Genomic DNA, 52,898 nt, shown 5'->3' on the forward strand with positions numbered 1-52,898 from the left:
TCATATTGCAATAGCAGTAAATGATGTTGAAGAATCTGCCAAGGTTTACCAGCAAGCATTAGGTGTTGATTCTGTAGAATTTGAAACAGTAGAATCTGAAGGTGTCAAAGTCGCAATTATTCATTTAGAAAATGGCCGTGTTGAATTAATGCAACCAACAAATGATAACAGTCCTATCAAAAAATTCTTGGAGAAAAAAGGTCAAGGACTACATCACATGGCCCTTGAAACTGACAATATTGAAGGTGAGGTAGAAAGAATGGAAGGTTGTGGTATTCAATTCTTAGGCCAGATCAGACCTGGTTCTGCAGGTACCAAAGTCACATTTATTCATCCAAAATCTCTTCATGGTGTTTTGGCTGAACTTTGCACTCATCCAAAATAATCTGAAAAAACTATTCCATCATCTTTAGTGTGTCTGAAGCTGTAATGATTCCTACAATTTTTGATTTCTTTGCTACAAGAATACATTTTGAATAACGAATCAATGGAACTAGAACATTAGCTGGTGTTTCAAAGTCTACTATTGGTGGAACGGGATCCATAGTGTCTGCAAGTTTTGCATTTTTTAATTCTGCTTCTCCAACATCTGCAAGATGTTTAACAATTCCATCTTCTGATACGACTCCTGCTATTTCTTTTCCATCAAATACTGGAATCTGACTGATTGACAACTCGTGCATCTTTTTGATTGCATCATGCAATGTGTTGGATGGTTTTAGTTTTACAATATCTTGACTGCAAAAATCACCTGCTTTGTGAGATGATGATCTGCTCTCCAAATTTGATAAATTCTCAAAAATCTTTTTTGCAGTCTCATAACTTGGCTGACTCCTTCCTGACTCTATTTGATTAATCATAGATGTACTAACACCTGTCATGTTGGCAAGTTTTTTTTGGGTAATGCCCAATTTTTGCCTCATCTGCTTTATTGATTCTACATTTGGAAGCATTTTGGGTTTAGTAGAATTAAATCTCTATTAAACTATACTGGATTATTTTCTTTTTGGATTTTCTATGGCAGCCTGAGCTGCAGCAACAATTGCAATAGGAATTCTATGTGGGGATGCACTAACATAACTGAGTTTTGCAGCATGACAGAATTTTATTGAATCAGGATCCCCTCCGTGTTCTCCACAAATACCAACTTCCATGTTCTTTCTTATTCCACGACCATGAGCAATTCCGATTTTAATTAGACTTCCAACTCCATTGACATCAATTGATTGGAAAGGACTTCTTTCAAGTAATTCTTTTTCCATATATTCTGGAAGGAATTTTCCTTCTACATCTTCTCTACTGAAGCTAAATGTTCCTTGAGTAAGGTCGTTGGTACCAAAACTAAAGAATTCTGCAGTAGTTGCAAGTTCATTTGCAGTTAATGCAGCTCTTACTACTTCAATCATTGTTCCAAAGTTAATGTTTAATTTCATCTTGTGTTTTTTCTCAGTTTCTTTCTTTATAGAGTCATAAATTTTCTTAATGTGATTTAATTCTGCAATACTACTGATTTGCGGAATCATGATTTGAGGATGTGCCTTTACTTTTCTTTTAGTTAGTTCTACCAATGCATCAAATACTGCTTGAATTTGCATTTCATAGATTTCTGGGTATGTTACTCCTACCCTTACTCCTCTATGGCCCATCATTGGGTTTACTTCTGCAAGTTCTCTTGCTCTTTTTAGAACGATTTCTGATTTTTTGATTTCTTTAGTTGCCTTCTTTGCTTTTAATTTCTGAATTTTTTCTGCTAGCTCTTCAGGGTTTGGCAAGAACTCGTGTAACGGTGGATCTAAGAGTCTGATTGTGACCTCATAACCTTCCATTGCTTTTAGAATTTGAATAAAATCACTTTTTTGTAATTGTCCTAATTTCTTTAGCACTTTTGCTCTTTGTTCGATATTTTCAGCCATAATCATATCTACAAATAGCCCAATTCTGTCATTTGCATTGAACATTCTCTCTGTTCTACACAAACCAATACCTTGGCCTCCAAACTTTCTTGCAAGTTTTGCTGCCTCTGGCGTGTCTGCATTTGCTCTAATTCCTAGAACCTTGGTTTTTTGAGCCCATTCTAAAATTTGCTCAAAGTCTTTAGTGACTTTTGGTTCAACAGTTGGAACTTGTCCAATGAACACAGTTCCCACACTACCATTAATTGTAATTATCTCTCCTTCTTTTACGGTTTTACCGTTTGCAGTACATGTGTTCTTGTCATAATCAATTTTTAATTCTGAACAACCTACGATACATGGCTTACCCATTCCTCTTGATACAATAGCTGCATGAGATGATTTTCCTCCTAAACTTGTCAATACTCCTTCTGATGAAAAGAATGCTGGAACGTCTTCAGGTTTTGTTTCTTTTCTAATTAGAATAATCTTCTTTCCTGCCTCTCCTAACTCTATTGCTTTTTTAACATCAAAGACTGCAATTCCACTTGCTGCACCTGGTGATGCTGCAATTCCTTTTGCTAATTGCTTGAAGTTCTTTAATTTTGATTCATCCATTGTTCTATGGAGTAATGCTTCTAACTGCTGTGCTGGAATTCTTGTTAGTGCTTTATTTTTATCAATTAGTTTTTCTTTTACCATGTCTACTGATGTCTTTACTAATGCTCCTGCACTCATCTTTGCAGTTCTAGTTTGAAGCAAGTAGAATTTTCCTTGTTCAATTGTAAACTCTATGTCTTGTGGTTCTCTGAAGTGTTTTTCTAATTTTGAGCATGCATTGCTTAATTCTTTATGAGATTTTGGCATCTCTTTTTTTAACAATGCAACATTCTTTCCAGTTCTAACTCCTGCAACAACATCTTCACCTTGTGCATTGATTAGGTATTCCCCTTCAATCTCTTTTTTACCATTATGACCATTTCTTGTAAATACCACTCCTGTGGCACTGTCATCTCCCATGTTTCCAAATACCATGGTGACTACATTTACTGCGGTTCCATTTGCAATATCTTTTGTAATGTTGTTTTTTTCACGATAAACTATTGCCCTTTCTCCCATCCAACTTTTGAAAACAGCTTCTATTGCTAACCCTAGCTGTTCATTTGGAGAATCTGGGAATTTTCTTTTAGTATGTTTTTCACAGATTTTCTTATATTCTGATACAATTTTCTTTAGCGATTCTACATTTAGTTCACTATCGTCTTTTACTTCTTGTTTAGTCTTTGCAGATTCTAATACGTGATCAAATTTTTCATCATTTACACCAAATACAACTTTTCCAAATAATTGGATGAATCTTCGATATGAATCCCATGCAAAACGTGGATTCTTTGTTTGTGTTGCTAATCCTTCTAGTGTTTTTTCATTTAATCCTAAATTCAAAATTGTATCCATCATTCCTGGCATTGATATTGCTGCACCCGATCGTACTGATACTAGTAATGGGTTCTTTGTTGAATTCCATTTTTTCCCTGTCTTTTTTTCAATTTTTTCGATGTTTTTCATTACTAATGACATGACGTCTTTTGGAAGCTTTCTGTTGTTTTCATAGTACTTGTTACAAACCTCCGTTGTAATCGTAAATCCTGGTGGTACTGGAAGTTTTAGTCTAGTCATCTCGCTTAGACCTGCTCCTTTTCCGCCTAGAAGCATTCTTTTTTTGCTGTCTGCCTCTTCAAATGCATAAACTGGTTTTGTTTTTGCCATGCAAGAATGCGTAAATTTTTTGGCTTTTTAAACTAATGCCTTGGCAAATTCAGAAATTATTTTGTCCCAATTCTTTGCTTTGATTATGCCACTTGCCACAAGGATCCCTTTTGATCCTAACTCTGCTGCCTTTGAGACATCTTGTCCTGAAACAATTCCTGCACCGCAAAGAAGTTTTGTGTTGTTATTTGCACTTTTCACTGCGATTGCTGCCTTTGTTATCAATTCTGGTCTCTCAGTTGATACTGCTTTTCCTGAACCAATAAGCTCTGGAGGCTCTATTGCAATATAGTTTGGATTTAGTTTTGCATATTTCCTAGCTTCTACAACATCTTTTACACAAACAATTGATGTCATTTTTAGTTCTTTGAGCTTTAATACTAGTTTTTTGATCTCACTTGGTGAAATTCGGTGTTCGCTATGATTGATTAAGGACCCATTAACTTTGGATTTTTTTAACAGTTCTGGAATTACAAAACCTGTTGTGCTACCAACTTTGGAGTCATCAACATGTTGTGCAAAAATCGGAATTGAGCTATTTGCTACAACTCCTATCAAGTGCTGTGGTGGACAAATTGCAATTTTTACTTTGAATTTCTTTGATATTTTTTCAGCAGTCTTTACAAATTTGATAATTTTTTCTCCTGAGATTTCTTCATAATTTTTACAATTAATTACAAACATCTTTCTTTGAACCTTCTTGTATTGTATTTAATCTTTAATTTAACTTCTTAATCTTTTATCGTATGTTTTCTTCATAGCTAATACAATCATCATCAAAGCAATTGCAGCTAGATTTGTTCCAATGATAAAGACATCTTCTACTATAATTCCATAAATTAACCACAAAATTGCACCTGCTGATATGAATATCATCAAAAATTTTGAAACATCTTTGAGGCTTTTTGTCTTGTAACCCTTGTAGATTTGCTCAACCCATCCAGTAAGAATCAAAATTCCTGCAGCCACTCCTAGAATTGTTAGTAACGTTCCATCGATTTCCATTATTCTCACTAATTCCAGAAAAATTCGTCTAATCCTGTTTGTTTTGGCTTTCCTAAAATTGTATCAAAATCTAAATCCATTGATGATGTAATCTGCTCAAGCGTGGATTCCATAAACTCCATGTATTTCTTGGAATCTATCTCTTCTTTTTTTGCCATCTCTACAGGTTTGACACCTGGCTTGTTTAGAATTTTGATATAGGAAATCCTGTCTCCTTTTTTTATTTCCCGTATGGTTTCAAGTTGTTTTGCAGCTCGTATGTGTTGTGGAATTGTTTTTGTATATTCTGATGGTGCTTTACTAAGCATCACATTAAATGTCAGATCTTCTAGTGGGATTTCTTTTGCTTCTACTTTTTTACCACATGTTGCAATTTTTTCTGAAATTTGTTTTTTAGCTTTTTCAAAGTCTTCAACTGTTTGAACTTCAGATAACACATCAAGCAATTCAAAAAATAATTTTTTGATAAATGGTGGAGTGTGTGATTTTTTTCCTGTAAGACCTTTTACATCTACTTTGCCTTCTTTGGTAACTCCTAGATAGTTTTTCTTTCTGTTACTTAGTACACAGTATCTGTATGTTTTATCAATCTCTAAATCAACACCATGATCTTTTTTGGCTTGCTCAATCACTGTTTGAATTTGTTCTTTAGTTGGATTTTTGATAAACAGTGAATCTGTATCTCCATAAAGAACTTCGATTCCTGCTGCTTCACACTTTTTGATTGTCTCTAAAATTGTATGTCTTCCAATTGCTGTGGTAGCTTCTGCTGCTGGCAGGAAATACAATGGGAATATCTCTGCACCCATTACGCCATAACTTGCGTTTAGAATTACCTTGAGTGCTTGACTGACAACTGTGTATTGTTGTCTTTGCTCTTCAGTTAGTGTCTCTTTTTTTGATAAACTCTTGTAGTAATTTACCCTCAAGTCTCTTAGTGAGCCTATAATCATTGATGTTAAGCCGTTCTTTTTTGAGCATGACCAGTGGTTTGTTCCTGGAATTTCATTTTTCTTACAATCTTCGTGTGCACATCTTACAGTTTCATATGATAGATTTTTGACTTTGATGATGCTTGGATATAGACTTGCAAAGTCCATCACAACCACATCAAAATGAATTCCTTCTTTTGGTTCAACGACTAGTCCTCCTCTGTATTTTTTATCTTTGATTACTGCATCAGACATTACTCCTTCTGATCTTCTTTCAAGCTCCTGTCTTTTTGGAATTAGGCAATTTCTTTTTCTATGTTCATAATACAAAAGACTACGAATCCATTGCGACACCCCCATTCTTGCAATATCATCAATTGGCATTCTGCCAATTCTTGCAATAATTACAAGTAGTTGCATTAACAGTTCGCTGTTAAAACTTGTAAGTTCATACGTCAATAAAGCATCATTGTAACAATAGTTTGCAGTTTGATAGAGTGTTAACTGGTCAAATTCTAACCCATAGTCTATCTTTTCTTTTCCAAGTAATGCTTTTGAAACTGCGTTTAATGAAAAATTTGTATATTTTTGACTAAAGGCATAGATTTGAAATGATCTGTTTGAAAAAGTTCTATACAAATCAAGATGAACTCCTTGTTTGAGTGTTGCTGAATCTCTCATCATGTAAAATGGATTTTCTGAATTTTTTATTCCAAGTCTTTCTGCTCTGTTGTACAAGTATGGCAAATCAAATTCATCACCATTGTATGTTACAACAAATGGAAATTCTTTGATTATCTTAAATGCATCATAAATCATATCTTTTTCTTTGTCTAAATCATAAAATGTCACTTTGATGTTTTGGTCCAATTCGTTTGTACCTTGTTCAGTCCCCTCTGTTTTGAGCACAAATATCTGATCAAATCCGTCTGATCCCTTCAATCCAATGGCAGTAACTTTCTTTTCAGCAATTTTTGGGTCTGGAATTCTTCCAATTTCAGCTTCTACTTCAATATCTACACTGAGTCGTTTTATTTTTGGAATTGGTTGATTCAACAAGTCTGCCCATTCTGAAACAAATTCTTTGAATTCTTCTGCATCTACCATACTTTCGCTGTCTACTTTATCCCACAGCAAACTCTTTAGAGCAATTTTTACTTCATCAGAAATCTCAAGATCATGTGATACTATTTTTCCATCTTTGATTTCATAATATTTTCCAACTATTAGTTTTCTATCGTATAGATAATTTTCATAATATTTGATGTCTGATTCCCATGTCTCTATCACATTTCTGATACTCTTGTCTCCTGCAGTACCTCCAATTGCTAGCGGGTCTGCTACGGTAATTTTTGACATGTCAATTTCTTTGTCTTTGATTAAATCATAGCGTTGAGTTGTTTTAATTTCTAAAACATCATCTCTTTCTTGAAGAAAATCCAATTCCTCCGGAGCTAATCGTGAATAACAATACGGTTTATGTCCCACCTCATCTTTCCATAAAAATAATTTTTTAGATTCTGGTTCATAGAATTTTAAAACTGCTGATTTTGAATTGTTATCATATGTAGCTGATACTAACATGGATGGTGGCATTGATTCTATTTTTTTGGTTTCTTCCATGTTGACTTGCATTTTATCATCCAGAATTGTATTTGTTAACTAGTTCTTGTGCCCATTTTGCAATTTTTGTTTTATCTAATTGTATGACTTCTACCCCTGCTTCTTTTAGCAAGTCAAAGTCTGTTTCTGGATAAGAGTCAAGACACACAAATTTCCTAATCCCTATTGTGATTGCCATTTTAGTGCATTCTAGGCATGGAACAAACGTGGTATACAATACTGCCCCTTCAACTCCTGCCTCGATTCCCAATATTGCACAGTGCATTATTGCATTAGCTTCTGCGTGATTACAGAGACACCTATCAAGTGATGCTCCTGACTCTATTTTTCCTTCCATTCTTAATTGGCATCTTTTACAACCTCCATCAAAACAATTTTTTATTCCAGGGGGAGTTCCATTATACCCTGTTGCCAATTGTCTGTGGTTTCTGACAATCACTGCTCCTACTTGTCTTGTGATGCAGTTTGAACGGAGTTTTGCAAGTTCTGCTTGCAACATAAAATATTCATCCCAATTTGGTCTCTCAAAAGTACTCAATAACAAATCTGTTTGTCTGTTCAATATATGGATCACGTTAATCTCTGAATTTTTGCGATCAAGATGTTCGTGAATAACTACCCGTAAACTTCTTTAACATGATTTTGACTTAAGATTTGATGGCAAGTTATACTGCTGAAGTAAGCGCTATCCACAAAAAATTCAACAATGCTGTAAAAAGAGCAAAAACAAAAAAATCTTTGAACAAAGCTTACAGTGTTCATAAAAAAGCACATGAGCGTTTACTGAAAAAACATCTCCGTGAGGAGACTGCTATGATTAATCGAGCAAAGAAAAAACTAGACTGATTTTCCTGTTCGTTTTTTATTTTTTATCTAGATTTTGAGCCAATTCTAAGAATTTGTCAATTATGATTTTTGGTTGTGAATCTGCCAATGCTAACATTGCTCTTCCCATCTCTGAAATTATTGCTTGTTGTTTTGGTGTAAGATCTTTTTTGATTAATTCGTATTTTTCTAATTGTTCTTCTACTATTCTCCAATTAGGATCTTTGTTCAATGACTCTAACAATGATTGAAAATATTCTTCGTTGGGATTCTTCTCACTCATGCCATTATCTTAGAATAATGGGATAAAAATGGGCATGTTTTTTTGATTTTTTTAGAAAAAATATCCCTCTTAGGCACAAATTTTTGTCCATTTGAAACTAAAGAGTATGCGTTTGTCAATGGTTAACTACACGAAAGCATAAAATCGATAAATTACAAATTTTCTTTATCAATTGACTGAATTTATTGAAAGAAAATATGTCAAAAAAGACTCTATTGAAAAACGAGATTACCAAGTAAATCTTGCAAATCAGGCCATCTCTGAAAATTGTATTGTTGTTTTGCCAACTGGTCTTGGAAAAACTGCAATTGCATTACAAGTAATTGCTGAATATCTCTCTAAATCTAATGGTGGTGCATTGTTTTTGGCACCTACAAGAGTTCTTGTTAACCAACATTATGAATTTCTAAAAGAGAATCTCACATTAGATGATATTTCTCTGATAACTGGAGAAGATACAATTCAAAAAAGAACTAAACTTTGGAACACTAGTGTGATTTGCGCTACTCCTGAAATTGCAAAAAATGATTTGGATAGAGGAATTGTTTCATCTAATCAATTCAATCTTGTAATCTTTGATGAGGTACATAGGACAGTTGGTGATTATGCATATTCTGGAATTGCAGAACGTTTTGTTAACTCTGATGCAAGAATTGTCGGAATGACTGCAACATTGCCTAGTGAAAAAGACAAGGCAACTGAGATTTTAACTAAATTAAAAATTGCAAGTGTTGCAGAACGAACAGAAAACAGCCCTGATGTAAAACCATACACACAAGAGACAAACACTGAATGGATAAATGTCGAACTACCACCTGAACTAAAAACAATCCAGACATTACTCAAATCAGCTCTTGATCAAAGATATCAAACATTACGTGATAATGGAATCAAACTAGCTGAACAACAATCACTTTCTGCTTTGTTGAGAATTAGACAATTTGTGTTAAATCAAAATAGACGTTCTGCAAAACCATTATTCACTGCAATTCGAATTCATTACGCATTAAACATCTTAGAAGCACATGGAATCACACCTTTCTTGAAGTTTTGTGAGCGTGCCAAGGCAAAAAAAGGTGCAGGAGTAAAGGAACTCTTTGAAGTTGACCCAAATTTTACTCGTGCAATGCATCTTGCAAAAGAAGCTCAATCTAGAGGAATTGAACACTCTAAAATTCCTAAACTAAAAGATATCCTAGAATCTGTTCCTGGAAAAGCTTTGATATTTACTAGTTATCGAGATTCTGTTGATTTAATTCACAGTAAACTAACTGAACTTGGAGTTTCTGCTGGAATTTTGATTGGTAAAGCAGGAGAAACAGGACTAAAACAAAAAAAGCAGATTGAAACTGTACAAAAATTCCGTGATGGGGTCTTTGATGTTTTGATTGCAACTCGTGTTGGCGAAGAAGGATTGGATATTGCTGAGGTAAACCAAGTTATCTTTTATGACAATGTCCCTAGTTCTGTTAGATTTATTCAAAGACGTGGCAGGACTGGAAGAAAAGATACTGGAAAATTGGTTGTACTGATTGCAAAAAATACTATTGATGAAACATATTATTGGATTGGTAAGAGAAAAATGTCTGCATCAAAAGCAATGGGTGATAAAATGACCAAAGTGTTAGAAAAAAATCAAGAAATTGTTTCTAAAAAAACAGGTCTAGATGCATTTATCTAATTTTTGTATTGTTTTGTGATGTTTTGAATAATTGTTTGTTTTTTCTGAATGATTTTATTTTTCATTCCTGATTCTAAATGATGTGTGCCCGAACCCTTTGCCACAAGCAGGTTTTCTAGTCTAATTTCAAATTGACTTTCTAGAAAGTTAATTGTCCCATCAAATCCTCCACCTACTTCCAAATTCTCAAATGCATCTTTGGCAAGATTTGTAATTGATTTTTCTAAATAATCTAAAATTTCATCTATTGTTTTTTCTGTAAGTACTGCCATACCTATGATTTTATCCGAATCTTTTGATGATATGGTACCCAAATTCTGATTTCACAGGCTCAGATATCTCTCCAATTTGCAGTTTGAATGCTGCATTTTCAAATGGTTTTACCATCATGCCTTTTGTAAAATAGCCTAAATTGCCATCTTTTTTGGCACTGCCTGAATCTGTGGATAGTTCTTTTGCCAATTTTCCAAATTTTTCACCATTCTTTAATTTCTCCATTATTGCAAGCGCTTCACTCTGCTTTGAGACAAGAATGTGCGAACATTTGATCTTATTTGACATGCTTTTTTCCTTTGACTGTGCTCTTTATTTGTTGGGATGCTGATTACTCAAACATTTGAAAATAATGAAATTGTTTTTCTATATCTCATTTCATAATCTTTTGTGCATTGTAACGGATCTTGTAAAAAATACAAGGCAACAAGTACTGGTCTTGATGGCAGTAGATATGAACTGGGACAAAAAAGATGCCCTGAATGTGAATTATTCATTGACTGGGAAGGATTATGGTGTCCGTGCTGTGGACGTTTACTTCGATCAAAACCTAGAGCAAAAAAATTAAAGACTAAAAGAAAATAAAATTCCAATTTAATGGAATAGACTATTATTTTGTGTTCAGACCCCAACTGCTTTTGTTACTGGGGGTAATTTTGAGAAACGGTGCCTCATTTTCTTTCCAAGGGTTTCGTCTAACCCATTCAAATTTTTCATGAAATATTTCATAAAATTTCTGAAATTCTTCTCCGTTTTCTACCGCCTCTGTTTTTCCTTGGATTACTATTGCCTTGTGTTCTCCTGATTTGTAAATATCAATTACCACACTTGTATTTGGATTTGTTTTCAAATTCTTGTAGGTTCGTGTTTCGTAATCTGTTGCAATAATAATTGCATTTTTGTATAACAAAAAAGATACTGGTTTTACATGAGGAATATCATCATGTGATGTTGCTATTCTTGCCTCTTCTAATGAATTTAGAAACTCTGTTTCTTTTTCATTAAATTCAATCAACTGAAAATCCGTTCTCTAATCTCTGGTATGTGCTTATAGACAATATCTCTGACTTTGATTTGATCTTCTGGCGTTGGCATTTCTTTTTGTGCACTAAGTATTGCTCCACTCATTCCTAATGCCATGCCCATCACAATTCCATAAACAAATTCTTTTGGATCTTCCACCTTTAGAACTTCTTTGTTTTCTTTTATCTCATCAAGGTATGCTGGAATTGTTGCCACTGCACCATTAATTGTTTGAACTATCAGTGCCTCTAATTGATCTTCACTCATGTTTTTCAACATACAGTTTTACTAATAAATTTGCACCTAAGATTTTTAATTCAGAACTATCCAGAATCTACATGTTCTCATTTTTTACTACAAATGAAGCAAATGAAGCCCTTCCTGATGTGATAAAGAAATTTGAATATGCTTTGGCAAAACAAAATGAAGTAAAAAAACTCGAACAGGAATTACAAATGAGTGTCTCTACAACTAATTCTTTTGAAGAATATGTGACTATAAAACAACAACTAAACTCAGCAATTACCAAATTCTATGAATCAGTTGAAATTCTTGAAAGTACCGGGGTTGTAGTAAAAAGTATAGAGCAAGGATTACTTGATTTTCCTTCTAAACGATTTGATGATGAAATTTGGTTGTGCTGGAAGTATGGTGAAACAGAGATAAAATTCTGGCATGAAAAAGACTCTGGATTTATGGGTAGAAAACCTATTGAAGTAACTGATGAATCTCTAGTCTGATTTTCTCAAAAATTTATCCATCTTGGTCTCTACGTTTTTTGTCTCGGCAAATTCCACAAAGATAATTTTTCTTGAAATTCTCTAATTCCACTTGAAATTCTTGTGTTTGATAGTATGATTCGCCTGTTTGTAGTCCTCCTGGGACTTTTTTGCCACAATTTTTACAAATAATATCTTCATCAAATTTTACTCTCTTTTCATTTTCTAAAATCCTTCCAATAATCATGATAAGATTTGGTTGATTTTTTTTATAAATAATGACCTAACGCTTAATCTCATGAATATTATACTGAAAACCTGTATTATTCATAATGCTCTCTGTATGGTTTAGGGTTATTCGAATTCGTTTCCTTTTGGCGTCAGTAATTGCAGTATCTGTTGGTCTTGCTCTAAATTGGTGGCAAAATTTTACCATTGAGCCATTTGATGCATTTTTAACTTTTGCAGGAGTTATGGCATTGCATGCCAGTGTTGACTTGCTAAATGACTTTTGGGATTTTAAACGCGGTATAGATACCAAAACTCCAAAAACAAAGATGAGTGGTGGCACGGGCGTTCTTCCAGAAGGATTACTAAAACCATCTAGTGTCTATCGTGCAGGAATTGCTTTTTTGGTTATAGGTTCTGCAATTGGAGCATACTTTGTAATTACTGATGGAATAATCATTGCAATTATTCTAGGCTTTGCAATATTGTCTATCTACTTTTACTCTACTAAAATTGTTGATTCTGGATTGGGTGAATTTTTTGTTGCAGTAAAAGGCTCTATGATTGTAATTGGTACTTTTTTCATTCAATCCGGACAAATTACTATAGAATCTATTCTTGCAGGAATTGTGGTTGGCTCACTGTCTTCTCTAGTTTTGTTTATTGCGTCTTTTCCTGATCATGATGCTGATAAATCAAAAGGAAGAAAGACTCTAGTTATTGCAGTTGGCAAACAAAAGGCCACCAAACTATTTTGGATATTTCCTCTTGTTTCTTACTGTGTAATAATTTTAGGAGTATCTTTAAATTTATTTCCAACAATCACTTTGATCACATTTCTTAGTATTCCTCTTGTAGTAAAATCTGGATTTGGTTTGAAAAAGACTTATGATTCTGTTGAAAAACTAGTTCCTTTCATGTCTTCTACCTTGATGTTTAGTAGAATCACTGGTGCATTATTTGTCCTAAGTTTTTTGATTGGAATCACAGTTTAAACATAAATTTAGTAAAAACTACCCAAAAACATGATTTCTGGATTTGCAACCTCTGAAGGAACCAAACAATTTGCCCAAAATTCAGGCGTAAATCAAGATAATTTCAAAGAATTCCAAAATTTGACTTTATCAAATGTTGGGGTTGGGACATATCTTGGTGATGCTGATGCTAGAACTGATGAATTAGTATCTAGTGCAGTAAAACAATCTATCTTATCTGGTGTCAATGTAATTGATACTGCAATAAACTATCGAGCTCAAAAAGCAGAGAGATCTGTTGGAAAAGCCATCTCTGAATTGATTCAGGAAAATAAAATCTCTCGTGATCAGATATTTGTTTCCACAAAAAATGGATATGTTACAAATGATGCTGATGTTCAGTTAGGTTTTTGGGAACAGGTAAAACAAGAGTACACTGACAAGGGAATAGTCAAAGAAGGTGATATCACTTCAGGTTATCACTGTATGACTACTGCATACCTTTCTGATCAATTAGATCGTAGTTTAAAAAATCTTGATTTAGAATGTGTTGATTTGATGTATCTTCACAATGCAGTTGAAGGACAAATCAAAGATATTTCAAAAGAGCAATTTTTGCAAAACCTCCAATCTGTTTTTGAATTATATGAACAAAAACGTGATGAAGGTAAAATCAAATTTTATGGAATGGCCACATGGGAATGTTTTCGAGTTCCAACTGAAAATCCTCAATATCTTTCACTAGAAGATACTGTAAATATGGCAAAAAAAGTCGGTGGAGAAGATCATGGGTTCAGATTCATTCAACTACCTTTCAATTTGTATTATGATCAAGCATTACTTGGAAAAACTCAAACACTTGATAGTAAACCTATTTCTGTTTTAGAATCTGCAACAAGACTGGGAATTGGTGTTTTTACAAGTGTTCCATTAATGCAGGGAAGATTGTTGCAACCTGGTGTGATGCCTGAATTTAGTGATTTGAAACCTTCCATGCGAGCATTACAATTCATTCGCTCTTCTCCTGGTGTGATTGCCCCTCTTGTTGGTCAAAAATCTGCAGAACATGTGTCTGAGAATCTTGAAGTGATGAAAATCCCTCCTTATTCTGATGACGAGTTTCTTGGTCTTGTAAAAAAACTCACTTCTTAGAACTTCCTCATCTCAACTTCAAAATTTTATAGAAAGCTAATAAGTGGGGGATCTTTGAGTGAAGACGCATGTCTGGAAAGATATATGATTACTCAAAAATCTGTGATGCAATCAAAGATGCTGACCCAAAAATTAGATTTGCTGGTGTAATTAATGAAAGAGGAAGATTGGTTGCAGGTGGAATGAAACCAAATGTTGAACCATTGGAAAGTGAAAAAGATGACGAAATGATTTTCATGGAGCTTGCCTTACGTGTAAAAATGAGACGAGAGTTTGATAAGCAACTTGGAACTGTAAATTTTGCATTGGCTTCTCGTGAACGAGCTTTAGCAATCAGTGTTCCAATTAATGAAGATATTTTGTATGTTGCAGCAGAACCTGACTCTGATTTTGGCAATCTGCCAAAAAAAATCCTTGAAATTGTTAACTCCTAGTAAGATCTTTTGGTCAATCTATAAATAGAATTTACAGGAGAAAAACTTGTGCCAGTAGATCCTGTTTGTGGAATTGAACTTGATGAAGAACTTGCATTGTTACATGAACATGATGGAAAGAAATTCTATTTTTGTTGTAACGGATGCAGAAGAATATTCATCAAGAAACCTCGTAAATACAAATAGTCTCAAATAGGAAAAGCCCCACACATTCTACAAAATTTTGAATTCTCAACTTTATGTTTGCAGTATGGACACACAGTTTTTGCTTCTTTGTCTACAGGAGAACCGTATAATTTCTTAAAAATCTCATAATAGTGCATTGATTCTCTACTTCTGATGATCACATTGTCTTCTTTTTCAACAGTTAATTTCTTTTCAACATACTTTTCTTCTTCAATAATTGATTCAAACAGATTTGTTAATCCTGATGTTCCTGAACCCTCTTGCATTGGTGATTTTTCTCTCCATGTGATCTGTTCTGGAATGTAAGATTCGAATGTTTTACGCAAAATCCACTTTCCATGTCTTTTTTTGTTCTCTTCTTTTACTTTCAAATTTGCAGGGATTTTTTTTGCTAGACTGATCACTTTATCATTCAAGAATGGTGATTCTATCTCAATTCCTAGTGCTTTACCGATCTCTTGTGTTGGAAAATGCATAATTGAGCACACTCTGTTGATCTCAGATTCTAATTCTTCTTCTGATTTATGAACTAGGAAATTATATCCAGCAAATAGTTCATCTGCACCATCTCCTGTAATAATTGATTTTTCTCCATTATCTTTTGCCCATTTTATGGCAAGATACATGACAACATTATTTCTAATTTCAATATCGTTAAAATTTTTTAGAATTTTTATTGTTTGTTCAACTGCTTCAAGAATTTCTGCAGTTTTTACATTGTAAATTGTTAATGGTAAATCCATTTCTTTTGAAACTAATTGGCAGTATGTTAGATCTGTTGAAACAAAATCTTCTGCAATTATTGCCAATGTGTTTGGTTTCCTTTCTTTGAGAAAATATGCAATAATTGAACTATCAAGCCCTCCTGATAAAGAAATCAAATTTGATTTGCAATAATTACATGATTCTTTTAATGCCTCATAAAGATCCTTTGAGGTGTTATCCAATGCAAAATAGAACCTTTTGAAATTAAAATAGATATGCCTGACCTTGGTACTATTTGGCCAGACTAATTTCTGCAAACTTTAAATTCATTATGAAATACCTCTGAGTAAATGCTCCTTCCTGCTGAGATTGAATCTAAAACTCTAATTCCTGCATTACGTGCAATTCTTGCAAAAAAACTAGCTGAAGATCACAACATTAGAGAAGATGAAATATCTAAAATGCTTGGAGTTACACAAGCTGCAGTTAGCAATTACATTCGAGGCACTAGAGGTGATCCTTCTTTAATTGCAAAACTCTTGGCAGAAAAACAAGTTGCAGACCTAATTGATGAACTAAGTGAAAATCTCTCCTCTGATATGGCATACACTCCATCTAGCTTGTCTAAATTCATTGGATTGTGCAACTATATCAAATCAAGTCTGTTGATCTGTGAGATACATCATAACTTGGAATCTGATATTGATGAGCAAGTTTGCAAAGAATGTGAAAATATGCTTCTTAAAGGTCCAGGCAGTGTATACTAAATTTTAAGTAAAATAATTTCTATAGTCGAAGTCATCCTTCCAATACCTGCTTCTGCATCAGTGTCAAGCTTAATTTTATCTATTTTGGAATTTCCATTAAGCATTTTTTCTGTAATAATGTTTGCAACTGCCACTGCATTTGGTATGGAGTTTCCTTTTGATCTGATTATGACTTTTTTCTTATTTCCTAATATTGGCAATACATCTAATGCAGATTGCATTACAGGATCATTTCCAATATGCACTATAGATTCATCAGACTTTTCGGTCTGCTCGTGACCTTGCGGTTCATGTGTCTCGTCATTGAGCATTATTCAACAATCAGCAATTTTATCTTCTTTTAAGTTTTATCGACCAATGATTCATTTTTCAAAGTAGTCGATAGGAATATTCTGATAATCTCCGTTTGGAAGAACTCTTCTGATTGTGATTGGGATCACTCTTTGTTCTAACTCTTCCATTGAGATATCCAATGATATTCTAGCAGTTTTTGGAATTGGGATAAATGGCGGTGCTCCTAGAGACAACTGCAATGCTCTTGCACCCATAATTCTTGCCTTTTCAAATCTAGTTAATGTTGGTGGGCCAATCGTAATCTTGTTTTTTTCACAAGGAATCTCTGTTGGGTCATGTTCTTCCACAGTTTCAACAATTTCTCTACTTTCAATTTCTTTGATCTTCTTTTCAAGATCATCTTGTTCTTTTTCAGTTAATGGCTCTGCATCAACTTTCTTCTCAATTAGTTTTCGATAAGTATCAAGTGCTTTGTTTAATCCTGCATTTGTTTCAACTTCTGGCTCTGCAATTTCATCTGTTGCTGAAATTTCGTCTTCAGCAACTGCTACGGCTTCAGTTTTATTGGAATCAGACAAGTACCGATTTTTTCTTAAAACGTTATATAATCTAATCATTTTAAACTACGAATTGAGTACCTCATCTGTATCTAGAAAACAACTAATTTTGGAAATTAGAGGCAAGGCAAAAATTTCATGTGATCTAAAACGTCATCTGTCCCCTCGAACTGTTGGGACAATTATGAGATCTTTGCCATTGGAAGGACATGCCCATCTTTTAGGAAAAAGTATTGTCTATTTTGAAACATCTGTTGATTCTGGTATAGAGAGAGCAAGATCCGAATTTAAGAAAGGTGATGTTGCATTCTTGCCTTCATCTGGAAGTTTTTGTTTTTTTACAAATAATGTTGCATCTGCTAAAACTATGACTCCTATAGGAAAATTATCTGATAACATTGATGCGTTAAAGGATGTTAAATCTGGAGATGTATTATGTATCTATGAAGAAACTGCTTGATACAAGTGATGTCCTGAATAACCGCCAACTCTTTTTACAATTCCTTTTTCTGCTGATTCTTTAAGGAATTTGTTTGCAGCAGAAATTTTTACTCCTGTTTGTCTTGCCATGTCTTGAACTGTAATCACTTTGGCATTTTGGATGATCTTCATTGCTTGTTGCTCGTTAACCATTACTGTGATCTCTGCTTTCTTTGGACCGCCTTCACCTTTGTCTTTCTTACTTTTTTTAGAGTCTTTACTAGATGATGTGTCTTTCTTTGCAGCAGTTGGTTTTTTTGCTCCACCCATGAACTGAGAAAAAAATATTCCTCTTATAAACGATGAACCTATCGTTTGATCATCTTGGAATTTTCAAATATAAATAACATCTTGGATTAGATATGATATGGGTCTAGTATCTAAAGGCGCAAAATGTAATGTTGATGGATGTGATGATGATGGTGCACGTTCGCTTAATACTGCCAAAGTCGAAAATGCTGGCTTGAGAGTAAATTCTGCCGGCAAAAAAACAGTACTTTGTAAAACACATTACAAAGAATACAAAAAAGAGTCTAAAGATGACCGTGAACTTGAACGGGCAAGATTTGATAGGTTTTAGTTTTTCTTCTTAGTCTTTCTTTTGTTTACTGGTTTTTTCAAATAATCTTTACTTAGTTTATCATACATCTTGTCTAATTTTTTGTATAGTCTTTTTGGTTTTCTTGTCTTTTGATTACTTAGTACATACAATGCAAGAATTGGAAATGCAATTGTCGCGTCTGCATACACTGTAACCATTCCATGATGGGCATCTTGTACTTTGCCCCAACTTTTTCCTTCTTGCAATGTTGCCCCTGACAATCCTCCTGTGTCTGGTCTTGCATCAGTAATTTGTATGATGTAATCTTGCCCTCCGTCATTTCTTCTTAGAATTTGGTCTAGTAATGGACCTGTTTGCTGAGCTGTGTTCTTTGGAACTCCTCCACCTAATTCCAATATTCCTGATTTTTTAGAATCATATAGAATTGCTGCTTGTTCAATAATTTCTCTTACAAAATCTAAGCTGTATGTCTTGTCTTGTAATCTGTGAACTGCGAGATTTAGAGCTAATGAAGAATCTTTCATAGTTGAAATGTAGACTGGAACATCATAATCATATGCAGTCGTAATGAAACTCTTTTCTGGGTGTTTTGCTTTTTCTTTACTAATTTTTCCCATTAAATTACAAAACTCTGCAGTGGTGAACGGCTTATCTGTAAATTCATCTTCAAACATTTTTTGAATTACTTGATCTTCTGCCTCTAACGTCTCATAGAATTTGATATACACATCTCTAATTCTAACAATTTCATTCTCATACAATTTCATATCGTCTACATCAAAACTACCTTGTTTTACCGGCAATCCCCATGCAAAGTGATCTTCATGATACACATTTGCACCCGTTGTAATAATCCAATCCACAAACCCTCTTTCAATTAATGTTTTGATTATTCCTCCAAAACCAACTGGTGTCATTGCACCTGAAACAGTAAGACAAATTGTTGCATTTTCTTTGATCATTTTTGCATAAAGTTTTGCAGCATCTCCCAATTGCCTACCATTGAATCCTGAACTTGAAAAAACGTTTACTAAATCTTCTATGGTCATTTTAGGATCTAGTTTGATGTGCGGAATATCTTTACCATGAAATTTATGCGGGTCCACATCTGGAAAACCATCTCTGTTGTAAATAATACTTGCGTAAACATATTGAAAATATCACTTAATTAGCAATACTCTAAAAATAATCTTAATGGATATAGTTGACTTGCATGATCCTCAGAGAGTAAATAGAACTCCTGATGATGTAGAGGTTTTATTTTCTTCAGGGAATTTTATTCAAGATGAATTCAAAATTTCTAAAGTAGAGTTGCGTCTTTACTTGGAAAAAAATGATGAAAAATTGGGTAATTATTCTCTAATCACTTCTTTTGTTGAAACTGACAAGGGAAGTGTTGAGATGGTTTATGATGAAGGATTTCGTGGCCAAGATTCTTTGAAGCGAGCATCTGCATTTCTTACATCTAATTTGGGTATGTCTGGCTTGATTTTACGCTCAGTAATTTCACTACGTGGTAAAACTCCCTGAAAAAATTCCACCATTCCAGCAAACACTTATTTCAATTATCTTTTCTGTTTGAAGTTATGCGAATATTACAACTACACTGTGATAGCATAGAATACACACCTACAAAAAAAGAGATCAAATCCGCCGAAGAGATTGAAAATCCTCAAACACAGAAACTAGAAGAAATTGTAGTTGCATTTGTTGCAATTGAAGATGGCGATGATTCGTCTGTTGCAAAAAACGCAATATCTCAGATAAAAAATTCAATGGAAAAAATTGGCTGTAAAAAATTATTGCTATACCCTTATGCTCATCTTAGCTCAAATCTTGCAAAACCATCTACTGCGATGTCTTTGTTAAAAGAAATGGAATCTGAAGCATCAGATCTTGAAGTTTCCCATTCTCCTTTTGGCTGGACAAAATCTTACAAAGTTCAAGTCAAAGGACACCCATTAGCTGAAAGCTCCAAGGTTGTTACAAAAGATTCTTCTACTAAAGATGATAACGAAGACACTTCTGATGCACTAAAAGGTGAATCTACAATCCGCTCTTATTGGAAAATAATGTCTCCTGATGGAACAATGACTAACATTGGAGACTTTGACTTTTCAAATCATAAAAAATTAGAAGTGTTAGCTAAATACGAATCTGCAAAACAACGTCAAGTAGATGAACCTCCTCCACATGTTGCATTGATGAAGAAACTTGCAATTGCAGATTATGAACCTGCATCTGATTCTGGAAATATGAAATTCTTTCCAAATGGGCGTCTGATGAAATCCCTAATTGAGAGATATGTTACTGATAGAGTCAAAGAATATGGCGGCCATGAAGTTGAAACTCCAATCATGTATGATTCAGAACACCCGAGCATGGTTAGTTACTTTAATCGATTCCCTGCAAGACAATACAATATTGATTCTGAAGGAAAGAAACTCTTTTTGAGATTTGCAGCCTGTTTTGGACAATTTCTTATGGCAAATCAATACCAAATGTCTTACAAAAATTTACCATACAAACTCTATGAGCTTACTCGATACAGCTTTAGACGTGAACAATCTGGAGAGTTAGTAGGTTTGAGAAGATTACGTGCATTTACAATGCCTGATTGTCATGCATTTTGCAAAGATATTCCGCAAGCTGTAGATGAGATTAAAGTTAGATTTGATTTATCTCAAGATGTTCTAAAAGAATTAGGAATTGACGAATCTGATTATGATATGGCGATTAGATTTACTGAGGACTTTTACAATGAAAACAAATCCTCTATTGAAGAATTAGTCAAGAAACATGGTAGACCTGTATTAGTTGAGATGTGGAAAGAGAAATTCTTTTACTTTGTTTTAAAATGGGAATTCAACTTTATTGATAATTTGGGAAAAGCATCTGCTTTATCCACTGATCAAATCGATGTTGAAAATGGTGACCGATATGGAATTGAATTTGTTGATGAGAATAATACTACTCAACACCCAATTATCCTGCACAACTCTCCAAGTGGTGCAATTGAAAGAATAATCTATGCTTTATTGGAAAAAGCTGCTGCTGATTCAAAGAAAGGCACAAAACCGCAATTTCCATTATGGCTTGCACCAACACAAGTCAGAATTATTCCTCTGAAAGAAGAGTTTTATGATTTTTGTAATAATTTATGTGATAAAATATCTGCACAAAATGTTCGTGTTGATGTTGATGACCGAAACGAAAGTATTGGTAAAAGAATCCGTGAAGCTGAAAAGGAATGGATTCAATATATTTTGGTAATTGGAGAAAAAGAAGCAGGATCTGAAAATCTAAGTATACGTGATAGACAAACTGGAAACGTGAGAGAAGTCTCATTTGATGATTTCATGAATGAAATTAATGAACAAACTTCAAGCAAACCATACACTGGATTAAATCAATCACAGCACCTCTCAAAGAGACCTCAATTAATGGTGTAGTCTATGAGTTTTCTTGATTTATACATGAACAAAAATCCTCTGATAACTGCATCAGATGATGACTCTGAACCTGTAGCAACCGTTTTTGGAATTCCTTTTGATGCAACTCATTCATACAAACCTGGTTGCAGATTTGGTCCTGATGCAATTAGAGATTCTTTTAACAATATTGAGATATTTCATCCTGAATTATCTGTGGATTTGGAAACTGTAAACATTGAGGATTTAGGTAATACTCGTCATACGGTTGTAGCATCTGAAATGATTGATATGGTAAAAAAAATCACAACTGAACTAGTTGCAAAGCAAAGACAGTTGTTCATTTTAGGTGGAGAACACTCTATCACATATGGCACGTATACTAGTTTTCCAAAAGATACTGGTTATGTTGTATTTGATGCTCATTATGATTTGAGAGATGAGTTTGCTGATATCAAACTCAGTCATGCATCCTATCTTCGACGTGTTGTTGAAGAACGAGGTGCAGAAAATATTCTACATGTTGGAGCTCGTGCATTTGTTAAAGAAGAATTGGAATTTTTAACTGAACACAAAATTAAGACAATTTCTGATAAAGAGATCCGTGATGGTAAAGGTCCTCAATTACTAAAAGATCATGTTTCAACTTTTGATACTATGTATTCTAGTTTTGATCTTGATGTTCTTGATCCTGCATTTGCCCCCGGCGTTGGAAATCCTGAAGCAGTAGGAATAACTTCTAGAGAATTATTTGACATGATTTACTCTCTTCAAGAAACAAAAGTTATTGGTGCTGATATAGTTGAATTAAATCCATACCATGATAATGGTGCAACTGCATCCCTTGCAGCAAAGATAATGTCAACGCTTATTGCAATCAATCTATCTCAAAACCAATAAATCTCAAAAAATTGACTATGCTTTGCCTAGTTTTTACTCCTGCTCACTTTATTAGCTAGTACTGTTGGGGTTATCACGTGTTAAACAATCTCCGAGATACTCTCAAACCTACACTTGAAAAGATTGGTAGCGGATTTGCATCTACAGGATTGTCTCCTAATTTTTGGACTGCAGTTGGTTTAGGTGTTGCATTTCTTTCTGCAATAGTTTATGGACTTGGAATTGAATTTGGGTTAATTATTGGAGGCATTTTGTTACTTGTTTCAGGATTCTTTGATATGGTGGATGGACAAGTTGCACGTGTAACTGGAAAAACATCTCAGAAAGGTTCGTATCTTGATTCAATGTTTGATAAAATTGCAGAGACTGCAATATTTTTAGGAATTTTAGTTGGAGGATATGCTGAACCTTATTTGGTATTTCTTGCAATCACATTGTCATTATTGGTAAGCTATGCAAGAGCAAAGTCTGATGCAATAAATGTAAAATTACAAGGTGTAGGAATTGGTGAGCGAGCTGAAAGATTACTTGTAATTGCAATTATTGGAATTATTGGATTTATGGAGATAGCAGTCATTATTGTAGTAATAATTGCTGCAATTACATTAATTCAAAGAATGATTGTTACTGCAAAAAACATCAAAGAATAAGACTATCGTAGTTTTCCACGTTTTCTTCTATTGTCTGCAGATCTAATTTTTAGAATCTTAAAGTGAATTGCACATGAAATACAGTACCATTTTAGAACTGTAGGTGATGCAATGTATGCTCCTTGTGCACGTAGTTCTTTGGCCAATGTGTGTTCCACTAGGTTTAGTCTGGATGTAACTTTTTTTGCCTTGTCTTTTGGAACTGTTTGTCCGCAGTTTGTACATTGTACGACACCTGAGGAACCTTTTCCTCCTTTTGTACGGCCTCTACTTGCACGCTTAAGTGGCATGACAATAAACTGATTTCCCTACTTATATTCTTGTGGACATTTCAAAAATTTTGTTAGATTTATGCCTAAAAATGAACCAAAAATACTCCATGTTTTAATTCTAGATCGTGTAATTTCATTTAGAGAATATGCGTGGTCTTTGTCATAGTTGTTATAATTCTGGAGTAGAGTTGTTCATGTTAAAAGGCGAAATTCTTTGTAAAACCTGTTTTGACAAAAACAATGCAAAAAACTAAATCTATACCATATCAAACCAAGAGAAATGAAATTAGCTGTTTTTGCTCATTGTGCTGTTGACACTATATCTATTGGAGACAATAATTATGAGCAAATTGGTGGATCTGCATGCTATTGTGGATTAACTGCAAGAGGATTCAAATTCGACGTTGATCTGTATACAAAATTTGGAAATGATTTTCCAAAACAATATCTTTCTGATAATAAGATTAATCTGATCAATCCTGATTCAAGTAAAAACACTACAAAATTTGCAATATCAATTACTGGTGCTGACCGAACTCTCAAACTAGAAAATCAATGTGATCCTATTGAATATTCAAACACAAATGCAGATGGTCATCTTGTCAGTCCTATATTTCATGAAATTACAAATGATACCTTAAAAAAAATTAAAGATGACTCAAATTTTTTGTTTGTTGACCCTCAAGGATTTCTTCGAGAAAAAGATTCTCAAAACAATGTTTTCTTACAAAAAAATGATGTTGATCTTTCAAGTGTTAATGCAATCAAAGTGAACCCTGAAGAAGCACAACAACTAGTTTCTGGCACTCATGATGAGATGATGGTTGCCCTTCAGAAAAAAGGTGTAGAGTATGTATTGCTTACAAACAAAACTGATGTCTCTTTGTTGGTAAAAGACAAAGTGTATTCTATTACTTTGCCAAACAAAGAGATTCATGATACCACAGGTATAGGTGATATTTTTTGTGCTGCATTTTGTTGTACAATGCTTAAGGAAAAAGACTATCTGTGGGCTTTGTGTTTTGCTGGAGGTGCTGCCCAGGCTGCACTTGATTCAAAAAATGTTGGATTGCAAAAAATACCTCGTAAAGGAGTAATTCAAAACAATGCCTCGTACTTTTACAATTTGGTAAAATTTCGAGACTTGTAGGTACATTATTCTTTTATTGAAGCATTTCAAATGTTTACTCTATGCAAATAGGTATCTATGGTTCTGGAAGTACTAGTAATGCGGCAAAATACGTAAAAAAAATACTTGATGATGCTGGAATCAAATCATTTCCAATTACAAAATCAAAGAGTAAACCTGCTGATTGTGTTATAGTTTTGGGCGGTGATAAAGGCGTCCGTAATTATTTTCATAGAACGTTTGACTCTACCTTGCCAATTTTAGGAATTAGTGAAGGTGAGACAAGTGGGTTTTTGGCACAAATTGATCTAAAAGAATTTTCATCATATGTTGGAATTTTGAAAAAACAAAAGTACACAGTTGAAGAAGTTCCTAGACTAGGTGTAAAAATAGATGGAAAAAATGTCTATCCTGTACTAAATGATGTTGCCGTTTTTTCTTCTCGAAGTGCAATGTTGATGGAACATACTTTGCGTGTTAATGGTGAAGAAGTATGGCACGATAATAGTGATGGAATTATCGTCTCAACACCTATTGGTTCTTCGGCATATTCAATGTCTGCTGGAGGTCCCGTATTGTTTCAAGATTCTGCAGTTTTTGAAATTATCTCCGTAAACTCTCTTGACGTTACAAGAAGACCTATCATTGTATCTAATGATAGTTCAATTGAGATTGATGATATTTCTGCACGACTACATTGTGAAGTAGTACTTGATGGTCTTGATAGGTACAAAGTAAACAAAACTGTTGAATGTACACAATTCTTTCCTCCTGCAAAGATTATTCGTCTGAAAAAAGATTCTACTGCTATTTCTGCTTTGGCAAAAAAAGTTCATTTGGCAGAAGAATTACTTAGCATGCCTCCTAGCTCTAAATTACTCTTGAAAACTTTGGAGTATGAAGGTGCATTGACTCAAAAAGACTTGGCAAACAAAACCCTTCTTCCTGATAGAACTGTTAGATTGGCGTTAAGTCATCTGTTAAAGAAAGGTTATGTCAAAAAGAAAGTTTCCATACGTGATGCTAGACAAAAAATTTATGAAATATCTAAAATTGAGTAGTGTGTTATTATGCAAAATTCCCCTTTCATTGTTTTAGGAATAGGAATTTCATTTCTTTTAATTTGGGTTTTTGCAATAACTCCTGAACTGTTAACTAGTCATGACATCTTGGAAATTACTGCTGAAAATGTTGGGATGATTCAGTTTGCTGATTGTATTGGGTGTGTCCTTTCTGAACCTACAAAAATGCTATTTCACTGGGATCGAGAAATTCTGGAAATAAATGGTAATGAATTACTGCTACGTACTACATATGATTACACAGATATCTTAACTACTGAGAGTTTTTGGGTTGTAGAGATTGATGAACGCGTGGATAAAAACACTCGTGAATATTTGGATAAAGCTGGTCGCTTTGCATTCCCCCCACATGTAGAGAAAAAAGATTACTTTGTTTATGATATTGGTGGAGCTGTAATGAATTATCATTTTGTTGAAGAAACTACACTTGATGGAGTAACTGTCTACAAATTTGAGGGTGAAGAAATTTTTGATGTATCTGATGTTTATCCTGATTTTTCAGAACAAATATGGGAGCATTATAGAGCCACAAACTATATTGAACCTGTTACTGGAATGGATGTTTCGTTTAGTGAACAATTTACAGATTATGCATTAATTGATGGACAAAAAATTGTTGTTTTAGATGCATGGGATGAACCTACAAATTTTTCTGAAAAAACATTATTGAAACAAGTAAAGAATCTCAAATCTCTTTATTTCATGTATGAGAATATTATTCCAACTGTAATTGGTCTTGGTACCTTAGCAGGATTTATTGTGATGATGTTGGCTGGTAGAGTTTCAAAAAGCGAAACAAAGATTGCGGAACTAGAAGAGATTGATAAACAAAAAGATGAACTTGTTTCTATGGTCAGCCATGAGATAAAAAACCCTCTAACTCCTATCATTTTAGCATGTCAATTACTACTTACGGAAAAAGAAGGCCCTCTCACTCAAAAACAAAAACGTAGAATTGACCAAATTTTGGTAAATTCTAACCAAGTAACTGCTTTGTTATCTGATTTGTCTGATATCAAAACATTGGATAGAAATGATATGAGTTTACATAAGGAAGATGTTGATGTTGAGATTCTATTGAACAAAATTGTCCCCAACCTAAAAGATATGGTTGAATCAAGAGGAGTTGTTTTAGACATTAACGTTAAAAAATCTAAAACAATCTCCTGTGACGTCTCTCGTATTTCTCAAGTCATTACAAACATTGTCAAAAATGCTGTTGACTTTGTTCCAAAAGAAAATGGAAAAATTATCATTTCATCTGATGTTGCTGATGATGGTCAAACTTTGATCAGTATAGAAGATAACGGCATAGGAATTCCTGAAAAACATCATGGAACTGTGTTTGAAAAATTCCATCAATTAGATACTCCTAAAGATATTTCCCATGAAGGAACTGGACTTGGACTGGCTATTTGTAAGGGAATTATTGAATCACATGGTGGAAAAATCTGGGTTGCAAAAGATTACACTAATGGTGCCAAATTCAACATTCTTTTACCATAGGGCTTCATTATTCTTTTATTGAAGCATTTCAAATCTTTACTCTATGCAAAAAGATGAGTTTGTATCTATAATTAGTCATGAGATAAAAAATTCGTTAACTCCTATCATGTTGGCATGTCAGTTGTTACTTACTGATAAAGATGCTACAATAAATCAAAAACAAAAAGAAAGAATTGAAGACATTATGTCTAATTGCGATAGATTAAGTGAACTATTGTCTGATTTGAATGATGTTAAAAAATTAGATATGGGTACTATGAAATTAAAAATTCAAGATATTGAATCTAATTCATTATTTGAAAAAATATGTGTTAACCTAAAAGATATGGTTGAATCAAGAGGAGTTGTTTTAGACATTAACGTTAAAAAATCTAAAACAATCTCCTGTGACGTCTCTCGTATTTCTCAAGTCATTACAAACATTGTCAAAAATGCTGTTGACTTTGTTCCAAAAGAAAATGGAAAAATTATCATTTCATCTGATGTTGCTGATGATGGTCAAACTTTGATCAGTATAGAAGATAACGGCATAGGAATTCCTGAAAAACATCATGGAACTGTGTTTGAAAAATTCCATCAATTAGTTGTCCCTCCAGAAATTAAACATAAAGGAACTGGACTTGGACTGGCTATTTGTAAGGGAATTATTGAATCCCATGGTGGAAAAATCTGGGTTGCAAAAGATTACACTAATGGTGCCAAATTCAACATTCTTTTACCATAATTCTTGATTATTTTTCAGATGCTGCTTTGATAAATGCTGCAAATGCTTCTTCCGGGAATCCTGGTCTGCTGTTGAACTCTGGATGGAACTGAACTCCTAGATAGAATTTATGACTAGGAATTTCTAACACCTCCATTCTTTTACCATTATCACTATCAGCTGAAAATATCAAACCATTTTCTTCAAATTTTGGAATGTATTCTTTATTGATTTCATATCTATGTCTGTGTCGTTTGCTAATTGTTGTGGTGCCATAGATTTTTTGAGCATTTGTGTTTTCTTTGATTAATACTTCATTTGCTCCTAGCCTTAATGATCCTCCCATATCTGAAACATCTTTTTGTTCTGGCAGTAAATCTACAATTGGATTTTTTGTGTTTGGTTCAATTTCTGTAGAATTTGCGTCATCTAATTTCAAAACATTTCTTCCAAACGCAATTGCTGCTAATTGGAATCCAAAACATATTCCTAGATATGGTATGTTGTTTTCACGTGCATAGTTTGCAGTTTGAATTATTCCCTCTGAGCCGCGAGTACCAAATCCCCCTGGAACTAATATTCCATCATATTTTGATAATACAGAATAATCTGTAATTGATTCTGAATCAATCCAATCAATATCTACTGATTTACCCATTTGTGCTCCTGCATGCTTTAATGCATGGTTTACACTTACGTAACTGTCTGCTAATGTAACATATTTTCCAACCATTGCAATCTTTACCTTTTGATCTTCATGATTTACCATGTTTTGTGCAATTGCATTCCATTTGTCCCAGTTAGCTGATGCATTAACCATTCCCACTATTCCAAATTTAGTAAATATTGCATCCATGATTCCTTGATCATACAACATTTGTGGTACTTCAAAAATTGATTTTGCATCATGGCATGAAAGAACATCTTTTGCAGTTACATTAGTAAACATTGCAATCTTTTTCTTTGTTTTTTCCTCTAATGGTAAGGTACATCTTACTGCCAAAAAGTCTGGTTGAATACCGATTCTTCTTAGTTCTTGTGCACTATGTTGCGTTGGTTTTGTTTTTTGTTCTCCTACTACATCAAGCGATGGAGCAAGTGTTACATGAACAAAAATAACACCTTGCGGTCCTTCTTCAACTTTCATTTGTCTTAATGCTTCTAAGAATGGAAGTGATTCGATATCTCCAACTGTTCCTCCACATTCAACAATTAGAAAATCCAATTTTTCATCTTCAGCTATATTCCTAATTCTATTCTTAATTTCATCAGTCACATGAGGAATAATTTGAACACATGCTCCTAGATACTCCCCTTTTCTTTCTGCTTCTATTACTGAGGAGTATACTTGAGCAGTAGTAATGTTGTGGCTTTTTGGAATGTCTTGATTAAGAAATCGTTCATAATTTCCAATATCCATGTCGCATTCCCCTCCGTCATCTGTGACAAATACTTCTCCATGAGCTACTGGGTTCATAGTTCCAGCATCATAATTCAGATAAGGATCTATTTTGATACATGATACCTTTTGATCTGCTAGTTGTAATAATTTTGCAATCGAGGAAGTTGTTACGCCTTTTCCAAGGCCAGACATCACACCACCTGTGACAAAAATAAACTTCGTCTGCACATTAATGAAACGGGTATCTGGTTTTTGTATGTTTTGTCGATCATGGCTTGGTTGAAATACTACTTGACAGTTGTATAATCATGAAGTATGCACTTGCAGCTTTACCTCTAATGGCAATCTTGATGGCAGGCTTCAGTTTTGCGTTTGCTGAAAATTATGAAATAAAAATTCCTTCAGGTGCATCTGATGAAAATTTCCCTTATTTTTGGTCTCAAAAAGACACTGGTGAGACAACTGGTATAATCACTGTTTTTCCAGGGGATAGTGTAACCTGGTCTAATGCTGATACTGCATTTCATACTGTAACTTCAATCAATCCTACAGGAGAACAAATGCCTACTCCCGATGATGAAGATGGGCTATTTGATAGTGGATTTTTTACTGCAGGAAAATCTTATACCCATCAGTTTGATGACCTTGGTGATTTTTACTATTATTGCACACTTCATCCTTGGATGAATGGTGTGGTTCACGTGGTTTTGGATCCTGGTAGCGTAAAATCAATCGATAGAATTGCATCTGGCTATACTGATGATGGATTAGGATTTGAAGTAAAATATTTCCTAGATGCACATTTAGCTCCTGCAGTTCATGTAAATCCTGACGAAAAAACTCTGACATTTACATTGACAGGAGAGAGCAATAATGAACATCTTACCATAACTTTGCCAAAAGAACTAATTGATAATCCTACAACCGTATGGGTTGATGGAAATATGGTTGAGTTTGAATCTGATTCTACAATTAGTGATAATACTGCAACTCAGCTAGTCATTCCACTTGATAACACTTCAAGAGAAATCACAATAATGGGGTCTAAAGTAATTCCTGAATTTGGAGGAATCGTCTTGCTAATTCTCACAATTTCTATAATTTCAATCATAATCTTTTCAAAAAAGACTAGTTTGATTACTCTAAAATGAGTCTATTTTTACAATAACCTCCTCTTTTAGGCTCAATTCTGCTAACTTATCTGATGCGAAAGATATGCATCAAACTTAATGACAATGATTATCTTGGATTTCTAAGCATTGCTACTGCTGATCAATTAACTGTGGAAGAAAAATTAAAACAAATTATCAATTACCATTTGATCGTTTATAGAAATAAGCAGAAATTAAAAAACGAACGTTTAATGTGAATCAAAAACTTAAGTTCACACAAAATTCACAAGTCTTGTGGTGTATGATGATTCAAACTATAGGGCTACACTGGTTATTCTAAATGATATTGAAAAAAAGAAATTATATCATTTTAATTCTAAATATCATGATGAACAATTTTTTCGTAATTTCATAGACTTTCAAAAAAGCTTCTCTCAAGTATTTGCTGAAACAATTAGAAAATTAGATGACTTTGAAACAAAACGTGATGATGTCATAATCTTTGTAGTTTACTCTATGATGTCTTACATCAATTCTCATCTTAAGGTATTTGAAAAATTTCTAAAAATAATAATTGATTCTAATAAACTCAAAGGTGGGTTTGATGAAAATACAACTCTTGGTCAAATACTCAAAAAAACTTGTAATAAAATGCAATATAATCCAAAATTAAAAAATGCAATTAGAGGTTTGTTTTTAGCTGATTTTGCCGATGCCATAGCTTCTCAACAATTTCAAATTTTAAAAGATGGGCATTTGATGATTTTTCCTAAAGATGAAAACAAGAAAAAATTGTTTACAATAGATGAATTGTATGATGATTCTTTACAAGTTCGCTCTATATTTGATGCAATGCTTGATTGGGCAGATGAATCTGATGCCCCTAAACAAAATAAAACTGAAACAATTGATAATATTGTGAGAAATTTGATATCTCAGGTCAACTCCTTAGATGCAAAATTGGACCAAATTTCTTGATTTTTTTTAGATCAAATCTTTTTCTTCTAATGTTTGATGTTTTGGACTGGTCTTCTCTTATGCGTAAAAGAACATCTTAATCATGAATAACTCCAACTGTGAGCACTATTGGTCAAAAAATGGCTCTTTTTTCTGCATTCATTGTGGTGAGGATATTCACAAAATTCACTAGTTTTGATTATTCTTTTGATTAGATTCTATCAATATACTTAAGTTACTTGATTTCGCATCTTAGTTATGGGATTTAAGAAAACTCTTGCAAAATTCTGTGTAATGAAAAAAGTACGAGACAAGGCAAATGAGCCAGACGAATCAGATTAAAAATAATTTAATCTTCTAAACTATACACCTGTAAAAAAATTAAGATGTTTTTGAACATTTTTTAATTTTTTAGAACATGAATGTTTTATTTTTGTTTAACCATAACCTTCTGAGAACATCTAGTTGGGTGGTCATAACTGAAATTGAGTTTCCCCTCTATACCAGTTTGAACTTGACCACCTTGCTCAGACGGTTCTTATTTTTTCTACATTGTTTGTTTTTTTAGAGATTTTGTAAATGATTCTATTTTTGATTCTAGTTTACTTTGAGAAGTTTTTTCGATTAATTTCAGATATGCACTTCCGACAATTACTCCATCAGCCCCTGCATTGATGTATTTTTTTACATCTTCTGGTGTTGATACTCCAAATCCTACCCCGATAGGAATTTTCCCTTTGGTTTGGTTTTTGACATTTTTGATTGCTTTTATTGTATAATTTTTAATTCCTGTCTTTACTCCTGTTGTTCCATAAACTGCAACAAGATACAAAAACCCTGATGATGCTTTTGCAATTTTTTTAATTCTTGTTTTACTGGTGTTTGGTGATATTAGAAATATTGTATCTGCATTATTTTTTGCAGTTTGAAGATACTCTTTTGATTCTTCTACTGACATGTCAGGTAGAATGAATCCGTCAATTCCTGCTTTTTTTGCTTCTGCAATGAATTTTGAATATCCTTTATGATATAGGATATTGGTGTATGTCATGAGTACTAGAGGGATGTCTGTCTCTTTTCTGATTTTTTTGACTAGAGCAAAAAATTTGTCTATTTTTGTGCCTTTTTCAAGGGAAATTGTGCTTGCATTTTGAATAACAGGTCCATCTGCAAGAGGATCTGAGAATGGAAATCCTAACTCAATAATGTCTACTCCTCCCTTTACAAGTCCTCTAACTACTGAGATTGTAGATTTTTCATTTGGAAATCCCGCCATGATGTATGAAATCAGGGCCTTTTCTTTTCTTGCATCTAACTCTGCAAATTTTTCTTTAATCTTTGACATTTTTACTCAGATAATTTTGAACTTCTTCTACATCTTTGTCTCCTCTTCCAGAAAGTGTTACCACAATTGATTCAGAACTCTTACTCTTTCTTGCAACTTTGATTGCTTCTGCAATTGCATGCGCTGACTCTAAAGCTGGAATAATTCCCTCAGTTCTTGTTAACATTAGAAATGCATCAATTACTTCTGTATCTGTTGCTGCATGATATTTTACTCGTTTAGTGTCTTTAAAGTAAGAATGTTCAGGTCCTACACCTGGATAGTCCAATCCAGCTGAGATACTATGTGTCTCTGTAATCTGTCCTTCTTTGTCTTGAAGTAGATACGTCATCATTCCATGAAGAACTCCTTTACTTCCAGCTGATAATGTTGCTGAATGTTTTTTTGATTTTAATCCGTGACCTGCAGCTTCTACTCCTATAATTTCTGCATTAGAATCCACTAGTGGATAAAATGTACCAATTGCATTTGACCCTCCTCCCACACAAGCAATTACACTGTCAGGTGTTTTGTTTATTTTTTTCATTTGTGATTTTATTTCATTTCCAATTACACTTTGAAAATCTCTAACCATTACGGGGTATGGATGAGGACCTACTGCGGAACCAAGTAGATAGTAAGTAGTCTCTACATTTGTAATCCAATCTCTGATTGCCTCATTGATTGCATCTTTGAGTGTTTTTGAGCCTGACTTGACTGGATGAACTTTTGAACCCAGTAAATTCATTCGAAATACGTTTAGTTTCTGCCTAATGGTATCTTTGTAGCCCATGTATACCTCGGCTTTCATTCCTAATGCTGCGCATGCCATTGCAGTGGCAACCCCGTGTTGACCTGCACCAGTTTCAGCAATGATTCTTTTCTTCTTCATCTTTTTTGCAAGAAGTGCTTGTCCAAGTGTGTTGTTTATTTTGTGAGCTCCTCCATGCAACAAATCTTCTCTTTTGAGATAGATTTTTGCACCCCCAAGTTTCTCTGACAGATTTTTTGCATAGTATAATGGAGTTGGACGTCCTGCGTAAACTTTGAGATAGTAATCTAATTCTTTTTTGAATTTTTTATCATTTTTGAATTTAAGATAATTTTCTTCCAATTCTTCTATTGCTGGAACTAGAGTTTCTGGAATGTATTTCCCCCCAAATTCCCCAAATCTGCCGTTTTTAGGATACTTCAATATGCATTCACCAATTTTCTTACTTGTTCTTCAATGTTGTTACTTTTCATTATGCTTGATCCTATAAGAAATGCATCTGCCCCACACTTTTTTAGATATTGAATATCTTCAGGTGTATCTATTCCACTTTCAGATAGTATAGGTCTTGATTTATCAATTCCTGATAATATTGTCTCAGTTGTTTTTAGATCAATTTCCAGTGTGTCTAGATTTCTGTTGTTAATTCCAATCAAATCAGCTTCTGTGTTTAGTGCATTTTCAAATTCTTGTTTTGTATGCACTTCGAGAAGAATCTGCAGTCCTTGTTTATGTCCATATTCGATAAACTCATCAATATCTTTTAGAAAATTTTGATCAAACAATGATTGAATAACTAACATGAAATCTGCTCCAATCTTTTTTGCAGCATCAATCTGAACTTTGTCAATCATGATGTCTTTCATTAACATTGGAACATCTACTGCCTGTCTTACCTTCATGAAATACTCTGGGGACCCGTTGAATAGATGTGGTTGTGTCAATACTGATAATGCTTTTGAGCCTCCTGCAATCATTTGCGATGCTATGCTTACTGGATCAGTAATCGTGCGTATCTTGCCTAGTGATGGTGATGAGAATTTCACTTCGGTGAGTAATGGTGCATGTCCGCTAGTCTTGATAATTTGAATAAAGTCTTTGTTTGATTTTTCTAAATTATCTTCTACTTCGTATACTCCGTCATTAATTGCCATCTGTGAATTGTTTACTAGTTTTCTTAGAATATTTTCAGCCATCAGTGATCTCCTTTAATTTTGAAATCTCTCCTGTATCTTGTACAAATTTCTCCAATAATGAGAATGCTTTACCGTCTTTAATTGTGTTTAATGCCAGTTCTACTGCTTCCTCAAAATTATTTGAAATATTTGCAACAATTAGCCCACCAGCTGCATTAAGTGCAGTAGTTTCAATCATTGCTTGATTTGCAGTATTATTCAAAACTCCTACAAATGATTTTATCGCATCTTCCTTTGTTTGAATTTGAATATCTTTTAATGATGATTTGTGCAATCCTACTACTTCAGGATCTATTGCATTCATCAAAACTTTTTCATCTCTCAAAATACAAACCCTGTTAGTTGAACTGGTAGAAAACTCATCCATTCCGTCATCTGAACGTACTGTCATGATATTTTCAGCACCTTTTCTCTTTAGGATTAATGGTAATCTGTCTAGATATTCTATTGAGAAAACTCCTACAAGTTGGTTTTTCACTCCAGCTGGGTTGGATAATGGCCCAAGTAAATTAAACGCAGTTCTCTTTCCTAACTGCTTTCTTGCTACAGATACATGTTTCATTGCTGGATGAAATTTTTGTGCAAACATAAAACAGATGTTGTGTTTTTCTAAAATTTCTGCAATTTTAGGTGGTTCTAAACTCAAGTCATACCCAAAATACTCAAAAATATCTGCACTGCCTGATATTCCTGAACTTGAGCGATTTCCATGCTTTGCTACAACTCCTCCTGCAGCAGCCACAACAAATGATGCTGTGGTTGAAATGTTGAATGTCTGAAGCTTGTCTCCTCCTGTTCCACACATATCAATAATGGTTCCAGTGTTTTTAGGCTCAATTTTCAACGAAAATTCCTGCATTTTGTCAAGCATTCCAAGTAATTCATCATCTGTTTCTCCCTTCTCTGCAAGATTTGATAGAAATTCTGCATTCTCTGAATCAGTTGTTTTGCCAGAAAGAACATCTGTCATCACTTGATTCATCTCCTCATATGTGAGATCTGTCTTCTCTTGTAGTTTTGAAATGAAATCTGAAATCATTTTTGTCTCTCCTTTACTTGTTTAATAAAATTGAATAGAATTTTTTTACCATCTTCTGTCATAATTGATTCGGGGTGAAATTGAACTCCTTGAATTAGATAGTCTTTGTGTTCTATTGCCATGACTTCTCCATCATCTGATGCAGTAGCTGTAACCTTTAGAACTTCTGGAATTATGGTTTTATCTCCAACTAGACTGTGATAACGTGTTGCTCTAAATGGATTTTTTACATTTTTGAATAATTTTGAATCAACATGATCAACAGGGCTTGTTTTTCCATGCCTTACACATCCTGCATTAGTAACTTTTCCTCCAAATGCATCAATGATTCCTTGATGTCCAAGACACACTCCCAATATTGGCGTACTTGAACCCATATCTTTGATAACCTCACTACATACTCCAAAGTATTTCTTATCTTCTGGAGTTCCAGGACCTGGAGAAATAATTACTGCATCGTATTTTTTTTCTTGAATTTCATCTAGAGTAATCTTGTCATTTCTAATCACATCACAGTCTACTCCCAATTCACCCAGATATTGTGCAATGTTGTACACAAATGAATCATAGTTGTCTATGATCAAAAATTTCATGATGATGCCTCCTTTAACGCTTGCAGCATTGCACCTGCTTTGTGTTCTGTCTCTTTGAATTCATTTTCTGGAATTGAATCAGACACAATTCCTGCACCTGATTGGACAAATCCTTTTCCATCTTCGATGAATATGCTTCTAATCGCAATGGCAAAATCACAACATCCATTGTATGAAAAATACCCCACTGCACCAGCATATGGTCCTCTGGCTTCAGTCTCTAATTCGTCGATAATCTCCATGGCTCTGACTTTTGGTGCTCCTGACACTGTTCCTGCTGGAAATACTGCCTGAAACGCATCAAACATATCATTTTCAGGCGCCAAATTGCCTACAACATGGCTTACAATGTGTTGAACATGACTGAATCTCTTTATCTCCATTAATGATTCTGGGTGGACGGTTCCATATTTGCAAACGCGTCCAATGTCGTTTCTTCCCAAATCTACAAGCATTGTGTGTTCTGCTAACTCTTTTTCATCATGAATTAATTCATCAGCTAATTGTTTGTTTTTCCCTTCATTATCTGTAACTTTCCTAGTTCCTGCAATTGGGAATGTTTCTACTTTGTCATCTGTAATTCTAACTAACATTTCTGGTGATGCTCCAATTATCGTTTTGTTGTCTTGTTTTAAATGATACATGTATGGTGATGGGTTTAGTTTTCTTAGTGTTTTGTATAATGTAAGATTATCTCCATCTGTATCAAATGCAAATTTGCGTGATAGAACTACTTGAAATATGTCTCCATCATGAATGTATTCTTTAGCTTTGTTTACAATTTCTGAAAATTTTGTTTTGTCCATGTTTGGTGTAACTTCACTTGAATGAAATTCTCCAAACTCATCATCGCTCATAACTAATTTATCAAATCTATTTTCATCATGATAAAAATAAAATAATTTTTTGTGTACATTATCATACAACAACCCATCATCATAAATTCCAAATTCCATTAACGGTTGAGGTGAATTATGAGTATCTGGAATGTCTTCTACCATTCTAATTGCATCGTAATTCACTACTCCTACTGCACCTCCTAGATATCGGTAACTTTGATCATCTGAATTTCCAAGTAATTTTTTCAATTCTAAAAATGGATCATTAGTTTGTATGACCTTTGTTTTGCCGTCTCGAATTATCTCTACTTTATCTGAATATCCTTTGAGAATTATTTTAGGATCAAAACCCATTACTGATGTTTCAGCTAAAACTTCGGGACCTGTAAGTGACTCAAATAGAAATGAATGTGAGTAATTTCTTGAAATTTTATTGTAAATTTGAAATTGGTTTTCAGATAAATCTAGGGGTATTACTTTTGCTTGAGCCTTTCCAAAGGTGTCCACCCATAGACAAAATTTTAGTGGTTTATTATTTAAATTGTAAAGTAGGTTTTGTTAGCACAATTCTTGTCTAAATTGGCTTATCTGTCAGGCTTACCCTGGTTACCGTATAGTACGGTACCTTTATAGGATAGTTGATCGTGATATAATTGCCATGCAGGGGGTAAATCGAGCAATCATGCAGGACATGCAAATTCTCAAAAAACAAGGTATTCGGACTTCAGTAAGCAAAGTAGAGTGCTATGTTTGCGGCAAAGGGTTAGAAGATGGTCATTCCATTACAGCAAAAACTTTGCCAAATGGAACCGTTCTATTTTGTGATGTTCATTACTCATTACAGTAACACAAGGAAGCGAAATTATTCTAGTGATTTCGTTTTTCTTCTCCTATTTCTTAAAAACAACCTTTGTTAGCATTATGCATTATTTGATATTGTAAACACCGTTACAGTTTCTAGATATTCTGCATTCAGAAAATATGTTTTTTCTTCTGGATTCATTTCTATAGGTAGATAAAATGTCCCATTATCAAGACTTCTAACTTTTACATGCTGGATTTCTTTATCCAGATTTGTTACATATTTTATATCTACTCTGATGTCTCTTGGGAATCCTGTACCTTCAAACGACACAATTTCATTGCCATTTTTATGGTCTGTACGTAACATGATTTTTGGTCCTATGTTTTCTGGTTCATCTAATTCTAAGTTTGTAATCTCTAATTCTAAGTTTAAAATCTCTGGCTCATCAAATTCTTTGCTAGACTCATTTTGTTCATTTTTCTCTACATGATCATAAATTTTACTTACTATCTCATTAAGTAATTCATAATGTTCAATTTTTACTTCATGGTTATTCATTAATTGAAAAATTTTTTGAAATTTTTGTTCAACCACATATTTCATTTCTGTAGGGATTTCATTAGTATTTTCAAAATACATATGTGCCCTTATTGCCATTGTGTCTGCATGTTGTTTTTTCAATAATGATTCAATCCCTGCTGCCTCTTGAGATTCAATATATTCTGTCTTTACAGATTCTAATAATAACGTCATAACAACTAATCTAAAGAACTTATCATCATTCAGATCATTTGTAATCAAATCTGTACCTGTATTCAATAAAGGAAACAGCTTTTTTGCATGTTCAATAAATGCTGCTTTTTCATCAAATCCACTATTTTGTATTGTAAATAATGTGTGGTTTAGTTCATCTTGATAATCAATTTGTTCTGAATAATATTTTTCCATAACTTTCAAATTTTGTTTTAGAATATGATCAAAATGCATATTGCTCAACTCTTTGTAGACTCCATCTTTTCCAAAATTATCGTATATTGCAATCATGTGAGCTATTACTTTTTGAGATTCAACGGCATACTCTACTTTTTCATTGTATGTGAATTCCTCTGCATATGCCTCCATCATCCCCATGATAACTATGAACATCATAATGATGGTAAGGAATACCTTCATACCATTCCCAAAAATGGGAATTGTATTTAAATCTGATCGATCATTATGTGATCAATTATATCATTTAACCTAAAAAAAACTAAATATTCTTTTAAAATACTAGTTAATTTTTAAACAGTTTAATTCGTTAAATCACCTATTGTGAATATAATTAGAATTTTTGATATGAATATTTCTGTGGACAGACCTTGTGTTGTTTACTTGTAATATTCTTAATTTTTCCTATAATCCGTGTTTTTTTCGATGAGCTTTTTGCCATGCATCTGCAATATCTCTTTCTTCTTTTGTAATATCATTAATCTCTAAAGGATATTCTGGCAGGATTCCATACTTTGTCAGTACTTTTCGATATGTTCTAAAATAGGCTTCAATCTCTTCTAGTAGCAATTTGACTAGATCTTGAATCTTTTTTGCCTCCTCATCCATTTCATGATCCCGTAATTTGTTAACTTTTTTTTGAGTGATTTTTAATTGTTTAAGTCGTCTATTGTACTCAGCAAGTACTCTCAACTCTGAATTTTCTTTTAGTGATTCTGAATCTTTCCTAAATTTCATACTTTTTACTCCATTTCATAATATATGCTGAAAATATTTTCTTAATCATTATCTTGATTCTATTTTTTTAATTTCTTTTTTAATTTTTTCAATATTATCTGTCCATATTTTTATCATTTTTTTACACTTTTCTAATTCTTCAGGTTTTTTAGTATTTTCAAGTTTTTCCATTTCCTGCATGTATTTTTTCAGAGTTTCTTCTGCTGAGGTAAGTTTCTTCTTTTGAAAATCTAGCACTTTTTTTGATATGAAATTCAATAAACCCTGTTTGTATTATTCCCTAAAAAAATCAATTCTTTTGATATTTGTTTTTTTGAGCCTATGACTCTCGTTTTTTGCCCCATTTGTGCTCAATTTGTAGATGATCTTCTAGCTTTCTAGGTGTTCCTAAAACAACGTCACAAATAAGACATTTGTATCTCAAGGAGATTTTTATGATGATTTTGGTTTAAAATCAGAGGTTATTGTGAAAAACTATTCTTCATCTACAGTCTTGTTGTATTCTTCTACTTTTTTATTATATTCATCAATCTCTTTATTTTCTTTATCTACATCTTCAAATAATTCTGGATTCTCTTGCTGGGCTTTTTTCATTAGTTTAGCAAATGTTTCAGGATCATCTTTTTGTAATTCTAGTAGAATTTTCCCAATTGAATCATCAAGATTACTCATGTTTCTGGTGAAAAATCGTGATACTTAACAATGCTGAAATTCTTTGATAGTATATGCCTCTAGATAAAATGAGTAATACTGAAGATTTTATCCCCACTCACAAATCTGTTATTTTACATCTTCAGGGCAAACCTGTTGCATGTGTGATTGACACTCAGAATATCTATGATGGAATAAATGATGATCCCTCTCTTCGAGCTAGTCTTACGGGATTTCTAAACAAAGATGAAGAACTTGGTCTTTTGATGGGGCTTCAATTAAAAATAAAAACTAATGAAGAATTCTTTCAGTTTACTGTTTATCCTAATGATGACTTCATTGAAACTGTAATCTTTGATGAACGAATTTTTATGATTAATGAAAAGATGGATCCTCTTTTTTCACTCAAACTTAACACAGAACAATTTGTGAAAACAAAATCTGAATTTGACAAATTTCAAAAAATGATCAAATGACTTAGCATTAAATTACTAGTACTCTAAACAAATTCATGCCTAATTTTACTCAAATGTTGAAAATAAGAGAGCCCACATTACTTGACCGAGAAGATGGTCATTGGTATCAGACAAAATTTGATAAAATCTATCCTTCAATAAACACAATCTTGTCTGCGACTGCTCCTGAAGAAAAGAAAAACGGTTTGGCATCTTGGAAAGAAAACGAACCTGCTCATGAATACATCACTGCACAATCTCAACATATTGGTACTCAGTCACATCAAATTATTGAAGACTATTTGAGTAGAAATTTGAATTTAGATGATTTTGATTTACTTCCTATTGCCCACTTTCATAATCTAAAACCCTATTTGGAAAACATTTCTGATGTTACATGTATTGAACAACGAATGTATTCAGACAAACTAAAAGTTGCTGGGACCAGTGATCTTATTGCAAAATATGATGGTGAGTTATCCATTATTGATTACAAAACAAAAAGAAAACCCCAAGTTGATGAATATATGTATGAATACTATTTACAAACCACATGTTATGCTCAAATGTTTCAAGAAGTCACTGGAGAAAAAATCCACCAAGTAGTAATTCTTGTTAGTAGTGAAAAAAATACTCGCCAAGAGTTTGTTAAACCATGTGATGATTATCTTGAGCCTCTTAATGAACGACTAGAACAGTACTATCTAAACAACGAAGTGATGTCATGAAGTCTTGGATGCCTCCCGCAATTTTGATTGTTATTCTTTCAGGAGTTTTAATCTACATGTCTTATGGAAAATAATCTCTATCGTGAACATCCACATTTCGTATAAACCACTTTGAATTCTCCCTCACTCTTTATGTTGTGAGACATTGGTTTTCTACAATGTTGACATTCTGTAAACCCGTGATATTCTTCAACTGGAACAATTTTGTATTGCCATGATTTTGTTTCTTCATCCCAAAAAACAGAATTTATCTCAGTTGGATTTTCCATGTGTTGTTTTATGTCTGACAATATTTGAGAATTTCTAGGCATGATTCAACTATATAGAATTATAGAATGTCATAGTTCCTTTACTGAAGATCTATTTACTTTGAAATTAACTGTAAATCATGAAATTTGAAGAATTTGATTTCATCGAATGTTATGATGACGATGATTATGACTTTGATGACGATTAGTTAGTTTTCTTAACTAATCATTAATTTCTTGAATGAGATCTTCTATGGATTTGATACTGTCTTCTAATCTAGCATACTCCTCTTGACAATCTCGTATGAAAGTATGGTTTGGAGTTACATCCATAACGTTAAAACTTGCGTTTGATAATAAAAACAATTTGAGAATTTCCCAGATGTGGAATTCTTACTAAAAATCTTTTTTCATACTATTTTCTAGGTCTTTTTCTAGGATTTTTTTCATAATATTTCTCCACATTATCATTCCATTCTTTGTTTTCTGGTAATCGTGAACGTGGATGTGGTCTTTTTCCTTTTTTTGATAAGATGTCACTATGTTCTTCATAAAATCTGTCTATTTCTGTAATTAACACATCAAGAAATTTTGATGCATCTTTTGCTTCTTGGTTTTTTGGGTCTCTGTGTGCCAATATTGATTTTACAAGTGTATCTACTCTAGCTGTTTTTATTTTGTATTCATAGCGAACTCTATTTTCAAATGTGATCATTAGGATTTGTATTAAAATCCACTAGTGTATATTCATTTCATTTTTAGAATAGATATGGTTGGTTTTTACCCACTAGTTTAAATCCACATAATTCATAAAAAAATTCATGTCTGAACACTCTAAAAGTAATGATTTTGAACTATTTGAAAAGATAAATAAAAAATATTTTCTAGAATTAGAACAAAATGTTCCTCATATTCAACAAACTTTGTTTGACTTACAAAATGAATATTACAAATTATGGAAAAACTATGTAACTTCTCAACTCTCTCTTCAAAAAGAATTTTCTGACAAATATGGATTTGATTATTCGTTTCCAGATACTGCAAAAGACATAATCGAAAACATGTCTGATGAGACAATAAAATTTCGTTCAATATTGCATAAAATGATAATTGCAAATATTGAACAAAGTAAAAATTATGCAAAGACGTTAAATGATAATTCCAACACTTTTGTTGATTTGAACAAAAAGATGATACAAAATTGGATTTCTATGTTCAAAACAAATCAAAATTCTTGATTTGAATAATTCCTGCTTGTATGCTTAGTTTAGATTTTTTCTAGGATTTTTTTCTTTATGTCTTGGAATTCTTTGGCAGTGAGCAGTCCTTGTTTTTTCAACTCCCCTAATTTTTCTAATTCTTCTAGATGTTTTTGTGTGGATGTCTTCAATTTTGTTGAAATTCTTTTTTTGACAGTACCTGATTTTGCTGTTTTTTTGAGTTTGGTGGTGAGATTTGCTTTCTTTTTTGAAATTGCTTGACTAATTTCAAATCCTCTTTTTTTTGCATGATTAATGATTTCATCAGATTTTTGTTTAGTTACATCATCTACTAGTTTACGTCTTTTTGCCATCTTTCCCAATTCTTGGGTTTTTTTGCGTGCTAACCTACTCTGATACTTTAAATCTTTGATGATCTCATTTTTTGTCTTTTTCTTGAATCGTCTGGTATATTCTTCAATTACTAGGATAGGAAATGGACTGTATTCTACATCTAGATAGTATTTGATAATGGTGTCATCTGGTAATTTTTGAAGATATTCTTTAATTGATTTTTCTGATTTTAACATCATAATTTTTTCTCAAATCATTCTCTTAAAAAGATTGATTTGAAAATCATATTTCAAACCTGTTTTCTTGATATTCTTCATCATAGATTTTCTTTATCTTATTTTCTTCAAATAACTTATCCAGGATATGATCAATTTCTTCTTCTCCAATTCCAAATCTTCGATGAATGTGTCGTGTAGCAGTTGTTTCATTAATTTCTGATCTGTTTTTAATAAATTCTAAAATTTTTTCTTTAACATCAGTTTTTTCATTCATGATTATTTGATAGAAGAATATTATTTTAAAATTAGTATCCGGAAATTAATGTACATTCCATAGAGCAAACTCTGGAGTTTGAGTTAAGATTTTTTCCACAAACTTTACAATTTTTTTCCATGTTAATCTATGGAAAATTTTTCTATTAAACGCTTTGAAAATTAGTCTGCTCTAATTAGTACAAACTAATTAGCATGACCTAATTAGTCTGTTCTAATTTTAATATGGTTTAAATTTATTTTTAACAAGTAGAATGCATGAAAGATACATCTTGTAGAAAGTGTGGTGATCAGTTATACGTTTACAAAAAATGTAATGTATGCTTCAAACCAAATCAATTCACATGTGGAAAACTTGGTCACACTACAGATGAAGAAATACATATGAAATGTATTATGATAGACATGGATCATACTATTCTTTCAAGTTGAATCAAATTTTTTTATTTGAAAATTAATCTTCATTCATTCCAAATTGGCTGTGTTTTTAACCATGCAATCAAATCTTGATATAACTTACTCTTACGCATGTTTAGTACGCCGATTTCAAGATTTGTTGAGGATTTTACTGTCTTGGCATAATTTTCGTGTTTTGCAAAAATGATTTTATCCAAATACATCTCATTTTGCATTTCTTTTTTTGCCAACTCTTCTGATTCTGTCATAGCAAAACTGGCAAATAACACCCCATCCACCCAGTATGCATTAGCTGATTCTAAGGAAGACATCATCCCAACAAGATCGTCTAAATCCAGTTTGATCATGTCTCGAACGTATATTTTCTCATATGGCTTGTGAGTAAATTCAGTCATATGGTAAATCAGTATGATAGTTTTATGAATATTTGGAAATTTTATAACTGGTTTTTGAAAAATTGATTCATGACTGACAATCCCTCTGATTTTTCTGAGCATGAATTATTTGTTACAGAATTTCCAAAACAAGGATATGGCATAGTTGATTATCTTCAAGGACGTGTTCATTTTGCATTACTTGATCAAATGAAACTCATGCATACCTCTGGAATGACTAGAGAACAAATCAAAGAAACTATCTTGACTCGTGTAAGTGAAATTATTGAAAATTTTGAACCTGAAAAAGACTCAAAAAGTTCTTGATTCCATCATTTTTGAATCTGCCATGATGATCTTGTGACATTTACAATAACAGTTGGTATGGGGCATATCGTTATCCATTCTATATTGACATTCCTTGGTATGTTCTATCTGTGACATTTTAAACCCTATTTTTGAACTCAAATATTACTTAAGAATTTCATTTGCTTGCTGATTTGTATTCAAAGTATTCTTTTATTTTTTCATTGAGTTTTTTTATTAAATCATCATTTGCAAAATCTGATTCTTTTAACAAATCCCATGTTTCTTCTATTCCATGTTTTAAGACAAATAATGTTCTTTTATCATCACAATGCATATCTTCTTTTTTTTAACTATGAAATTTATGTATTAAAAATAGAAAAATAATCCTTAGATTTTCTAAGGTGTTTCATTGATATTTTTTGTTTTTTTGCACCAGCAATCTGGACTGCATGAGAATTCAGGCATGTTCTTCCTCAGATATTAGCCACGAAAGACCAATTGCTTCTTCCCATGATGAATTGAAATTGTTATTATTCATAATTGGAGATGGAAAATTTTCTATTTAACAAGAATGAGCGATTCATCAGTATCAAAAACATGAACGAATCAGTAGTTATTCTTTATATCAGATTTTGAATAGATCTGTTGCCCGACCATAGATGGTATGATTCAAATTTTTTTGAATCTTACCATTTTTTAATTTGATAGAGTTGACATTTTCTCGTAATAGTATTCTTGTTTTTTCAAATCTTTTTCATTGATAATTCTAAACTTTCTAATCGGAATGAGTTTTGAGATTTCCTCATATGTGGTAATATCAATTGCATCTGCTGCAAAAGCAATTTGCAATAGTGGTGCCTTTTCTTCTATGATTGGTTTTACCTGATTATAGCCACTACTTTGTCTCATTCCTGTTCTAAATAGCCCAATATGCTTGTCACTTTTTGAAACTTGAGGGTCTTGATAACAACAAAGTGCAAATTCATCCTCTTCTTTTTCAATAATTGTTAATCTGGTAAATTTATCACTCCAATTCTCGATATTTTTTGAAATTTCTATTGCCTCGCTCTTATCTTCAAAAACTATGGAAACAACTATTCTGTCTTTTTCATGGGCCCATGAAATACCGAAAAAATTTTTTTTCCAGTCAATCTCAAAGGACATAAAATTTCTAAAAAATCCTCACATTAATTCTTTCTAATAGTTTCATAATTTTGTAAGAAAAAAAACACTAGCACTCTTTGTCACATTCACATTTTCTGCTTGTAAACAGATTTTTGAATGCTTCAAATCTTGACTGGGTAATTGATGGTTTTGTTCTTCCAACAATTTTGAATAGTTTGATCCCAGTCTCAGAGCTAGTTCCTTTCAATGCCCATGAACCATTCTTCATGAGATATGGTTGTGGGTCTTTCATCGACACTTTTTTGCGTGCCTTGATATCATATGCCTCTATTACTGACATGTGCCCTAATTGCCAAATTTTTATTATTAATCAAAAGTGAATTTTTTCACAGTATCTAGCTGAAAAATAATTCAAGTTTGAATCTCTGAGAAAAAATACTATGGAATAGTAAGTACGCCTATTTCGCACTCACATTCCTCACGTTTTCCGCAGTATGGACAATTACAATCACAATTTAGTAATGCAGTCCCACATGTTGTGCACTTGGTATACTCTGCAAAATCTTCTCTCATGTTGTTTTATGCAATACAAAATTGATAAACTGTCTGCCAAGCATTGTTTACATTAGTTTTAATTTTGAATTTTTTTTAAACAGATGTTTGGAAAATGATTGTTTGTTTTTTTATATTTCGAGCCTGAACTAATAGTGACGCCTTCGATTAGTGGTCTAGGCATGCTATAAACGACCACTATTCCAAGACGTTGTTAATCTCTTTTTTTCAATAATGCTTCTTCTGGTGATTTATTTTGGTTAGATTCCCAATGCCAATTATGATGTTTTTTCCAATGCTTTTCTAATTCTTCAGTAGTTGGTTCTTTCCCCAAAGGTGTCCCACATAATTTACACTGTATCATTTTTCTTATTCTCTTCCTTTTTCTTTTTTGATTTTATTACTGGATGACATTGTGCAGGTAAATTTTCATCATCCATGTTTTTTTGAATTAATTCTTGAAAATAAGTATTTGTTTGAGTGTTATGCTGATTTTTTCTTTTTAAAATTATTTGGTTTTTCTCTTTTTCTTTTTTGTTCTGAATTCATTATTGAATATGTTTGGCCTGCTTTGCATAGCTTCATATCTCCTGAAATTTCATCATGTATTGATTCTATTTTCCCCTCTGAAAGTAATTCTCCAACTATGTCCCATGCTTTGCTCTCAGATATTTCAAACTTGTATGGTATTGTTGTGACTTTGGTAAAAAAACCATTTTCTGAATTCCTCAAAATAAATTTCTCCACTTTTTGTTCAGTAGTTAACGAAGGCCCCTTTTTCTGAAATTTTCTATATGGTCTTTTTTGAGACATGTTTATTCAAGATACCTTCAAGTATTTTAGATAAATCATTTTGCATTTATTGTGTCAGGATCATTGTTTCCTGGTAAGTATTTGTCCCCCAAAACTGACTTCATTTTTTCATCAAATTCTTCTTGAAGTCTTGTTAGATACATTTCAGCTTCAGTCTCATCTTCTGGAATACCTGTGTCTGTATCGTAATTGAAACCTGTTGCCAAGTGATAGAATTCCTCAAAAAATTCTTTACAGTCAATTACATCTACGTCTGAATCAATAGTTGCCACAAAACACTTGTGCTCTATTCTAAAGTTCAAACAAATCTCTTCTTCAATCATCACATCTGCCATGACTGCCATGAGATATGGTATGTGTTTCTCGTCCATTTTTCTATCATTAACATTTGAAATCCATATCTCCTCTCCATCTAGCATGTGATCAAAGGTTCTAACCACCATATCTCGAATTTCTGAATCTGGATAGGCCGATTTTGACTTCCATAAACTGTCTTCATACTCTTGAGGCTTTACGTAAATTACATCAAATCTCAAATCTTCATTTAACTGATCAAATTCCCAAACTTGCTTGTTGGTCCACATTGGAGAAAATCTTCCAATTAACTCTCTTGTTGCTTGATTCAATATTTTGTCCTGATTCCTCTATTGTTTAATTTTAACTAGCTATTGAATTCCTGACTTTAGATATTCTATGGTACATTCTGCAAGTTCTTTGTTAGAGTGTTTTTTTATGCCGTGTTTACAATTAGGACATATTCCTTCTTGTTCTTCAGTAAATTCATCTCCAATCTGCTTCATACAACATTCCATTAATTCTGATGTTGAATGAGACTCCATTGAGAGTTTACATGTGGGGCACTCTGTCATGTTTTTCTCAATTATTGATTGGTAATAAATTATATTTAATTTTGAAAACCAATCTTTGTGGATTTCCAAAAATTCCAAAATATAAAATGTGTATGCAATGAATCTGTCAATTTTGAACTAATTGATGAAATTGAATGTGATTGGGGTATTCATGTTGTTATTTCATGTCCCAAATGCCAAGAATTATTTTCAATTGACAACTCTTGCCCTGCTTTTCATGATGTATTGGATTTGGAACAAAACAATTTTGATCTATTTTCAGATAAAGAGAAATTCGATTACACGTCAAATTCTCACCCAAATTAATTATGCCACAGATAAAAGTTGATAATCAATGCCGTGATGCGTTAGTGCGATTATCAACTGTCCAGCTACACCTATGGCAATACTTTACTTCTAAAAATCTTGATAAAATAAAAAAACGATGTAAAAATTGATCTTTGAAACCAAAAAAATTAATCTGATTAACCAAACAAAAGTATGAATCCTGCTGCTAATGCCGCCACTGATATGCCCATCCACATGTAAAATTTACTGTTCATCATAACATATCGAAATTATCTAAAATTAATAGTTTGGATTTGGAAAAGCAAGCAAGCCTGACATTATTTTGCCTCGGTTCTTTGGGAACTATGTACAAACATCAGGCAGGCAATCATTCTTGCTTCCAATTTGTAATGATTGGTATCTTCAAAAATTCTTAAAATAAAATATGTCTTGTATTTTGATCAAAATGGGTTGAAAAAATGATCCATTTTTTGTGCCTAAATATTTGAGCCTAGAATTCATTTTGAATCCGCTTACACAATTAATAACACAACAAAAAATTTTTCAATTCTAAAACACAATAACTCTTGTTTGTTAATCACGTGTAAAGGTATTCAGAAAAATGGAATCCATGAAAAATGTCCATTTATCCATGATGGGGATTGGGGTGATTCTGAATTAACAGAACATCAAAATTTTCATAATTCTCAAGAATCTCAAAATTATTCTTGGTTGGGATTTGACACATCTCAACCTATTGGAAAATTCAGTGGTCGTGATGGCAAGTCTTCTTGAATCACAATCTAATTATGCTGAAATTTTCAAATTATTAGATAATGAGTGAGAATGAAAATCTGTTTTGGACTGGTGAGTCTTCTCTAAACTGGTCTGATTTTAAGGCAGAACACAATCCTGCTTCTTATGCTGATTCTCACAGTGTGATAAAATATGGGTTCACCTGGACAGTCGATTCTGAAAAAATGGGAAATGAGGTGTTGTTTCTGATAAAAAATATCCATGTTTCTGTAGAGTTTTGTCCTTTACTGTCATCAGTTCGTCCATCAAATACAAGCGATCAATTACTAAAATATGAACAAGGGCGTTTTGATTTGGCAGAATTAGTGAGACGTGAACATATTTCAAATCTGCAAACTAAATTTGAAGGAAAGACATTTCCAACTCGAGGAAAAAATGAAGAACAACGAAAACAACTTGCCAAAGAAGATTCTGGCAAAATGATTGCTCAAGAAATAGAACAACTGCAACAAATTTTAGAAAAGAGATTACAAGAATATGATGAAATTACAGATTATGGACATGATCCTGAAAAACAATCCAAATACTCTTTAAAGTTTGAACAATTAAAACCATAAAATATTCTTGCAGTGCAGACTCGTTTTTTATTAACTATGGATTGTTCTGGATTTCATGGAAACTGCCAAATTGCCTAAATTCAATTGGGGTGAGGTTTCTGAACTCAATTCTGGCCACACTTCAGAAGAATGGGGAACTGACACAAAAAAATCATTACCTAAAACATTTGTTGCATACACTGTTTCTTGGGATGACTAGTGTTGTTTCTCAAAAATTTTATTTTCATGCATTGAATTGATATAATTTACTAGACTTCGGTAGTATTTCAGATGAAAATCAATATCTCTAATTTCTGTTTGCTTTAGTTCTTCTAATTCTGGTCCGAAATCTCTTTTGTCTGATTGAATTTGGTTTAGTGTATTTTCATTAACTTCAATCATATGAAATAGACTGTGGAGAACTTCTTCTTTGGTTAGTGTTCTGTCGCATGATTTGCGAAGTAATGCCTCAACCCAATCCATATTATTTTGAAACCGAGTTGTTATATCACCACCTGAATGTGATTATTTCTTACCTTTACTCTATTTTTTTTAATTGAGGCTGAAAAGTTAATTTTTTTGTACCTTCTTTTTTCTATCCATTATTTCCTTATTTCTTTCTGCATCTGAATGAACTTCCACATGCTCGTATAGTGCTTCTTTTGTATCAAAAATCTGTTCACAGTAGTAGCATTGATGCATTGCTAAATTACACCATTCTTAGATTAATTGTTTTCTCCAATGCTCTAGGTGTAGAATGATGAAAAATAAAATAAAAAGAAACTTGGTGGCTTATCCACCAGATTCGTATGCTGCTCTAACTTCAGCTGCTCTATCACCAAATGGGTCATCATGCCATTGCTCTTTATTCAATTGCACCATTCCAGTTTCTGATGAAAATGCGCCTTGTTCTGCAGCTGGGGCAAGTACTGAATCCTCTTTAAGGTAATTTCCTTGGTTATCATGTGCATAGACCATAATTCCGGCCAATGCAGCTACTCCGATTGCAATACCTGCATAAATCATTGCGTTTCCCATATTGGAATTTTTGTATTTTTTCTATTAACCAGTAGGTCTTCAGTGCAATGCACTGAAAGAATTTAGTGTGTTTCTACTTTGATCTCAGAATTACATGAAGGCAATTCATTTGTCTCGTTTCTAAATTGCTCAATTAGTTGTAATTGCAGTTCTTTTGGATTATCTTCAAATACTCTTTGATAATATTGGGTTTTTTGCATGCATTCATTATCTTCAAATTCTGTGTCTACATATTTTGTAAATGTCTCTTCAAGGTTACTAGTTTCTCCAATGTAGATTGGCTGCTTACTTCTGTTGTATAGAACATAAACTCCTGGGTTTGGTTTGACAAATTTTGCACTTTCTAACCAAACTCTTAACTTGTCATCAAGTAATTCCATGATCTATAATGTATTTACTAGATATTAAACTAGATTACAAAAACTCTGATATTACAAGAACCTTCATGCTTTTAATATAAAGAATAAATCATAACAATCCTGCCCCTTTTAGAAAAATTTCCTGAACAATTTACTCCTAGAAACATCCAAAAAGAAATTCTTGCCGATATTGAAGAACAATTCAACTCTGGCTACAAGAAAATTGTCTTATGTGCCCCTACAGGAGTTGGAAAATCTCTAGTTGGTGCAACCGTTTCTAAATTTTTTGATAGTTCATTTACTGTAACTGCATCAAAACATCTTCAAGATCAATATATCAAAGATATTCCGTTTTTGAAACCCGTTAAAGGAAAACAAAATTTTCCTTGTTTGAAACTGATGGCTGCTGAAAAAGTAGACAATTCCAGAAGGGCTATGAGGTGGGGACTAACTTGCGAAAAAGGAGAATGCATAGAAAGAACCAGCAAAAATGGCAAAGAAGTAATTGAAACATGCAAATTCAAACCCACAATAAAACAAGTTGAAGAAAACACTCAGGATTCTCACTCATGTCATTACTATCTTCAAAAATATGAGGCATTAGTTTCAAAGCACTCTCTTTGGAATTATCATGCATTTTTTCAAATTATGAAGTTTAACAAGAAACTTTTTGAAGATTATTTGGATAGAAAAGTTTCTGTTTTTGATGAGGCCCATAAAATTGAAGATCAAATTATTCAGTTTGTAGGATTCGACATCTTTGCTGGACAAGTTGATGAATGTAATCTTAGTACTGACAAGTATGATTTTACTGATTTAGATTCCATGATATCTTTAACTGATGATATTGCCTATTCGTATGCAAAAAAAATCAAAGACATCAAAGAAAGTCCTGGTTTTGAAAATGATCCTGATTATGAATTAATTTCAAGATTGGAGCGACGTTATGACCGAGCAGCTCAGGCAAAGATTGATATTTCTTCAGACAAAGATAATTTTGTTGTAAATGATCCTGTCCGTGATTTGAATGGAAACTTTAGAACCATTTCTGTAAAACCAATTGATGTGTCAAAATTTGCAAATGAGTTTTTTGAAACAGAATATCAAATTTTCATGTCTGCTACAATTGACAAAAAAAGTTTTTGTGAAAACATGGGTTTGAAAAAAGATGAAGTAGCATTTGTGGATACCCCAAAATCTCCATTCCCAATTAAAAACAGGAATGTTGATCTTCTAAACATTAGACGACTAAGTTATGGCTCAACTGAAGAAGACGAATTAGAAGTGATTAAAACAATTGATAGAATCTTAGATGAACATTCTACTGAACGAGGATTAATTCTCACATCTTCTATTCCAAGATGTCAAAAAATCTTAAGATATCTTTCTCCAAAAAATACTAGACGAATCAGAATATGTCACAGCAAAAACAAGGATGGAAAGACACAAGATGAAGTAATATCTGAACATGCATCTGATCCTACTGGAGTTTTAC

Annotated in this window: 78 protein-coding genes (2 of these 78 cut by a window edge); 33 read left to right on the forward strand and 45 right to left on the reverse strand. The window is 33.1% G+C overall.

What is annotated here, in order from left to right; translation table 11 throughout:
* Positions 1-385, forward strand: partial view of a methylmalonyl-CoA epimerase gene (gene mce, locus ACQY22_RS07555; protein WP_428324085.1) — the 3' portion only. The gene continues 11 nt to the left of window position 1, outside the view; 385 of the gene's 396 nt are visible here — the last part of the coding sequence; its start codon lies beyond the left edge, outside the window; it ends in the stop codon at positions 383-385.
* Positions 386-395: 10 nt separating this feature from the next.
* Here the strand turns inward: mce and ACQY22_RS07560 are convergent, their stop codons facing one another.
* Genes ACQY22_RS07560 through ACQY22_RS07585 form a run of 6 tightly spaced genes read right to left on the reverse strand, consistent with a single transcriptional unit; the run spans position 396 to position 7,757 of the window.
* Entirely contained in the window at positions 396-953 is a 558-nt protein-coding gene (locus ACQY22_RS07560) for a helix-turn-helix domain-containing protein (protein ID WP_428324086.1), read from the reverse strand.
* 42 nt (positions 954-995) lie between these two features.
* Positions 996-3,659 (reverse strand): pyruvate, phosphate dikinase, encoded by a 2,664-nt coding sequence (gene ppdK, locus ACQY22_RS07565; protein ID WP_428324087.1) that lies wholly within the window; start codon positions 3,657-3,659, stop codon positions 996-998.
* Positions 3,660-3,686: 27 nt separating this feature from the next.
* A complete protein-coding gene (tpiA, locus tag ACQY22_RS07570; protein ID WP_428324088.1) occupies positions 3,687-4,343 on the reverse strand; it encodes a triose-phosphate isomerase in 657 nt (218 codons plus the stop codon).
* Positions 4,344-4,382: 39 nt separating this feature from the next.
* Positions 4,383-4,664, reverse strand: coding sequence for a SemiSWEET family sugar transporter (locus ACQY22_RS07575; protein ID WP_428324089.1), 282 nt, complete (start codon positions 4,662-4,664; stop codon positions 4,383-4,385).
* Positions 4,665-4,672: 8 nt separating this feature from the next.
* Positions 4,673-7,231 carry a DNA-directed DNA polymerase I gene (locus tag ACQY22_RS07580; RefSeq protein WP_428324090.1) on the reverse strand — a complete coding sequence of 853 codons (2,559 nt, stop codon included), beginning with the start codon at positions 7,229-7,231 and terminating at the stop codon, positions 4,673-4,675.
* A 4-nt stretch (positions 7,232-7,235) separates the two neighbouring features.
* Positions 7,236-7,757 carry a deoxycytidylate deaminase gene (locus ACQY22_RS07585; protein WP_428324091.1) on the reverse strand — a complete coding sequence of 174 codons (522 nt, stop codon included), beginning with the start codon at positions 7,755-7,757 and terminating at the stop codon, positions 7,236-7,238.
* A gap of 119 nt (positions 7,758-7,876) precedes the next feature.
* On the opposite strand from ACQY22_RS07585, the gene ACQY22_RS07590 reads away from it, so the two are divergent.
* Complete coding sequence (locus tag ACQY22_RS07590; RefSeq protein ID WP_428324092.1) at positions 7,877-8,065, forward strand: hypothetical protein; 189 nt, start codon at positions 7,877-7,879, stop codon at positions 8,063-8,065.
* A gap of 16 nt (positions 8,066-8,081) precedes the next feature.
* On the opposite strand, the gene ACQY22_RS07595 is transcribed toward ACQY22_RS07590, so the two are convergent.
* Positions 8,082-8,327, reverse strand: a complete 246-nt coding sequence (locus ACQY22_RS07595; RefSeq protein ID WP_428324093.1) for a hypothetical protein — start codon at positions 8,325-8,327, stop codon at positions 8,082-8,084.
* Between the two features lie 172 nt (positions 8,328-8,499).
* Between ACQY22_RS07595 and ACQY22_RS07600 the strand changes: the two genes are divergently transcribed.
* On the forward strand, positions 8,500-10,008 hold the full coding sequence (locus ACQY22_RS07600; RefSeq protein WP_428324094.1) for a DEAD/DEAH box helicase: 1,509 nt from the start codon (positions 8,500-8,502) through the stop codon (positions 10,006-10,008).
* Here ACQY22_RS07600 and ACQY22_RS07605 read toward each other — a convergent pair.
* Together ACQY22_RS07605 and ACQY22_RS07610 are read right to left on the reverse strand one after the other, a co-directional pair.
* Positions 10,005-10,280 (reverse strand): hypothetical protein, encoded by a 276-nt coding sequence (locus ACQY22_RS07605; RefSeq protein WP_428324095.1) that lies wholly within the window; start codon positions 10,278-10,280, stop codon positions 10,005-10,007. The two genes, ACQY22_RS07600 and ACQY22_RS07605, sit on opposite strands and share 4 nt — an antisense overlap.
* A 10-nt stretch (positions 10,281-10,290) precedes the next feature.
* A complete protein-coding gene (locus ACQY22_RS07610; RefSeq protein WP_428324096.1) occupies positions 10,291-10,569 on the reverse strand; it encodes a peptidylprolyl isomerase in 279 nt (92 codons plus the stop codon).
* 102 nt (positions 10,570-10,671) lie between these two features.
* Between ACQY22_RS07610 and ACQY22_RS07615 the strand changes: the two genes are divergently transcribed.
* Positions 10,672-10,866: a hypothetical protein gene (locus ACQY22_RS07615; RefSeq protein WP_428324097.1), complete on the forward strand. Its 195-nt coding sequence runs from the start codon at positions 10,672-10,674 to the stop codon at positions 10,864-10,866.
* Positions 10,867-10,891: 25 nt separating this feature from the next.
* Here the strand turns inward: ACQY22_RS07615 and ACQY22_RS07620 are convergent, their stop codons facing one another.
* On the reverse strand, positions 10,892-11,296 hold the full coding sequence (locus ACQY22_RS07620) for a pyridoxamine 5'-phosphate oxidase family protein (protein ID WP_428324098.1): 405 nt from the start codon (positions 11,294-11,296) through the stop codon (positions 10,892-10,894).
* The gene (locus ACQY22_RS07625) at positions 11,293-11,571 is read right to left on the reverse strand and encodes a hypothetical protein (protein WP_428324099.1); all 279 of its coding nucleotides are present in this window, start codon (positions 11,569-11,571) and stop codon (positions 11,293-11,295) included. Before ACQY22_RS07625 ends, ACQY22_RS07620 begins: the two co-directional genes overlap by 4 nt.
* 71 nt (positions 11,572-11,642) lie before the next feature.
* Here ACQY22_RS07625 and ACQY22_RS07630 point away from each other — a divergent pair, with 71 nt between their 5' ends.
* A complete protein-coding gene (locus ACQY22_RS07630; RefSeq protein WP_428324100.1) occupies positions 11,643-12,044 on the forward strand; it encodes a DUF2203 domain-containing protein in 402 nt (133 codons plus the stop codon).
* Between the two features lie 13 nt (positions 12,045-12,057).
* Here ACQY22_RS07630 and ACQY22_RS07635 read toward each other — a convergent pair whose 3' ends face one another.
* Complete coding sequence (locus ACQY22_RS07635) at positions 12,058-12,270, reverse strand: hypothetical protein (protein ID WP_428324101.1); 213 nt, start codon at positions 12,268-12,270, stop codon at positions 12,058-12,060.
* A gap of 85 nt (positions 12,271-12,355) precedes the next feature.
* Between ACQY22_RS07635 and ACQY22_RS07640 the strand changes: the two genes are divergently transcribed.
* The 4 genes from ACQY22_RS07640 to ACQY22_RS07655 all read left to right on the forward strand — a co-directional run bounded on the left by ACQY22_RS07640 (position 12,356) and on the right by ACQY22_RS07655 (position 14,997).
* Positions 12,356-13,246 (forward strand): prenyltransferase, encoded by an 891-nt coding sequence (locus ACQY22_RS07640; RefSeq protein WP_428324102.1) that lies wholly within the window; start codon positions 12,356-12,358, stop codon positions 13,244-13,246.
* A 30-nt stretch (positions 13,247-13,276) separates the two neighbouring features.
* The gene (locus tag ACQY22_RS07645) at positions 13,277-14,377 is read left to right on the forward strand and encodes an aldo/keto reductase (protein WP_428324103.1); all 1,101 of its coding nucleotides are present in this window, start codon (positions 13,277-13,279) and stop codon (positions 14,375-14,377) included.
* Positions 14,378-14,445: 68 nt separating this feature from the next.
* Complete coding sequence (locus tag ACQY22_RS07650) at positions 14,446-14,811, forward strand: DUF6659 family protein (RefSeq protein WP_428324104.1); 366 nt, start codon at positions 14,446-14,448, stop codon at positions 14,809-14,811.
* Positions 14,812-14,859: 48 nt separating this feature from the next.
* Complete coding sequence (locus ACQY22_RS07655) at positions 14,860-14,997, forward strand: YHS domain-containing protein (protein WP_014963322.1); 138 nt, start codon at positions 14,860-14,862, stop codon at positions 14,995-14,997.
* Between the two features lie 2 nt (positions 14,998-14,999).
* On the opposite strand, the gene ACQY22_RS07660 is transcribed toward ACQY22_RS07655, so the two are convergent.
* Positions 15,000-15,944, reverse strand: a complete 945-nt coding sequence (locus tag ACQY22_RS07660) for an asparagine synthase C-terminal domain-containing protein (protein ID WP_428324105.1) — start codon at positions 15,942-15,944, stop codon at positions 15,000-15,002.
* A 108-nt stretch (positions 15,945-16,052) separates the two neighbouring features.
* Between ACQY22_RS07660 and ACQY22_RS07665 the strand changes: the two genes are divergently transcribed.
* Positions 16,053-16,469, forward strand: coding sequence for a transcriptional regulator (locus tag ACQY22_RS07665; protein WP_428324106.1), 417 nt, complete (start codon positions 16,053-16,055; stop codon positions 16,467-16,469).
* Here the strand turns inward: ACQY22_RS07665 and ACQY22_RS07670 are convergent.
* Positions 16,466-16,780, reverse strand: a complete 315-nt coding sequence (locus ACQY22_RS07670; RefSeq protein ID WP_428324107.1) for a DNA-binding protein — start codon at positions 16,778-16,780, stop codon at positions 16,466-16,468. The two genes, ACQY22_RS07665 and ACQY22_RS07670, sit on opposite strands and share 4 nt — an antisense overlap.
* 51 nt (positions 16,781-16,831) lie before the next feature.
* Positions 16,832-17,341, reverse strand: coding sequence for a DNA-directed RNA polymerase subunit K (locus tag ACQY22_RS07675; RefSeq protein ID WP_428324108.1), 510 nt, complete (start codon positions 17,339-17,341; stop codon positions 16,832-16,834).
* Between the two features lie 88 nt (positions 17,342-17,429).
* On the opposite strand from ACQY22_RS07675, the gene ACQY22_RS07680 reads away from it, so the two are divergent.
* Complete coding sequence (locus ACQY22_RS07680; protein ID WP_428325539.1) at positions 17,430-17,780, forward strand: cyclophilin-like fold protein; 351 nt, start codon at positions 17,430-17,432, stop codon at positions 17,778-17,780.
* Here the strand turns inward: ACQY22_RS07680 and ACQY22_RS07685 are convergent.
* Positions 17,762-18,070, reverse strand: coding sequence for a MarR family transcriptional regulator (locus ACQY22_RS07685; protein ID WP_428324109.1), 309 nt, complete (start codon positions 18,068-18,070; stop codon positions 17,762-17,764). The genes ACQY22_RS07680 and ACQY22_RS07685 overlap by 19 nt on opposite strands.
* 97 nt (positions 18,071-18,167) lie before the next feature.
* On the opposite strand from ACQY22_RS07685, the gene ACQY22_RS07690 reads away from it, so the two are divergent.
* Positions 18,168-18,380 carry a hypothetical protein gene (locus ACQY22_RS07690; protein ID WP_428324110.1) on the forward strand — a complete coding sequence of 71 codons (213 nt, stop codon included), beginning with the start codon at positions 18,168-18,170 and terminating at the stop codon, positions 18,378-18,380.
* On the opposite strand, the gene ACQY22_RS07695 is transcribed toward ACQY22_RS07690, so the two are convergent.
* On the reverse strand, positions 18,377-19,468 hold the full coding sequence (locus ACQY22_RS07695) for a homospermidine biosynthesis protein (protein WP_428324111.1): 1,092 nt from the start codon (positions 19,466-19,468) through the stop codon (positions 18,377-18,379). The two genes, ACQY22_RS07690 and ACQY22_RS07695, sit on opposite strands and share 4 nt — an antisense overlap.
* An 88-nt stretch (positions 19,469-19,556) precedes the next feature.
* Here ACQY22_RS07695 and ACQY22_RS07700 point away from each other — a divergent pair, with 88 nt between their 5' ends.
* The 4 genes from ACQY22_RS07700 to ACQY22_RS07715 all read left to right on the forward strand — a co-directional run bounded on the left by ACQY22_RS07700 (position 19,557) and on the right by ACQY22_RS07715 (position 23,343).
* Complete coding sequence (locus ACQY22_RS07700) at positions 19,557-19,892, forward strand: hypothetical protein (RefSeq protein WP_428324112.1); 336 nt, start codon at positions 19,557-19,559, stop codon at positions 19,890-19,892.
* A 56-nt stretch (positions 19,893-19,948) separates the two neighbouring features.
* Positions 19,949-21,814 (forward strand): threonine--tRNA ligase, encoded by a 1,866-nt coding sequence (locus ACQY22_RS07705; RefSeq protein WP_428324113.1) that lies wholly within the window; start codon positions 19,949-19,951, stop codon positions 21,812-21,814.
* Between the two features lie 3 nt (positions 21,815-21,817).
* Positions 21,818-22,693 (forward strand): agmatinase, encoded by an 876-nt coding sequence (speB, locus tag ACQY22_RS07710; protein WP_428324114.1) that lies wholly within the window; start codon positions 21,818-21,820, stop codon positions 22,691-22,693.
* A gap of 77 nt (positions 22,694-22,770) precedes the next feature.
* Complete coding sequence (locus ACQY22_RS07715; RefSeq protein WP_428324115.1) at positions 22,771-23,343, forward strand: CDP-alcohol phosphatidyltransferase family protein; 573 nt, start codon at positions 22,771-22,773, stop codon at positions 23,341-23,343.
* 2 nt (positions 23,344-23,345) lie between these two features.
* Here the strand turns inward: ACQY22_RS07715 and ACQY22_RS07720 are convergent, their stop codons facing one another.
* Positions 23,346-23,633: a 30S ribosomal protein S26e gene (locus tag ACQY22_RS07720; RefSeq protein ID WP_012215306.1), complete on the reverse strand. Its 288-nt coding sequence runs from the start codon at positions 23,631-23,633 to the stop codon at positions 23,346-23,348.
* Positions 23,634-23,895: 262 nt separating this feature from the next.
* Here ACQY22_RS07720 and ACQY22_RS07725 point away from each other — a divergent pair, with 262 nt between their 5' ends.
* The 4 genes from ACQY22_RS07725 to ACQY22_RS07740 are packed head-to-tail and all read left to right on the forward strand — an operon-like array spanning position 23,896 to position 28,056.
* Positions 23,896-24,765 (forward strand): PfkB family carbohydrate kinase, encoded by an 870-nt coding sequence (locus ACQY22_RS07725; protein ID WP_428324116.1) that lies wholly within the window; start codon positions 23,896-23,898, stop codon positions 24,763-24,765.
* A 41-nt stretch (positions 24,766-24,806) separates the two neighbouring features.
* Positions 24,807-25,805 (forward strand): NAD(+)/NADH kinase, encoded by a 999-nt coding sequence (locus ACQY22_RS07730; protein ID WP_428324117.1) that lies wholly within the window; start codon positions 24,807-24,809, stop codon positions 25,803-25,805.
* Positions 25,806-25,814: 9 nt separating this feature from the next.
* Positions 25,815-27,332: a porin PorA family protein gene (locus ACQY22_RS07735; protein ID WP_428324118.1), complete on the forward strand. Its 1,518-nt coding sequence runs from the start codon at positions 25,815-25,817 to the stop codon at positions 27,330-27,332.
* 43 nt (positions 27,333-27,375) lie between these two features.
* Positions 27,376-28,056, forward strand: a complete 681-nt coding sequence (locus ACQY22_RS07740) for a sensor histidine kinase (protein WP_428324119.1) — start codon at positions 27,376-27,378, stop codon at positions 28,054-28,056.
* Positions 28,057-28,063: 7 nt separating this feature from the next.
* On the opposite strand, the gene pyrG is transcribed toward ACQY22_RS07740, so the two are convergent.
* Positions 28,064-29,665 carry a glutamine hydrolyzing CTP synthase gene (gene pyrG, locus ACQY22_RS07745; RefSeq protein WP_428324120.1) on the reverse strand — a complete coding sequence of 534 codons (1,602 nt, stop codon included), beginning with the start codon at positions 29,663-29,665 and terminating at the stop codon, positions 28,064-28,066.
* 80 nt (positions 29,666-29,745) lie between these two features.
* Here pyrG and ACQY22_RS07750 point away from each other — a divergent pair, with 80 nt between their 5' ends.
* Positions 29,746-30,588 carry a cupredoxin domain-containing protein gene (locus tag ACQY22_RS07750; protein ID WP_428324121.1) on the forward strand — a complete coding sequence of 281 codons (843 nt, stop codon included), beginning with the start codon at positions 29,746-29,748 and terminating at the stop codon, positions 30,586-30,588.
* A 255-nt stretch (positions 30,589-30,843) separates the two neighbouring features.
* Positions 30,844-31,527 (forward strand): hypothetical protein, encoded by a 684-nt coding sequence (locus tag ACQY22_RS07755; protein WP_428324122.1) that lies wholly within the window; start codon positions 30,844-30,846, stop codon positions 31,525-31,527.
* A gap of 526 nt (positions 31,528-32,053) precedes the next feature.
* Here the strand turns inward: ACQY22_RS07755 and trpA are convergent.
* The 6 genes from trpA to ACQY22_RS07785 are packed head-to-tail and all read right to left on the reverse strand — an operon-like array spanning position 32,054 to position 37,776.
* Complete coding sequence (trpA, locus tag ACQY22_RS07760; protein ID WP_428324123.1) at positions 32,054-32,851, reverse strand: tryptophan synthase subunit alpha; 798 nt, start codon at positions 32,849-32,851, stop codon at positions 32,054-32,056.
* Positions 32,838-34,025 carry a tryptophan synthase subunit beta gene (gene trpB, locus ACQY22_RS07765; protein WP_428324124.1) on the reverse strand — a complete coding sequence of 396 codons (1,188 nt, stop codon included), beginning with the start codon at positions 34,023-34,025 and terminating at the stop codon, positions 32,838-32,840. The genes trpA and trpB overlap by 14 nt, the downstream gene beginning before the upstream one ends.
* Positions 34,022-34,798 carry an indole-3-glycerol phosphate synthase TrpC gene (locus tag ACQY22_RS07770; protein WP_428324125.1) on the reverse strand — a complete coding sequence of 259 codons (777 nt, stop codon included), beginning with the start codon at positions 34,796-34,798 and terminating at the stop codon, positions 34,022-34,024. The genes trpB and ACQY22_RS07770 overlap by 4 nt, the downstream gene beginning before the upstream one ends.
* Positions 34,791-35,837 carry an anthranilate phosphoribosyltransferase gene (gene trpD / locus ACQY22_RS07775; protein ID WP_428324126.1) on the reverse strand — a complete coding sequence of 349 codons (1,047 nt, stop codon included), beginning with the start codon at positions 35,835-35,837 and terminating at the stop codon, positions 34,791-34,793. Before trpD ends, ACQY22_RS07770 begins: the two co-directional genes overlap by 8 nt.
* Entirely contained in the window at positions 35,834-36,430 is a 597-nt protein-coding gene (locus ACQY22_RS07780; protein WP_428324127.1) for an anthranilate synthase component II, read from the reverse strand. Before ACQY22_RS07780 ends, trpD begins: the two co-directional genes overlap by 4 nt.
* On the reverse strand, positions 36,427-37,776 hold the full coding sequence (locus ACQY22_RS07785; protein ID WP_428324128.1) for an anthranilate synthase component I family protein: 1,350 nt from the start codon (positions 37,774-37,776) through the stop codon (positions 36,427-36,429). The genes ACQY22_RS07780 and ACQY22_RS07785 overlap by 4 nt, the downstream gene beginning before the upstream one ends.
* Positions 37,777-37,927: 151 nt before the next feature.
* Between ACQY22_RS07785 and ACQY22_RS07790 the strand changes: the two genes are divergently transcribed.
* The gene (locus ACQY22_RS07790; RefSeq protein ID WP_428324129.1) at positions 37,928-38,116 is read left to right on the forward strand and encodes a hypothetical protein; all 189 of its coding nucleotides are present in this window, start codon (positions 37,928-37,930) and stop codon (positions 38,114-38,116) included.
* A 72-nt stretch (positions 38,117-38,188) separates the two neighbouring features.
* Here the strand turns inward: ACQY22_RS07790 and ACQY22_RS07795 are convergent, their stop codons facing one another.
* The 4 genes from ACQY22_RS07795 to ACQY22_RS07810 form a co-directional block, all read right to left on the reverse strand.
* Positions 38,189-39,247 carry a hypothetical protein gene (locus ACQY22_RS07795; protein ID WP_428324130.1) on the reverse strand — a complete coding sequence of 353 codons (1,059 nt, stop codon included), beginning with the start codon at positions 39,245-39,247 and terminating at the stop codon, positions 38,189-38,191.
* Between the two features lie 222 nt (positions 39,248-39,469).
* Positions 39,470-39,802, reverse strand: a complete 333-nt coding sequence (locus ACQY22_RS07800; protein WP_428324131.1) for a hypothetical protein — start codon at positions 39,800-39,802, stop codon at positions 39,470-39,472.
* Between the two features lie 48 nt (positions 39,803-39,850).
* On the reverse strand, positions 39,851-40,060 hold the full coding sequence (locus ACQY22_RS07805) for a hypothetical protein (RefSeq protein WP_428324132.1): 210 nt from the start codon (positions 40,058-40,060) through the stop codon (positions 39,851-39,853).
* A gap of 216 nt (positions 40,061-40,276) precedes the next feature.
* Entirely contained in the window at positions 40,277-40,474 is a 198-nt protein-coding gene (locus ACQY22_RS07810) for a hypothetical protein (protein ID WP_428324133.1), read from the reverse strand.
* Between the two features lie 68 nt (positions 40,475-40,542).
* Here ACQY22_RS07810 and ACQY22_RS07815 point away from each other — a divergent pair, with 68 nt between their 5' ends.
* Positions 40,543-40,929 carry a hypothetical protein gene (locus ACQY22_RS07815; protein WP_428324134.1) on the forward strand — a complete coding sequence of 129 codons (387 nt, stop codon included), beginning with the start codon at positions 40,543-40,545 and terminating at the stop codon, positions 40,927-40,929.
* 35 nt (positions 40,930-40,964) lie between these two features.
* Positions 40,965-41,636 carry a PD-(D/E)XK nuclease family protein gene (locus ACQY22_RS07820; protein ID WP_428324135.1) on the forward strand — a complete coding sequence of 224 codons (672 nt, stop codon included), beginning with the start codon at positions 40,965-40,967 and terminating at the stop codon, positions 41,634-41,636.
* Positions 41,637-41,713: 77 nt separating this feature from the next.
* Here ACQY22_RS07820 and ACQY22_RS07825 read toward each other — a convergent pair whose 3' ends face one another.
* Positions 41,714-41,905 (reverse strand): hypothetical protein, encoded by a 192-nt coding sequence (locus ACQY22_RS07825; protein ID WP_428324136.1) that lies wholly within the window; start codon positions 41,903-41,905, stop codon positions 41,714-41,716.
* A 394-nt stretch (positions 41,906-42,299) separates the two neighbouring features.
* Complete coding sequence (locus ACQY22_RS07830) at positions 42,300-42,599, reverse strand: hypothetical protein (protein ID WP_428324137.1); 300 nt, start codon at positions 42,597-42,599, stop codon at positions 42,300-42,302.
* 106 nt (positions 42,600-42,705) lie between these two features.
* On the opposite strand from ACQY22_RS07830, the gene ACQY22_RS07835 reads away from it, so the two are divergent.
* Positions 42,706-43,122 carry a hypothetical protein gene (locus ACQY22_RS07835; protein WP_428324138.1) on the forward strand — a complete coding sequence of 139 codons (417 nt, stop codon included), beginning with the start codon at positions 42,706-42,708 and terminating at the stop codon, positions 43,120-43,122.
* Positions 43,123-43,151: 29 nt separating this feature from the next.
* Here the strand turns inward: ACQY22_RS07835 and ACQY22_RS07840 are convergent, their stop codons facing one another.
* Both ACQY22_RS07840 and ACQY22_RS07845 read right to left on the reverse strand, forming a co-directional pair.
* Entirely contained in the window at positions 43,152-43,676 is a 525-nt protein-coding gene (locus ACQY22_RS07840) for a hypothetical protein (RefSeq protein WP_428324139.1), read from the reverse strand.
* Between the two features lie 43 nt (positions 43,677-43,719).
* A complete protein-coding gene (locus ACQY22_RS07845) occupies positions 43,720-43,929 on the reverse strand; it encodes a hypothetical protein (RefSeq protein WP_428324140.1) in 210 nt (69 codons plus the stop codon).
* 257 nt (positions 43,930-44,186) lie between these two features.
* Here ACQY22_RS07845 and ACQY22_RS07850 point away from each other — a divergent pair, with 257 nt between their 5' ends.
* Positions 44,187-44,360: a hypothetical protein gene (locus ACQY22_RS07850; RefSeq protein WP_428324141.1), complete on the forward strand. Its 174-nt coding sequence runs from the start codon at positions 44,187-44,189 to the stop codon at positions 44,358-44,360.
* 29 nt (positions 44,361-44,389) lie between these two features.
* On the opposite strand, the gene ACQY22_RS07855 is transcribed toward ACQY22_RS07850, so the two are convergent.
* Positions 44,390-44,740: a hypothetical protein gene (locus tag ACQY22_RS07855; RefSeq protein ID WP_428324142.1), complete on the reverse strand. Its 351-nt coding sequence runs from the start codon at positions 44,738-44,740 to the stop codon at positions 44,390-44,392.
* Between the two features lie 69 nt (positions 44,741-44,809).
* Here ACQY22_RS07855 and ACQY22_RS07860 point away from each other — a divergent pair, with 69 nt between their 5' ends.
* On the forward strand, positions 44,810-45,046 hold the full coding sequence (locus ACQY22_RS07860) for a hypothetical protein (RefSeq protein ID WP_428324143.1): 237 nt from the start codon (positions 44,810-44,812) through the stop codon (positions 45,044-45,046).
* Positions 45,047-45,203: 157 nt separating this feature from the next.
* Here the strand turns inward: ACQY22_RS07860 and ACQY22_RS07865 are convergent, their stop codons facing one another.
* The 7 genes from ACQY22_RS07865 to ACQY22_RS07895 all read right to left on the reverse strand — a co-directional run bounded on the left by ACQY22_RS07865 (position 45,204) and on the right by ACQY22_RS07895 (position 48,387).
* Positions 45,204-45,362, reverse strand: a complete 159-nt coding sequence (locus tag ACQY22_RS07865; protein ID WP_428324144.1) for a hypothetical protein — start codon at positions 45,360-45,362, stop codon at positions 45,204-45,206.
* 362 nt (positions 45,363-45,724) lie between these two features.
* The gene (locus tag ACQY22_RS07870) at positions 45,725-46,192 is read right to left on the reverse strand and encodes a hypothetical protein (RefSeq protein ID WP_428324145.1); all 468 of its coding nucleotides are present in this window, start codon (positions 46,190-46,192) and stop codon (positions 45,725-45,727) included.
* 67 nt (positions 46,193-46,259) lie between these two features.
* The gene (locus tag ACQY22_RS07875; RefSeq protein WP_428324146.1) at positions 46,260-46,493 is read right to left on the reverse strand and encodes a hypothetical protein; all 234 of its coding nucleotides are present in this window, start codon (positions 46,491-46,493) and stop codon (positions 46,260-46,262) included.
* 426 nt (positions 46,494-46,919) lie between these two features.
* Positions 46,920-47,069 carry a hypothetical protein gene (locus tag ACQY22_RS07880; protein ID WP_428324147.1) on the reverse strand — a complete coding sequence of 50 codons (150 nt, stop codon included), beginning with the start codon at positions 47,067-47,069 and terminating at the stop codon, positions 46,920-46,922.
* 119 nt (positions 47,070-47,188) lie between these two features.
* Positions 47,189-47,518 carry a hypothetical protein gene (locus ACQY22_RS07885; protein ID WP_428324148.1) on the reverse strand — a complete coding sequence of 110 codons (330 nt, stop codon included), beginning with the start codon at positions 47,516-47,518 and terminating at the stop codon, positions 47,189-47,191.
* Between the two features lie 35 nt (positions 47,519-47,553).
* Positions 47,554-48,144, reverse strand: coding sequence for a hypothetical protein (locus ACQY22_RS07890; RefSeq protein WP_428324149.1), 591 nt, complete (start codon positions 48,142-48,144; stop codon positions 47,554-47,556).
* A 39-nt stretch (positions 48,145-48,183) separates the two neighbouring features.
* Positions 48,184-48,387, reverse strand: a complete 204-nt coding sequence (locus ACQY22_RS07895; protein WP_428324150.1) for a hypothetical protein — start codon at positions 48,385-48,387, stop codon at positions 48,184-48,186.
* Between the two features lie 57 nt (positions 48,388-48,444).
* On the opposite strand from ACQY22_RS07895, the gene ACQY22_RS07900 reads away from it, so the two are divergent.
* The 4 genes from ACQY22_RS07900 to ACQY22_RS07915 all read left to right on the forward strand — a co-directional run bounded on the left by ACQY22_RS07900 (position 48,445) and on the right by ACQY22_RS07915 (position 50,226).
* On the forward strand, positions 48,445-48,693 hold the full coding sequence (locus ACQY22_RS07900; RefSeq protein WP_428324151.1) for a hypothetical protein: 249 nt from the start codon (positions 48,445-48,447) through the stop codon (positions 48,691-48,693).
* A 552-nt stretch (positions 48,694-49,245) separates the two neighbouring features.
* Positions 49,246-49,449, forward strand: coding sequence for a hypothetical protein (locus ACQY22_RS07905; RefSeq protein WP_428324152.1), 204 nt, complete (start codon positions 49,246-49,248; stop codon positions 49,447-49,449).
* 41 nt (positions 49,450-49,490) lie between these two features.
* Positions 49,491-50,027, forward strand: a complete 537-nt coding sequence (locus ACQY22_RS07910) for a hypothetical protein (protein ID WP_428324153.1) — start codon at positions 49,491-49,493, stop codon at positions 50,025-50,027.
* Positions 50,028-50,082: 55 nt separating this feature from the next.
* A complete protein-coding gene (locus ACQY22_RS07915; protein ID WP_428324154.1) occupies positions 50,083-50,226 on the forward strand; it encodes a hypothetical protein in 144 nt (47 codons plus the stop codon).
* On the opposite strand, the gene ACQY22_RS07920 is transcribed toward ACQY22_RS07915, so the two are convergent.
* The 4 genes from ACQY22_RS07920 to ACQY22_RS07935 all read right to left on the reverse strand — a co-directional run bounded on the left by ACQY22_RS07920 (position 50,223) and on the right by ACQY22_RS07935 (position 51,424).
* Entirely contained in the window at positions 50,223-50,489 is a 267-nt protein-coding gene (locus ACQY22_RS07920) for a hypothetical protein (protein ID WP_428324155.1), read from the reverse strand. The genes ACQY22_RS07915 and ACQY22_RS07920 overlap by 4 nt on opposite strands.
* Before the next feature lie 87 nt (positions 50,490-50,576).
* Positions 50,577-50,708, reverse strand: coding sequence for a hypothetical protein (locus ACQY22_RS07925; protein WP_428324156.1), 132 nt, complete (start codon positions 50,706-50,708; stop codon positions 50,577-50,579).
* Between the two features lie 90 nt (positions 50,709-50,798).
* Positions 50,799-51,044: a hypothetical protein gene (locus ACQY22_RS07930; protein WP_428324157.1), complete on the reverse strand. Its 246-nt coding sequence runs from the start codon at positions 51,042-51,044 to the stop codon at positions 50,799-50,801.
* A gap of 62 nt (positions 51,045-51,106) precedes the next feature.
* Positions 51,107-51,424, reverse strand: a complete 318-nt coding sequence (locus ACQY22_RS07935; protein ID WP_428324158.1) for a hypothetical protein — start codon at positions 51,422-51,424, stop codon at positions 51,107-51,109.
* Between the two features lie 96 nt (positions 51,425-51,520).
* Between ACQY22_RS07935 and ACQY22_RS07940 the strand changes: the two genes are divergently transcribed.
* A protein-coding gene (locus ACQY22_RS07940; RefSeq protein WP_428325540.1) for a helicase C-terminal domain-containing protein crosses the window boundary here: on the forward strand, positions 51,521-52,898 show its 5' portion. It continues 305 nt past the right edge of the window; only the first 1,378 of its 1,683 coding nucleotides appear in the window; its start codon is at positions 51,521-51,523; its stop codon lies beyond the right edge, outside the window.

Source organism: Candidatus Nitrosopumilus sp., assembly GCF_965263415.1.
Taxonomy (GTDB): Archaea; Thermoproteota; Nitrososphaeria; order Nitrososphaerales; family Nitrosopumilaceae; genus Nitrosopumilus.

What these genes read in the sequence shown, in the direction of transcription:
- ACQY22_RS07560 (WP_428324086.1), bottom strand. Translation starts at nt 953, where the DNA reads ATGCTTCCAAATGTAGAATCAATAAAGCAGATGAGGCAAAAATTGGGC.
- ppdK (WP_428324087.1), bottom strand. Translation starts at nt 3,659, where the DNA reads ATGGCAAAAACAAAACCAGTTTATGCATTTGAAGAGGCAGACAGCAAA.
- tpiA (WP_428324088.1), bottom strand. Translation starts at nt 4,343, where the DNA reads ATGTTTGTAATTAATTGTAAAAATTATGAAGAAATCTCAGGAGAAAAA.
- ACQY22_RS07575 (WP_428324089.1), bottom strand. Translation starts at nt 4,664, where the DNA reads ATGGAAATCGATGGAACGTTACTAACAATTCTAGGAGTGGCTGCAGGA.
- ACQY22_RS07580 (WP_428324090.1), bottom strand. Translation starts at nt 7,231, where the DNA reads ATGCAAGTCAACATGGAAGAAACCAAAAAAATAGAATCAATGCCACCA.
- ACQY22_RS07590 (WP_428324092.1), top strand. Translation starts at nt 7,877, where the DNA reads ATGGCAAGTTATACTGCTGAAGTAAGCGCTATCCACAAAAAATTCAAC.
- ACQY22_RS07595 (WP_428324093.1), bottom strand. Translation starts at nt 8,327, where the DNA reads ATGAGTGAGAAGAATCCCAACGAAGAATATTTTCAATCATTGTTAGAG.
- ACQY22_RS07605 (WP_428324095.1), bottom strand. Translation starts at nt 10,280, where the DNA reads ATGGCAGTACTTACAGAAAAAACAATAGATGAAATTTTAGATTATTTA.
- ACQY22_RS07610 (WP_428324096.1), bottom strand. Translation starts at nt 10,569, where the DNA reads ATGTCAAATAAGATCAAATGTTCGCACATTCTTGTCTCAAAGCAGAGT.
- ACQY22_RS07625 (WP_428324099.1), bottom strand. Translation starts at nt 11,571, where the DNA reads ATGAGTGAAGATCAATTAGAGGCACTGATAGTTCAAACAATTAATGGT.
- ACQY22_RS07630 (WP_428324100.1), top strand. Translation starts at nt 11,643, where the DNA reads ATGTTCTCATTTTTTACTACAAATGAAGCAAATGAAGCCCTTCCTGAT.
- ACQY22_RS07635 (WP_428324101.1), bottom strand. Translation starts at nt 12,270, where the DNA reads ATGATTATTGGAAGGATTTTAGAAAATGAAAAGAGAGTAAAATTTGAT.
- ACQY22_RS07640 (WP_428324102.1), top strand. Translation starts at nt 12,356, where the DNA reads ATGCTCTCTGTATGGTTTAGGGTTATTCGAATTCGTTTCCTTTTGGCG.
- ACQY22_RS07645 (WP_428324103.1), top strand. Translation starts at nt 13,277, where the DNA reads ATGATTTCTGGATTTGCAACCTCTGAAGGAACCAAACAATTTGCCCAA.
- ACQY22_RS07650 (WP_428324104.1), top strand. Translation starts at nt 14,446, where the DNA reads ATGTCTGGAAAGATATATGATTACTCAAAAATCTGTGATGCAATCAAA.
- ACQY22_RS07665 (WP_428324106.1), top strand. Translation starts at nt 16,053, where the DNA reads ATGCTCCTTCCTGCTGAGATTGAATCTAAAACTCTAATTCCTGCATTA.
- ACQY22_RS07670 (WP_428324107.1), bottom strand. Translation starts at nt 16,780, where the DNA reads ATGCTCAATGACGAGACACATGAACCGCAAGGTCACGAGCAGACCGAA.
- ACQY22_RS07685 (WP_428324109.1), bottom strand. Translation starts at nt 18,070, where the DNA reads ATGGGTGGAGCAAAAAAACCAACTGCTGCAAAGAAAGACACATCATCT.
- ACQY22_RS07690 (WP_428324110.1), top strand. Translation starts at nt 18,168, where the DNA reads ATGGGTCTAGTATCTAAAGGCGCAAAATGTAATGTTGATGGATGTGAT.
- ACQY22_RS07700 (WP_428324112.1), top strand. Translation starts at nt 19,557, where the DNA reads ATGGATATAGTTGACTTGCATGATCCTCAGAGAGTAAATAGAACTCCT.
- ACQY22_RS07705 (WP_428324113.1), top strand. Translation starts at nt 19,949, where the DNA reads ATGCGAATATTACAACTACACTGTGATAGCATAGAATACACACCTACA.
- speB (WP_428324114.1), top strand. Translation starts at nt 21,818, where the DNA reads ATGAGTTTTCTTGATTTATACATGAACAAAAATCCTCTGATAACTGCA.
- ACQY22_RS07720 (WP_012215306.1), bottom strand. Translation starts at nt 23,633, where the DNA reads ATGCCACTTAAGCGTGCAAGTAGAGGCCGTACAAAAGGAGGAAAAGGT.
- ACQY22_RS07725 (WP_428324116.1), top strand. Translation starts at nt 23,896, where the DNA reads ATGAAATTAGCTGTTTTTGCTCATTGTGCTGTTGACACTATATCTATT.
- ACQY22_RS07730 (WP_428324117.1), top strand. Translation starts at nt 24,807, where the DNA reads ATGCAAATAGGTATCTATGGTTCTGGAAGTACTAGTAATGCGGCAAAA.
- ACQY22_RS07735 (WP_428324118.1), top strand. Translation starts at nt 25,815, where the DNA reads ATGCAAAATTCCCCTTTCATTGTTTTAGGAATAGGAATTTCATTTCTT.
- ACQY22_RS07740 (WP_428324119.1), top strand. Translation starts at nt 27,376, where the DNA reads ATGCAAAAAGATGAGTTTGTATCTATAATTAGTCATGAGATAAAAAAT.
- ACQY22_RS07750 (WP_428324121.1), top strand. Translation starts at nt 29,746, where the DNA reads ATGAAGTATGCACTTGCAGCTTTACCTCTAATGGCAATCTTGATGGCA.
- trpA (WP_428324123.1), bottom strand. Translation starts at nt 32,851, where the DNA reads ATGTCAAAGATTAAAGAAAAATTTGCAGAGTTAGATGCAAGAAAAGAA.
- ACQY22_RS07770 (WP_428324125.1), bottom strand. Translation starts at nt 34,798, where the DNA reads ATGGCTGAAAATATTCTAAGAAAACTAGTAAACAATTCACAGATGGCA.
- trpD (WP_428324126.1), bottom strand. Translation starts at nt 35,837, where the DNA reads ATGATTTCAGATTTCATTTCAAAACTACAAGAGAAGACAGATCTCACA.
- ACQY22_RS07780 (WP_428324127.1), bottom strand. Translation starts at nt 36,430, where the DNA reads ATGAAATTTTTGATCATAGACAACTATGATTCATTTGTGTACAACATT.
- ACQY22_RS07790 (WP_428324129.1), top strand. Translation starts at nt 37,928, where the DNA reads ATGCAGGGGGTAAATCGAGCAATCATGCAGGACATGCAAATTCTCAAA.
- ACQY22_RS07795 (WP_428324130.1), bottom strand. Translation starts at nt 39,247, where the DNA reads ATGAAGGTATTCCTTACCATCATTATGATGTTCATAGTTATCATGGGG.
- ACQY22_RS07800 (WP_428324131.1), bottom strand. Translation starts at nt 39,802, where the DNA reads ATGAAATTTAGGAAAGATTCAGAATCACTAAAAGAAAATTCAGAGTTG.
- ACQY22_RS07810 (WP_428324133.1), bottom strand. Translation starts at nt 40,474, where the DNA reads ATGAGTAATCTTGATGATTCAATTGGGAAAATTCTACTAGAATTACAA.
- ACQY22_RS07815 (WP_428324134.1), top strand. Translation starts at nt 40,543, where the DNA reads ATGAGTAATACTGAAGATTTTATCCCCACTCACAAATCTGTTATTTTA.
- ACQY22_RS07820 (WP_428324135.1), top strand. Translation starts at nt 40,965, where the DNA reads ATGCCTAATTTTACTCAAATGTTGAAAATAAGAGAGCCCACATTACTT.
- ACQY22_RS07825 (WP_428324136.1), bottom strand. Translation starts at nt 41,905, where the DNA reads ATGGAAAATCCAACTGAGATAAATTCTGTTTTTTGGGATGAAGAAACA.
- ACQY22_RS07830 (WP_428324137.1), bottom strand. Translation starts at nt 42,599, where the DNA reads ATGATCACATTTGAAAATAGAGTTCGCTATGAATACAAAATAAAAACA.
- ACQY22_RS07835 (WP_428324138.1), top strand. Translation starts at nt 42,706, where the DNA reads ATGTCTGAACACTCTAAAAGTAATGATTTTGAACTATTTGAAAAGATA.
- ACQY22_RS07840 (WP_428324139.1), bottom strand. Translation starts at nt 43,676, where the DNA reads ATGATGTTAAAATCAGAAAAATCAATTAAAGAATATCTTCAAAAATTA.
- ACQY22_RS07845 (WP_428324140.1), bottom strand. Translation starts at nt 43,929, where the DNA reads ATGAATGAAAAAACTGATGTTAAAGAAAAAATTTTAGAATTTATTAAA.
- ACQY22_RS07850 (WP_428324141.1), top strand. Translation starts at nt 44,187, where the DNA reads ATGAAAGATACATCTTGTAGAAAGTGTGGTGATCAGTTATACGTTTAC.
- ACQY22_RS07855 (WP_428324142.1), bottom strand. Translation starts at nt 44,740, where the DNA reads ATGACTGAATTTACTCACAAGCCATATGAGAAAATATACGTTCGAGAC.
- ACQY22_RS07860 (WP_428324143.1), top strand. Translation starts at nt 44,810, where the DNA reads ATGACTGACAATCCCTCTGATTTTTCTGAGCATGAATTATTTGTTACA.
- ACQY22_RS07865 (WP_428324144.1), bottom strand. Translation starts at nt 45,362, where the DNA reads ATGCATTGTGATGATAAAAGAACATTATTTGTCTTAAAACATGGAATA.
- ACQY22_RS07870 (WP_428324145.1), bottom strand. Translation starts at nt 46,192, where the DNA reads ATGTCCTTTGAGATTGACTGGAAAAAAAATTTTTTCGGTATTTCATGG.
- ACQY22_RS07875 (WP_428324146.1), bottom strand. Translation starts at nt 46,493, where the DNA reads ATGTCAGTAATAGAGGCATATGATATCAAGGCACGCAAAAAAGTGTCG.
- ACQY22_RS07880 (WP_428324147.1), bottom strand. Translation starts at nt 47,069, where the DNA reads ATGATACAGTGTAAATTATGTGGGACACCTTTGGGGAAAGAACCAACT.
- ACQY22_RS07885 (WP_428324148.1), bottom strand. Translation starts at nt 47,518, where the DNA reads ATGTCTCAAAAAAGACCATATAGAAAATTTCAGAAAAAGGGGCCTTCG.
- ACQY22_RS07895 (WP_428324150.1), bottom strand. Translation starts at nt 48,387, where the DNA reads ATGACAGAGTGCCCCACATGTAAACTCTCAATGGAGTCTCATTCAACA.
- ACQY22_RS07910 (WP_428324153.1), top strand. Translation starts at nt 49,491, where the DNA reads ATGAGTGAGAATGAAAATCTGTTTTGGACTGGTGAGTCTTCTCTAAAC.
- ACQY22_RS07915 (WP_428324154.1), top strand. Translation starts at nt 50,083, where the DNA reads ATGGAAACTGCCAAATTGCCTAAATTCAATTGGGGTGAGGTTTCTGAA.
- ACQY22_RS07920 (WP_428324155.1), bottom strand. Translation starts at nt 50,489, where the DNA reads ATGGATTGGGTTGAGGCATTACTTCGCAAATCATGCGACAGAACACTA.
- ACQY22_RS07925 (WP_428324156.1), bottom strand. Translation starts at nt 50,708, where the DNA reads ATGCATCAATGCTACTACTGTGAACAGATTTTTGATACAAAAGAAGCA.
- ACQY22_RS07930 (WP_428324157.1), bottom strand. Translation starts at nt 51,044, where the DNA reads ATGGGAAACGCAATGATTTATGCAGGTATTGCAATCGGAGTAGCTGCA.
- ACQY22_RS07935 (WP_428324158.1), bottom strand. Translation starts at nt 51,424, where the DNA reads ATGGAATTACTTGATGACAAGTTAAGAGTTTGGTTAGAAAGTGCAAAA.